Source organism: Gemmatimonadaceae bacterium (assembly GCA_036003045.1).
Lineage (GTDB): Bacteria > Gemmatimonadota > Gemmatimonadetes > Gemmatimonadales > Gemmatimonadaceae > JAQBQB01.
The window spans coordinates 57,672-114,336 of sequence record DASYSS010000017.1; the positions used below are offsets into that span (position 1 = coordinate 57,672).

56 protein-coding genes (2 of these 56 only partly in view) are annotated in these 56,665 nt (G+C 66.0%); 30 read left to right on the forward strand and 26 right to left on the reverse strand.

Annotated elements, in window-relative coordinates; translation table 11 throughout:
* Positions 1-104 carry the 3' portion of a hypothetical protein gene (locus tag VGQ44_02345; GenBank protein HEV8445624.1) on the forward strand. The gene continues 3,208 nt to the left of window position 1, outside the view, so the window shows 104 of its 3,312 coding nt (coding positions 3,209-3,312); the start codon falls outside the window, past its left edge; the stop codon is at positions 102-104.
* 29 nt (positions 105-133) lie between these two features.
* On the opposite strand, the gene VGQ44_02350 is transcribed toward VGQ44_02345, so the two are convergent.
* Both VGQ44_02350 and VGQ44_02355 read right to left on the reverse strand, forming a co-directional pair.
* Entirely contained in the window at positions 134-340 is a 207-nt protein-coding gene (locus VGQ44_02350) for a hypothetical protein (protein HEV8445625.1), read from the reverse strand.
* 66 nt (positions 341-406) lie between these two features.
* Complete coding sequence (locus VGQ44_02355; protein ID HEV8445626.1) at positions 407-688, reverse strand: hypothetical protein; 282 nt, start codon at positions 686-688, stop codon at positions 407-409.
* A gap of 189 nt (positions 689-877) precedes the next feature.
* On the opposite strand from VGQ44_02355, the gene VGQ44_02360 reads away from it, so the two are divergent.
* Positions 878-1,780 carry an MBL fold metallo-hydrolase gene (locus VGQ44_02360; protein HEV8445627.1) on the forward strand — a complete coding sequence of 301 codons (903 nt, stop codon included), beginning with the start codon at positions 878-880 and terminating at the stop codon, positions 1,778-1,780.
* 7 nt (positions 1,781-1,787) lie between these two features.
* On the opposite strand, the gene VGQ44_02365 is transcribed toward VGQ44_02360, so the two are convergent.
* From VGQ44_02365 to VGQ44_02380, 4 genes are all read right to left on the reverse strand, one after another.
* Positions 1,788-2,195 carry a LuxR C-terminal-related transcriptional regulator gene (locus tag VGQ44_02365; protein ID HEV8445628.1) on the reverse strand — a complete coding sequence of 136 codons (408 nt, stop codon included), beginning with the start codon at positions 2,193-2,195 and terminating at the stop codon, positions 1,788-1,790.
* Between the two features lie 12 nt (positions 2,196-2,207).
* Positions 2,208-2,825 (reverse strand): serine protease, encoded by a 618-nt coding sequence (locus tag VGQ44_02370; protein HEV8445629.1) that lies wholly within the window; start codon positions 2,823-2,825, stop codon positions 2,208-2,210.
* Positions 2,822-3,766: a S1C family serine protease gene (locus tag VGQ44_02375; protein HEV8445630.1), complete on the reverse strand. Its 945-nt coding sequence runs from the start codon at positions 3,764-3,766 to the stop codon at positions 2,822-2,824. Before VGQ44_02375 ends, VGQ44_02370 begins: the two co-directional genes overlap by 4 nt.
* Positions 3,767-3,851: 85 nt before the next feature.
* Positions 3,852-4,877 (reverse strand): hypothetical protein, encoded by a 1,026-nt coding sequence (locus tag VGQ44_02380; GenBank protein HEV8445631.1) that lies wholly within the window; start codon positions 4,875-4,877, stop codon positions 3,852-3,854.
* A gap of 238 nt (positions 4,878-5,115) precedes the next feature.
* Here VGQ44_02380 and VGQ44_02385 point away from each other — a divergent pair, with 238 nt between their 5' ends.
* From VGQ44_02385 to VGQ44_02395, 3 genes are all read left to right on the forward strand, one after another.
* A complete protein-coding gene (locus VGQ44_02385) occupies positions 5,116-5,838 on the forward strand; it encodes a hypothetical protein (GenBank protein HEV8445632.1) in 723 nt (240 codons plus the stop codon).
* Positions 5,839-5,999: 161 nt separating this feature from the next.
* Positions 6,000-6,680, forward strand: a complete 681-nt coding sequence (locus VGQ44_02390; GenBank protein ID HEV8445633.1) for a twin-arginine translocation signal domain-containing protein — start codon at positions 6,000-6,002, stop codon at positions 6,678-6,680.
* Positions 6,681-6,794: 114 nt separating this feature from the next.
* Positions 6,795-8,630, forward strand: coding sequence for a protein kinase (locus VGQ44_02395; protein ID HEV8445634.1), 1,836 nt, complete (start codon positions 6,795-6,797; stop codon positions 8,628-8,630).
* Between the two features lie 21 nt (positions 8,631-8,651).
* On the opposite strand, the gene VGQ44_02400 is transcribed toward VGQ44_02395, so the two are convergent.
* Positions 8,652-10,013: a transporter gene (locus tag VGQ44_02400; protein HEV8445635.1), complete on the reverse strand. Its 1,362-nt coding sequence runs from the start codon at positions 10,011-10,013 to the stop codon at positions 8,652-8,654.
* 503 nt (positions 10,014-10,516) lie between these two features.
* Between VGQ44_02400 and VGQ44_02405 the strand changes: the two genes are divergently transcribed.
* Positions 10,517-10,891, forward strand: coding sequence for an Ig-like domain-containing protein (locus tag VGQ44_02405; GenBank protein HEV8445636.1), 375 nt, complete (start codon positions 10,517-10,519; stop codon positions 10,889-10,891).
* Positions 10,892-10,915: 24 nt separating this feature from the next.
* Here VGQ44_02405 and VGQ44_02410 read toward each other — a convergent pair whose 3' ends face one another.
* The 6 genes from VGQ44_02410 to VGQ44_02435 are packed head-to-tail and all read right to left on the reverse strand — an operon-like array spanning position 10,916 to position 16,750.
* Positions 10,916-12,601 (reverse strand): ATP-binding protein, encoded by a 1,686-nt coding sequence (locus tag VGQ44_02410; protein HEV8445637.1) that lies wholly within the window; start codon positions 12,599-12,601, stop codon positions 10,916-10,918.
* On the reverse strand, positions 12,594-14,009 hold the full coding sequence (locus tag VGQ44_02415) for a sensor histidine kinase (protein HEV8445638.1): 1,416 nt from the start codon (positions 14,007-14,009) through the stop codon (positions 12,594-12,596). The genes VGQ44_02410 and VGQ44_02415 overlap by 8 nt, the downstream gene beginning before the upstream one ends.
* Complete coding sequence (locus tag VGQ44_02420) at positions 14,006-15,076, reverse strand: ATP-binding protein (protein ID HEV8445639.1); 1,071 nt, start codon at positions 15,074-15,076, stop codon at positions 14,006-14,008. The genes VGQ44_02415 and VGQ44_02420 overlap by 4 nt, the downstream gene beginning before the upstream one ends.
* The gene (locus VGQ44_02425) at positions 15,061-15,492 is read right to left on the reverse strand and encodes an anti-sigma regulatory factor (GenBank protein ID HEV8445640.1); all 432 of its coding nucleotides are present in this window, start codon (positions 15,490-15,492) and stop codon (positions 15,061-15,063) included. Before VGQ44_02425 ends, VGQ44_02420 begins: the two co-directional genes overlap by 16 nt.
* Positions 15,452-15,829 (reverse strand): STAS domain-containing protein, encoded by a 378-nt coding sequence (locus tag VGQ44_02430; protein HEV8445641.1) that lies wholly within the window; start codon positions 15,827-15,829, stop codon positions 15,452-15,454. The genes VGQ44_02425 and VGQ44_02430 overlap by 41 nt, the downstream gene beginning before the upstream one ends.
* A gap of 27 nt (positions 15,830-15,856) precedes the next feature.
* Positions 15,857-16,750 (reverse strand): STAS domain-containing protein, encoded by an 894-nt coding sequence (locus tag VGQ44_02435; protein ID HEV8445642.1) that lies wholly within the window; start codon positions 16,748-16,750, stop codon positions 15,857-15,859.
* A gap of 223 nt (positions 16,751-16,973) precedes the next feature.
* Between VGQ44_02435 and VGQ44_02440 the strand changes: the two genes are divergently transcribed.
* Positions 16,974-17,447 (forward strand): CBS domain-containing protein, encoded by a 474-nt coding sequence (locus tag VGQ44_02440; protein HEV8445643.1) that lies wholly within the window; start codon positions 16,974-16,976, stop codon positions 17,445-17,447.
* 43 nt (positions 17,448-17,490) lie between these two features.
* Here VGQ44_02440 and VGQ44_02445 read toward each other — a convergent pair whose 3' ends face one another.
* The 5 genes from VGQ44_02445 to VGQ44_02465 form a co-directional block, all read right to left on the reverse strand.
* Positions 17,491-18,234, reverse strand: a complete 744-nt coding sequence (locus VGQ44_02445; protein ID HEV8445644.1) for a hypothetical protein — start codon at positions 18,232-18,234, stop codon at positions 17,491-17,493.
* 87 nt (positions 18,235-18,321) lie between these two features.
* The gene (locus VGQ44_02450; GenBank protein HEV8445645.1) at positions 18,322-20,772 is read right to left on the reverse strand and encodes an ABC transporter permease; all 2,451 of its coding nucleotides are present in this window, start codon (positions 20,770-20,772) and stop codon (positions 18,322-18,324) included.
* A gap of 65 nt (positions 20,773-20,837) precedes the next feature.
* Positions 20,838-22,208: an MmgE/PrpD family protein gene (locus VGQ44_02455; GenBank protein ID HEV8445646.1), complete on the reverse strand. Its 1,371-nt coding sequence runs from the start codon at positions 22,206-22,208 to the stop codon at positions 20,838-20,840.
* Positions 22,205-23,383, reverse strand: coding sequence for a CaiB/BaiF CoA-transferase family protein (locus VGQ44_02460; GenBank protein ID HEV8445647.1), 1,179 nt, complete (start codon positions 23,381-23,383; stop codon positions 22,205-22,207). The genes VGQ44_02455 and VGQ44_02460 overlap by 4 nt, the downstream gene beginning before the upstream one ends.
* Positions 23,383-24,546, reverse strand: a complete 1,164-nt coding sequence (locus VGQ44_02465) for an acyl-CoA dehydrogenase family protein (GenBank protein HEV8445648.1) — start codon at positions 24,544-24,546, stop codon at positions 23,383-23,385. The genes VGQ44_02460 and VGQ44_02465 overlap by 1 nt, the downstream gene beginning before the upstream one ends.
* 217 nt (positions 24,547-24,763) lie before the next feature.
* Between VGQ44_02465 and VGQ44_02470 the strand changes: the two genes are divergently transcribed.
* The 3 genes from VGQ44_02470 to VGQ44_02480 are packed head-to-tail and all read left to right on the forward strand — an operon-like array spanning position 24,764 to position 26,865.
* Positions 24,764-25,639: a MaoC family dehydratase N-terminal domain-containing protein gene (locus VGQ44_02470; protein HEV8445649.1), complete on the forward strand. Its 876-nt coding sequence runs from the start codon at positions 24,764-24,766 to the stop codon at positions 25,637-25,639.
* A 36-nt stretch (positions 25,640-25,675) separates the two neighbouring features.
* Entirely contained in the window at positions 25,676-26,029 is a 354-nt protein-coding gene (locus tag VGQ44_02475) for a hypothetical protein (protein HEV8445650.1), read from the forward strand.
* Positions 26,026-26,865, forward strand: a complete 840-nt coding sequence (locus tag VGQ44_02480; GenBank protein HEV8445651.1) for a CoA ester lyase — start codon at positions 26,026-26,028, stop codon at positions 26,863-26,865. Before VGQ44_02475 ends, VGQ44_02480 begins: the two co-directional genes overlap by 4 nt.
* Before the next feature lie 76 nt (positions 26,866-26,941).
* Here VGQ44_02480 and VGQ44_02485 read toward each other — a convergent pair whose 3' ends face one another.
* Positions 26,942-29,107 carry a response regulator gene (locus VGQ44_02485; protein ID HEV8445652.1) on the reverse strand — a complete coding sequence of 722 codons (2,166 nt, stop codon included), beginning with the start codon at positions 29,105-29,107 and terminating at the stop codon, positions 26,942-26,944.
* Between the two features lie 86 nt (positions 29,108-29,193).
* Here VGQ44_02485 and VGQ44_02490 point away from each other — a divergent pair, with 86 nt between their 5' ends.
* From VGQ44_02490 to VGQ44_02500, 3 genes are all read left to right on the forward strand, one after another.
* Positions 29,194-30,030, forward strand: a complete 837-nt coding sequence (locus VGQ44_02490; GenBank protein ID HEV8445653.1) for a methyltransferase domain-containing protein — start codon at positions 29,194-29,196, stop codon at positions 30,028-30,030.
* A 90-nt stretch (positions 30,031-30,120) separates the two neighbouring features.
* Positions 30,121-30,678 carry a DUF2911 domain-containing protein gene (locus VGQ44_02495; protein ID HEV8445654.1) on the forward strand — a complete coding sequence of 186 codons (558 nt, stop codon included), beginning with the start codon at positions 30,121-30,123 and terminating at the stop codon, positions 30,676-30,678.
* Between the two features lie 80 nt (positions 30,679-30,758).
* Positions 30,759-31,379: a hypothetical protein gene (locus VGQ44_02500; protein ID HEV8445655.1), complete on the forward strand. Its 621-nt coding sequence runs from the start codon at positions 30,759-30,761 to the stop codon at positions 31,377-31,379.
* A 116-nt stretch (positions 31,380-31,495) separates the two neighbouring features.
* Here the strand turns inward: VGQ44_02500 and VGQ44_02505 are convergent, their stop codons facing one another.
* Positions 31,496-31,945: a hypothetical protein gene (locus VGQ44_02505; protein ID HEV8445656.1), complete on the reverse strand. Its 450-nt coding sequence runs from the start codon at positions 31,943-31,945 to the stop codon at positions 31,496-31,498.
* A gap of 207 nt (positions 31,946-32,152) precedes the next feature.
* On the opposite strand from VGQ44_02505, the gene VGQ44_02510 reads away from it, so the two are divergent.
* Positions 32,153-32,635 (forward strand): hypothetical protein, encoded by a 483-nt coding sequence (locus VGQ44_02510; protein HEV8445657.1) that lies wholly within the window; start codon positions 32,153-32,155, stop codon positions 32,633-32,635.
* Between the two features lie 226 nt (positions 32,636-32,861).
* Here the strand turns inward: VGQ44_02510 and VGQ44_02515 are convergent, their stop codons facing one another.
* Positions 32,862-34,613 (reverse strand): hypothetical protein, encoded by a 1,752-nt coding sequence (locus VGQ44_02515; GenBank protein ID HEV8445658.1) that lies wholly within the window; start codon positions 34,611-34,613, stop codon positions 32,862-32,864.
* 208 nt (positions 34,614-34,821) lie between these two features.
* Here VGQ44_02515 and VGQ44_02520 point away from each other — a divergent pair, with 208 nt between their 5' ends.
* The 3 genes from VGQ44_02520 to VGQ44_02530 all read left to right on the forward strand — a co-directional run bounded on the left by VGQ44_02520 (position 34,822) and on the right by VGQ44_02530 (position 38,171).
* Positions 34,822-36,801 (forward strand): DUF3857 and transglutaminase domain-containing protein, encoded by a 1,980-nt coding sequence (locus VGQ44_02520; GenBank protein ID HEV8445659.1) that lies wholly within the window; start codon positions 34,822-34,824, stop codon positions 36,799-36,801.
* 13 nt (positions 36,802-36,814) lie between these two features.
* Positions 36,815-37,627 carry a carbon-nitrogen hydrolase family protein gene (locus VGQ44_02525; protein HEV8445660.1) on the forward strand — a complete coding sequence of 271 codons (813 nt, stop codon included), beginning with the start codon at positions 36,815-36,817 and terminating at the stop codon, positions 37,625-37,627.
* A gap of 70 nt (positions 37,628-37,697) precedes the next feature.
* Positions 37,698-38,171, forward strand: a complete 474-nt coding sequence (locus VGQ44_02530; GenBank protein ID HEV8445661.1) for a hypothetical protein — start codon at positions 37,698-37,700, stop codon at positions 38,169-38,171.
* A gap of 8 nt (positions 38,172-38,179) precedes the next feature.
* Here VGQ44_02530 and VGQ44_02535 read toward each other — a convergent pair whose 3' ends face one another.
* A complete protein-coding gene (locus tag VGQ44_02535) occupies positions 38,180-38,482 on the reverse strand; it encodes a hypothetical protein (protein ID HEV8445662.1) in 303 nt (100 codons plus the stop codon).
* Between the two features lie 386 nt (positions 38,483-38,868).
* Between VGQ44_02535 and VGQ44_02540 the strand changes: the two genes are divergently transcribed.
* From VGQ44_02540 to VGQ44_02565, 6 genes are all read left to right on the forward strand, one after another.
* Positions 38,869-39,441, forward strand: coding sequence for a hypothetical protein (locus VGQ44_02540; protein ID HEV8445663.1), 573 nt, complete (start codon positions 38,869-38,871; stop codon positions 39,439-39,441).
* Between the two features lie 83 nt (positions 39,442-39,524).
* The gene (locus tag VGQ44_02545; protein HEV8445664.1) at positions 39,525-40,043 is read left to right on the forward strand and encodes a hypothetical protein; all 519 of its coding nucleotides are present in this window, start codon (positions 39,525-39,527) and stop codon (positions 40,041-40,043) included.
* A gap of 89 nt (positions 40,044-40,132) precedes the next feature.
* Positions 40,133-40,633, forward strand: a complete 501-nt coding sequence (locus VGQ44_02550) for a DinB family protein (protein HEV8445665.1) — start codon at positions 40,133-40,135, stop codon at positions 40,631-40,633.
* Positions 40,620-41,204 (forward strand): pyridoxamine 5'-phosphate oxidase family protein, encoded by a 585-nt coding sequence (locus VGQ44_02555; protein HEV8445666.1) that lies wholly within the window; start codon positions 40,620-40,622, stop codon positions 41,202-41,204. The genes VGQ44_02550 and VGQ44_02555 overlap by 14 nt, the downstream gene beginning before the upstream one ends.
* Positions 41,205-41,336: 132 nt before the next feature.
* Positions 41,337-43,553: a penicillin acylase family protein gene (locus VGQ44_02560; GenBank protein HEV8445667.1), complete on the forward strand. Its 2,217-nt coding sequence runs from the start codon at positions 41,337-41,339 to the stop codon at positions 43,551-43,553.
* Between the two features lies 1 nt (position 43,554).
* Positions 43,555-43,947, forward strand: a complete 393-nt coding sequence (locus VGQ44_02565; GenBank protein HEV8445668.1) for a DUF3224 domain-containing protein — start codon at positions 43,555-43,557, stop codon at positions 43,945-43,947.
* Here the strand turns inward: VGQ44_02565 and VGQ44_02570 are convergent.
* Entirely contained in the window at positions 43,926-45,542 is a 1,617-nt protein-coding gene (locus VGQ44_02570) for an ATP-binding protein (protein HEV8445669.1), read from the reverse strand. The genes VGQ44_02565 and VGQ44_02570 overlap by 22 nt on opposite strands.
* Before the next feature lie 171 nt (positions 45,543-45,713).
* On the opposite strand from VGQ44_02570, the gene VGQ44_02575 reads away from it, so the two are divergent.
* Positions 45,714-46,253 carry a DUF1697 domain-containing protein gene (locus tag VGQ44_02575; GenBank protein ID HEV8445670.1) on the forward strand — a complete coding sequence of 180 codons (540 nt, stop codon included), beginning with the start codon at positions 45,714-45,716 and terminating at the stop codon, positions 46,251-46,253.
* A gap of 25 nt (positions 46,254-46,278) precedes the next feature.
* Here the strand turns inward: VGQ44_02575 and VGQ44_02580 are convergent, their stop codons facing one another.
* Complete coding sequence (locus VGQ44_02580) at positions 46,279-46,980, reverse strand: energy transducer TonB (protein HEV8445671.1); 702 nt, start codon at positions 46,978-46,980, stop codon at positions 46,279-46,281.
* A 387-nt stretch (positions 46,981-47,367) separates the two neighbouring features.
* Between VGQ44_02580 and VGQ44_02585 the strand changes: the two genes are divergently transcribed.
* From VGQ44_02585 to VGQ44_02605, 5 genes are read left to right on the forward strand one after another with little or no spacing between them, the layout of a single operon-like run.
* Positions 47,368-48,030, forward strand: a complete 663-nt coding sequence (locus VGQ44_02585) for a hypothetical protein (GenBank protein ID HEV8445672.1) — start codon at positions 47,368-47,370, stop codon at positions 48,028-48,030.
* Positions 48,030-49,187 carry an alanine--glyoxylate aminotransferase family protein gene (locus VGQ44_02590; GenBank protein ID HEV8445673.1) on the forward strand — a complete coding sequence of 386 codons (1,158 nt, stop codon included), beginning with the start codon at positions 48,030-48,032 and terminating at the stop codon, positions 49,185-49,187. Before VGQ44_02585 ends, VGQ44_02590 begins: the two co-directional genes overlap by 1 nt.
* Positions 49,184-50,494 (forward strand): dicarboxylate/amino acid:cation symporter, encoded by a 1,311-nt coding sequence (locus tag VGQ44_02595; GenBank protein ID HEV8445674.1) that lies wholly within the window; start codon positions 49,184-49,186, stop codon positions 50,492-50,494. The genes VGQ44_02590 and VGQ44_02595 overlap by 4 nt, the downstream gene beginning before the upstream one ends.
* Entirely contained in the window at positions 50,491-51,837 is a 1,347-nt protein-coding gene (locus VGQ44_02600) for an aconitase/3-isopropylmalate dehydratase large subunit family protein (protein ID HEV8445675.1), read from the forward strand. The genes VGQ44_02595 and VGQ44_02600 overlap by 4 nt, the downstream gene beginning before the upstream one ends.
* Positions 51,834-52,370 carry a 3-isopropylmalate dehydratase gene (locus VGQ44_02605; protein ID HEV8445676.1) on the forward strand — a complete coding sequence of 179 codons (537 nt, stop codon included), beginning with the start codon at positions 51,834-51,836 and terminating at the stop codon, positions 52,368-52,370. The genes VGQ44_02600 and VGQ44_02605 overlap by 4 nt, the downstream gene beginning before the upstream one ends.
* Here VGQ44_02605 and VGQ44_02610 read toward each other — a convergent pair.
* Positions 52,305-53,252 carry a S8 family serine peptidase gene (locus VGQ44_02610; protein HEV8445677.1) on the reverse strand — a complete coding sequence of 316 codons (948 nt, stop codon included), beginning with the start codon at positions 53,250-53,252 and terminating at the stop codon, positions 52,305-52,307. The genes VGQ44_02605 and VGQ44_02610 overlap by 66 nt on opposite strands.
* Before the next feature lie 305 nt (positions 53,253-53,557).
* Here VGQ44_02610 and VGQ44_02615 point away from each other — a divergent pair, with 305 nt between their 5' ends.
* Positions 53,558-53,836, forward strand: a complete 279-nt coding sequence (locus VGQ44_02615; protein HEV8445678.1) for a hypothetical protein — start codon at positions 53,558-53,560, stop codon at positions 53,834-53,836.
* 104 nt (positions 53,837-53,940) lie between these two features.
* Here the strand turns inward: VGQ44_02615 and VGQ44_02620 are convergent, their stop codons facing one another.
* Positions 53,941-56,665: the 3' portion of an efflux RND transporter permease subunit gene (locus VGQ44_02620; protein HEV8445679.1), read on the reverse strand. 566 nt of this gene lie beyond the right edge of the window; only the last 2,725 of its 3,291 coding nucleotides appear in the window; the start codon falls outside the window, past its right edge — the gene reads right to left on this strand; its stop codon occupies positions 53,941-53,943.

Sequence of the window (56,665 nt, forward strand, 5' to 3'; positions counted from 1 at the left end):
TTCAGCAGTTGGTCGAGGTCGAGCTCAAGGCGCTGGAGGACGCCGCGGAACGTGCAGGTGTCCCATGGACGAGCGGGCGAATGCCGAGACCGCCGCTCGACTGAACGCGGGAGGCCGTCAGTTTCTCAGGCGGCTAGAGCTCGAAGCCCGCAATCTCCGGCACTGCACCCAAACGGATCGGCACGACCGACGTGCCGATCCCTCGCGAGACGTACATCGACACGCGATTCGGGTCGCGATACCACCCGCTGACGTAGCGGCCGCTCCCCCGAGGTCTCCACACGGCGTGCCCGAACGGTGCGAGCTGTCCGCTGTGCGTGTGCCCGGCCAGCATCATCACGAACGGAATGCGCGCGTTCGCGTCGAGGAACTCGGCGAGCGGCGGCAGCGCGTTGCTTCGGTCGACCTAGTCGCCGGTCAGCGCGATCAGGTCGGGGCGCAGCGCGTTCGTTCGAGCGGCGACCGCTCGCTCATGATGACCGACGTCGTGGAGGTGGAGGTCGGTCAACTGAACGATCCGAATCGAATCGTTGTCCGGTCGCGGCGCGAGCGAATGCGACGAAACGACGAGTCGGTTGGGTTCGATCAGCCAGCCGTCCGAGCCGATCGCCGCGACGACTCCGCACTCGGTGACCGAGAGCCATTGGCGACGGGAAAGGCGAGTCGAACTTCCGCGGGAGTCGGTCATCACTTCAATAGTAAGATGCGGGCTCCCGAGACCGGGCGGCCGGGCTGAACCGCGGCCTCGAGGCGCGAAACCGAAGGCCAAGGTGGAACACGCTCCGGATTACGTTTGGGTGGGGGTGAGGCCGGTGTTCGATGCGGTAAGGGCGCGGATCTGACCTCCGAGGTGTCAGAGTACATTGAGGAGTAAGAAATGAGGCTCGAGACGATCGTACTCGCGACGGCGCTGCTCGCGTCGCCGGTGGCGGCGCAAGCTCCGCAGCCCGACGGTGCGGGGCTCGAGCGTGGGACGCTGCCGGAGAGTTGGGCCGAGTCGCCCGAGGGATGCGCGACTCGGCAAGCCGATTTCCGAGTGCATGAATACGACGCCGACTTCTACATCCTGCGGCAGTCGGGGTGCACGAACTACGAGAAGCCGTTTCTCTATTTGATCTTCAGCGACGGACAGGCGTTGTTGGTCGATACGGGCGCGAAGGGGGCGCGCGTCGCCGACGAGATCGCGGCGGCGTTGAAGCGCTGGGCCGACGCGCACGGCAAACCGCTTCCGAAGCTCATCGCCGCGCATTCGCACGCCCACGGCGATCACGTTGCCGGCGACTCGGCGCTCGCCGCGATGGCAAACGTCACGGTTGTCGGGACGAGCCCGGAAGCCGTGCAGCGGTTCTTTGGCCTGAAGTCATGGCCCGATTCGTCGGCGACGTTCGATCTCGGTGGACGTCAACTCGACGTCATACCGATTCCAGGACACGAGCGCTCGTCGATCGCCATCTACGACCGTCGAACAGGAATTCTGCTCACGGGCGACACGATGTACCCCGGACGCCTCTATGTCGCAGATGCTGCCGCGTTCGCGAAGAGCGCGCGAAGGCTGGTGGACTTCACACGAGACCTGCGTGTGGCGCACGTCTTGGGCGCGCACATCGAAGAGTCGAAGACGCCGTTTCGCGACTATCCCATCGGAACGAAGTTCCAGCCGGAGGAGCATCGCCTGGAGCTCTCCCGCGGCCACCTGCTCGAGCTGTACGACGCGCTCGTGCTGATGGGACCGACCGTCGTCAGGCGAGCGATGGCCGATTTCACGATCTGGCCCAAGTGAACCGCGCCTAGAGCAATAACAGACCGCGTCGTACGCCGGCAGCCACGGCTTCCGCGCGCGACGACACGCCGATCTTCTCGAACAGCAGCTCCAGATGCGTCTTTACCGTGTTGGTCGAGATGCCGAGTCGCGCCGCGATTTGTTTGTTCCCGAGACCGTCAGCGAGCAACGCGAGAATCTCGCGCTCGCGGTTCGTGAGCAGGGCCCGCGGCTGGCTCACCGCGCCTGCGTCGTCCTCTCCGCTCGGGTGAGAATCCTCGACGTCGCGCGCGACTAGCACGACGTCAGCCGACGGCGCGACTTCGCCCAGCGACGTACCGACTCCGACAACGTCGAACGCCGGGTCAGCCGACAGCGCCGCCGCCAACCGAGTGCGCAATTCCTCCGACGCCGCGACGATCGCGATGCGCGTCACGAGGACACGCGGTCACGCCGCGCGCTTCGCAGCGACACGGTCGACGAATCGGCGAACCATCTCCGCCGGCACGGCGACGCCGAGTCCGCCGACGACCATGCTGTTGATGCCGACGAGTCTTCCCTCGGCGTCGACCAGCGGGCCTCCGGAATTTCCCGGCGCAAGCCGAATGTCCGCGACGATCCACCTCGGTACTTCCGTTCGTCGGTCGCGCGCGACGCCGTGCAGAACACCCATCGCCAGGGAATCGCGCATGCCGAGCGGATGTCCGAGGGCAAAGAGCAGCTCGCCGGGGCGCAGCGACTCAGCGTCGCGAATGCGGCTCCACACGTCCGATGAGCCGCCGGTCCGCCCGGCGTCGAGCAGCGCGAGGTCATGCGGCGGATGGTATGCGACCACCAGCGCCTCGCGCCAGCCTCGCGCATGGCCGACTTCCATGGTCGCGCCGCGCGACACGCAGTGAGCGTTCGTCACGACGAGACCCGAGTCTCCCCAGATCAGACCGGCGCCGCCACTTCCTGAATTCTGGTTGCGCACTTGAACGACGGCATGCGTCAGCGACTCGGCGAGAGTCTCCGTCGCCGATCGAACGAGCGCCGCCGCGTTCGAAATCGATGGTATTGCCGTCATCGGTCGCGCTCCTCGTTCGATGTGCGAGCTCCACGATCGACCGGCGTTACCCTCGATTTGGTGATCGTGTCGCCCCGAAGGTGCTCCAGCTCGAGCGATCCGCCATCGGGAACCGACGAGAGCGCATCGAGCAGATCAGTTGGACCGCTCAAGGAACGGCCGCCCGCCGAGAGCAGCACGTCGCCGATCAGCAGCCCCGCCGATTCGGCGGGTGACCCGTCGGCGATCGAAACCACGACGAGTCCGAAATCGTGGGAAAGCTTGTGTCGCGAAGTCGTGGCCGCGTTGAGTGACACCTGCTGCACCGCGACGCCGATGAACGGCCGGCGAATGTGTCCACGCTCGAGCAGCTCGTCGACGACTCGGTCCACCGTGGCGGCCGGGAGCGCGGTCGGCGTTCCACGCGCGAGCGCCGAATTGTCGATGCCAACCACCGCTCCGTTCGAATCGACGAGAGCGCCGCCCGAGAAGCCGTCGTAAATCGAAAGGTCGAGTCGCAAGACGCGCTCGATGCGACCGCCGGCGGCGCCACGCCATCCTTCCGCCACCGCGCTGACGATGCCGAAACTCGCCGTCGTTTTGCGTCCAGGTCGACCGACAGCAAGGACGAGTGAGCCGACGCGCGCCGCGTCATCGCCCGCTCGCTGAGCGACGGGAACACTGGCGCCGTTCAGTCGGAGCACAACGAGGTCGGAAGAGGGGTCTCGTCCCACGACCGTTGCCCGAGCGGACTCGCCGCTCGGCAGCGTTACGGCGACTTCGCCGTCGGCACGGACAGTATGGCTGGCGCTGACGACGATGCCGTCGCGCCAGACGATGCCACTCGACGGAATGCGTCGCCGGGCGTGAATGGCGACGATGGATTTACCGGCTGTCTCGACGGCGTCGGCAAGACTCGCTGATAGCTCGGTCAGTGGATTCTTCGATTTTGCTGGTGACATGCGATCTCCAGAGGCGACAATCGCATGTTACCGATGGCGCAGCACCTCGGGCCATCGGATAAATGGGGGAGACGCGCGCCGGCGCTTACTGATACTGGATGTACAGCGGCCGCGGTCGCAGGCCGAGCACTTCGGCTGGCGTGAGCAACGCGTCGTGATGCTTGACGTCGTTGTGGAAGAAGATCTTGAATCCCGTGTACTCCACCGGCTCGAGGTCGATGTAGTCGCGGTAGGACTCGAACTTCATCCACGGTGGACCCCAGCCGTCCATGTCCATCACGATCTGCACGCGCGGATCGACGGCGATCTTGTCGGCGTGGAGAATCATCGGTTTGAGCCACCGATGGACGATGAGGATCTTGGGCGGAAGGTTCTTCTCGGTCACCAACTGTTGCAATTGCTCCGACACCCAGTTGATGTCGGCGGCCTCGAACTGACCGACCTTCTTTCCCGGCGCCATCCCCTCTTTGGCGTGGTGCATCGAGAATTCGGCATCCATCGCAAGGTGGACGTCCGGGCGTGAGAGAAATGGCATGAGGCGCGGCAGCTCCTTTTGCATCGTGCTCTTCGCCACCTGAATGTCGAGGAAGAGCAGCGCGTTTCTCTGCTTCGCCCAGCCATACACCTTCTCGATGAGCGCCGAATCCATACGCAGGCGGTACATGCCGTCCTTGCCGGGTGAGCCTTGCGCGACCACGGCGATCAGCTGCAGTGCCGGCTTGACCGGCGTCTCGGGATCCGCACGCTGCCAATCGCGCACGGCGTCGTCGAGCTTCGTGAGCATTTGCGCCGACGGATACTCGCCGAGCACTCCCATCCGCTTCGAGAGCGGATTGCCGTAGAAGGCCACGATGCGATTCGACGGAAGGATCGACCCGGGCAGCGGAGCCGGCGCCGTCGGCCACGTTTTCATTTGGTGCCGGCCGAACGCGACGGTCGACGCGAAGGCGACAGAGTCGTGTTTTTTGCGCCCGGCAATGAGGTGGGTGCGCACGCTATCGCTCTCGCCGGCCGTCGTCGCCGCCTGAGCCGGAGTCTGCGCAAACGACGGCGCCGCGACGCAGATCGCGGCGACCAATGCGAACGCCGTCAAATGATCGCGATGCACCATGAGACTTGAAAACGACGGACCACCCGACTTCGCAACCACTTCTCGTCCCTCCTCTGAACCCTGGCGTCTCCCCTATCGACTGACGCTAACGCCGGTCGACCAAAGATCTCCGTTCTACCGCGATCCCGTTCAAGCCAATACTCACAGGTTCTACCCCGCCGACCCTGCCTGGTTGGAACCCCCCCGCCACCCCCGCCGTAGGGCTACAAGCAGCCCTCCATCCGGACTTCGCTTCCCTATGCACCAACAGCCTCAGGCACCGGCTACGCCGCAGGCTCCGGCGCCCACGCCAATCGTCGCCCAGGACGCCGATCTTGGCGCCTTCCGGACTCAGCTTGCCGATCTCAGCGTCGAGCGCGCCGGGCTCAAAGCACAGTGGGACGGCCTGAAGAGTCAGCTCGACAACATGCTGCGCAACAATCCCGCTCGCCCCGGCGTGCAGCAGCAGTGGGCCAATGTCGGTGTTCAACTCGCGACTGTGGACGGAAAGATCGCGACGCTCGAAGCCCGCATCGCGTTCAAGCAGGGGCGGCCGTTCAACGTGGCGCCCAGAGCGAACCCTGGGGTTCCGAACTTCCCCTTCGTGTTTCCGAACCTGGCCGCGCCGGCGGTCTCGGCGCTCGCCATGGTTCTCCTGCTTCCCATTTCGATCGCGTGGGCGAGGGGAATCGTGCGCCGCGCACCGAGGCCGACTCCCGTGCCGAGCGACGTGACGATGCGGCTGGATCGAATCGAGCAGGCGGTCGACACGATCGCTATCGAGGTCGAGCGCATCTCTGAAGGACAGCGATTCGTGACTCGGCTGATGGCAGAAAGGCCGGCGACCCCCGCGGCCGCGGAGGGATCGGCGGTTGACAAGGCGATGGCGCAGCAACCGCTGATGCTCGGCGCCGGGGCAATGGAGCCGATCGTCGTGCCCGAGCGCGACAGAGTGCGGCAGAGGATAATCACTCCTCACTGAGGGGTAGAGTCGCTCGACAGAGGGCGCGAGGCCCGCGTCGAGCGCGGACCCCACGCCCGTGTTCTTGCCCTTCTAGAATCGGCCCGCACAGTTTCATGTGAACGGGATCGCTGCTGATCGCGTCTCATGGTTGGTACCGTCGCCCAACGCCGAGGGGCTCGATGAACAGCGATCGCCGCGATTTTCTGAGACAGTTGACCTTCGCCACCGCGGCCGTCGGCGGAGGCGCGATGCTCACGCCGCTGAGCGCGGAAGAAACGGACCGGGCGGTGGAGCACCTTGGTACGAACCCGCCGTGGGATTTGGCTTGGGTGGACCTCGTCCAACGCGCGCAGTACAAGGCCGTCTTCGACTCCACGAACTTGTCCGACGGCGCCGCACTCGACCTCGCCGCGGGAATTCAGGACAACTTCAAAGAAGTCTATGGTTCCGACGACGGCGTTCGCATGGTCGTCGTCATGCGCCAGCTCGGCCAGGTGATGGCGTTCAACGACGACCTCTGGAACCGCTACAACATCGGCGAAGACCGCAAGGTCACCGATCCCCTCACTAAACAGCCGGCGCGCCGCAACCCGTATCTGAAGGCGATCCCCGGCGAACCGGATTGGGCCGTCGGATCCAAGCTCGAGAGCCTTCGCGCGCGCGGCGCGATCTTCCTGGTCTGCAACCGCGCGTCGATGAACTGGGCGGCCGGCGCGGCCGAGCGAACGAAGACGGACGTCGAGAAAGTTCGAAACGACGTGAGGAACGGGCTGGTGCCGGGCGCGACGCTGATGCCGACCGGGGTCTTCGCGTTGGTGAGGGCGCAGAACGCGGGGTGTGCTTACATGAAAGGGTCCTGAGTCGCCCTCGGTGCTCCCGCCGCTCGCGCTCGGACTTCTTGCACGGCGGTGAGGGGAGATTGCGGTTCGCCAGGTTTGCGGGATATTCCGTTCGTCCCTTGAGCGAGCCTGGTCGTGCAGTCGCTTGGTCCCAGCAAGATCGGCAAATACGACGTCGAGGAGCGCGTTGGCGAGGGCGCGATGGGAGTCGTCTATCGCGCCGTCGACCCCGTGCTCAAGCGGCGCGTCGCGATCAAGGTGATGAGCGACGCGTTCGCGCAGGACGACGATCTGCGCGAGCGCTTCCTGCGCGAAGCCCAGGCCGCGGGCTCGCTGCAACACCCGAACGTCATCACCATTTATGACTTCGGCGATGTCGACGGGCATCCGTACATCGCGATGGAGTTCGTCGAAGGCCAAGACGTGGCGGAGCTGATCGCCCATCAGGTGCCGCTGTCGGTCGTCGACAAGCTGGACCTCGCGATCGGCGTGCTCCAGGGACTCGCGTACGCGCACAGGCGCGGCATCGTTCACCGCGACATCAAGCCGGCCAACATCCGCGTCGACGAAGAAGGCAAGGCCCGCATCATGGATTTTGGCGTCGCCCATCTCTCGTCGTCGAACATGACGAAGAGCGGCGTCATGCTCGGCACGCCGAGCTACATGGCGCCCGAGCAAATCACCGGCGGAAAGGTCGGCCCGGCGACCGACGTTTTCTCGGCCGGTGCCGTGCTGTACGAGCTGCTCACCGGAACGCGCCCGTTCGACGGCGGCACGCTGCAAGCGGTCATGTACCGCGTGCTGAGCGCAGATCCGGCACCGCTTGCGACCGCCGCGCCGGGGCTTCCGGCGAAACTGAACGAAGTCGTCATGCGCGCCCTCGCCAAGGACGCCGAGAAGCGTTACGCCTCTGCCCTCGACATGGCCAACGATCTCATCGCGATTCGCGCGGCGATCGACGCGAGCGCTGCCTTGCCGGGAACGCTGTCGTTGCGCGCGACGATCGAATCGGCGATCGAGGGACGCAAATCGCGCGAGATACAACGAACGCGCAACCGGCGGGTCGTTTTCTCGAGCGGCGGCGTCGCGCTCGCCGCGGTGCTCGTGCTGGCCGGGTGGGCTCTCGCGCGGCGAGGAACGGGTGCCTCGTCGTCGGCGCCGAACGGCGCGGCTCCGTCGGCGGTTCCGGCCGGCGGAACGCAGGGTACCTCACCGACGACGACTTCGATCACGCCGCCGCCGGCGACGAGCGAGCAACAGCCGCAGTCGCCGCGGTCACCCGCGTCAGCGAACCAGCCCGCGTCGAATCGGCCGGCGGAGTCTTCGACAGATCGTGCGAAGAGTTCTCCGAAAAACATGCCGAAACCGGAGTCGAATGCCGCGAGCGTGCCGCCGTCGACGCGCCCGCAGGAGCGGGTATCGCCGAACCAGACGCCGCCCTCGAGCGCCGGCCTGCCGAATGCGACGGCTCCGACCGCGTCGGCTCCTGCCGGGCCAACGACGACCGCCGGCTCGCCGCCGCCCGTCGCGAGTCCGCCGCCCGCTGCCGCACCGATCCCCGCACCAACCTCGGTGTCAGTTGTTGAGGTTCGGCCGAGCAGCGGCGGGGCTGCGCCGAATCCGGCCGCCAGCCAAACCGTTGCCGCGAACGCCGCCGCGGAAGTCGGCGCCGTGATCGACGCGTATGCCCGTGCGATCGAATCGCGAAACATGGACGAGCTGCGGCGCGCGTATCCGGCCATCACCGCCGACCAAGCACGCGCGTTCTCGGATTTCTTCGGGTCGACGCGGACGCTGCGCGCCACGCTCGCCGTGAAAAATCTTCGACTGGACGGTGCCAGCGCGACGGCGTCGGTCGCCGGTGTCTACGAGTACACGACGACGAACGGCCGCACGCGGGAGCAGACCGTCAACTTTCAGACGGAGCTGCGGCGCGACGGATCCGTGTGGAAGCTGACCGCGGTGCGTTGACGCACGCGGCGACGCGCAATTTCAGAAATTGAATTCGAGCGCGGTGCTGTACATGATGTCCGACCGCATGCCGCCGCGATTGAGCGGAATGAGCGCGTTCGTCACGACGGTAAAACCGTCCGGCACCTGGAACTTGAAACCGAACGAACCGTTCACGAGATCGTCGCGCATGCTGGGAATCGTGGTGGGCTGAATCACGCGGTGAAACGGCGCGTCGTAGGTCACCGGTCCGGGAAGGTTGAGATTCGACCGTCCGACCTGAAGCTCGGTCACGAGGTCGGCCGCCAGCGAGATCCGCGGCGCGAGCAACTGGTCGAATCCCGCCGTCGCCACCACCGCGTCATTCACCTTCGGCTGGCCGCCGGCGCCGGCATGATGGGCGTAGCCGATGTTGCCGTGCGCCGAGAAGCTCTCGATCGATCCTGAGATCACGGCGAACGCGCGCCCCGAAAACGCGCCGGCGCCGAGCATGTCGTCGGCGCTTCCGGTGGCGAACCGCGCCTCGCCGACGAGCGCGACACGGGCACGGTCGGACTCGTGGACCATGAACTTCGAGCGGACCGCGACGTCGCCGAGTCCAAACGCCGAGCCGTCCACGTCTCGGCTCGCCGACAGCACGGGGTTCTCCGTCGTGCCGGCGAAGAAGTGCGCGGCCGTCGGGCCGCCGAATGGAATGATCTGCGCGTAGCTCGTGCCGTGGAGGTGCGCCGAAACGAGCGGCAGCACGAACCCGACGTCGAGCCTGTCCGTCACGCCGTACGTGGCGTAGATGTTGGTGACCGCGATGTTGAGGTTGAGGTTGAGGCGGAACTGCATGATGTCGTTCTCGAGATTCGGAATTCCCATCTTCGAGCAGTCGCCGCCCTGGATCGAGTCGCAGCCGGCGAAGTTCACGTTTTCGTGCGTGAAGATCAGCTCGATGTCGTCGAGCGGAACACCGCGCAGCGATGTGAAGTGGAACGTGTTTCGTCCGATGCCGACGACGGACCTGCCGCGGCCGAGCGTCTGCGCTCGCTCGGCGAAGATCGGTCCCGCCGACGTGGAAGTCTTGACCGGAACACCGCCCTCGAACTTGAAGCTGACGCCTCCCGAGGTCGCGCCGATCGGCAAGTTGCCGACGCTCGTCGAGATCGCGCCGCTGATGAAGCCGATGAGGCTTCCGTTCTCCGAGACGGCCGCCGGCACGAAGTGGTCGCCGTGGGCTTGGATCGACGCGGGGTTGCTCGGATCGGCGGAGCCGGCGAGGAAGAGCGGATCCTGACCAGAGCCGAAGATGAACAACTGAGCGATCTTGTTGCGGAGAGAGTTGTCGGTCTGCGCGCTGGCGACTCGTGAAACAACAACCGTCGTGAGAATGACGAGCGCGATACGGGAGGGGCGCATAAATCTCGGGGGGCGAGGGCTCGAACAAACTACGGCCAGCCGGCCCGACCGAACAGTCAAGGGCGCGCACGGCCCTCAGTTCTGAGACCAGCATCGAGCATACAGCATCGAAACGGCGAGGTGTCGGAGCCGCGTTCAAGCTGGTGCGCCAGGAATGGCCAATGCGCCGTGACCCAGGCGTGAGGAAGCCGCCTCACAACTCACGGCTGAGCACAGGTCGCAGGTACCACAGGTGTCAGGCGGTCCTGAGGGCTGAGTGCGCCCGTATGAGCCATTCAAGGAACGTGGCGTTCAACCAGCTCTCGCGCCTCACATCCTCGATGCTTTATGCTCGATGCCGGTCTCGGTTCTGTCAGTCCTGAGAACCCTCGCCCACGCGCGATTCAGCCCGTCGCGTCTTTCATGCAACATTTCTTTGCGCCCTTTCTGTGACCCGCCGCATTCAGCCTTCGTACGCTTTCTGACATCGTTCCAACCAAGCCTCACGTCAGCGAGCCCCGCGCATGAAAGTCCTCGTCCTCGTTCTCGCCTGCGCCATTGTCGCCGCGTGCGACACGTCTCTCACCACCAACATCGCCGGCCTCGGTCCCGGTAACGGCACCGGCTCCGACAGCTGCGCGGTGCAGGCTGTGACCGTCACACCCGATACCGTCACCCTTCGCGTGGGTCAAACGCTGCAGCCGGGCGCGGTGGTGCAGTCGTGCGCACAGTCGGCGAACGAGGGCGTGCGCTGGACGACGTCGGATTCGACCATCGCGACCGTCGATCCGAACCTTGGCTTCATTCAGGCGCGCCGAGTCGGCAACGCGATCGTCACCGCCTCCGCGGTCGCCGATGCGAGCGTGAAGGGCACGGTTCGAATCTCCGTGACACCATAGCCGGGCGAGGGCCGGCGGATCCCGTCACCCGATGTTCTGGGAAACCGTCGTCCCGCCCGGTCGGCGCTCGACAGCCGCACCGGTTGTATCGCGAGCGTTGTCGCGCGCCGTGCGTGCGCGCCGTAAGACCATGGTGAACGTCGATCCGGCCCCCATCTCGCTCTCGACCATGAGATCGCCGTCCATGCCGCGCATCAGATCGCGGCTGATCGACAGTCCGAGCCCGATGCCCTGATTCGCTGACGAATTGAGGTGGCGGTCGACCTGCACGAAGGGCTCGAAAATCGTCGCCAACTTCTCCGTCGGAATTCCGCGCCCGGTGTCTTTGCACAACAGACGCACGCTTTGCGAATCGGCGGCGCTCGTGAGCACCACCGATCCGCCGGTCGGCGTGAACTTCACGGCATTGCCGACGACGTTGAGGAGCACCTGGCGCAGGCGATCCGGATCCGCCGAGGCGATCGCGCCGCCGTCGCCCGGCGCGTATTCGAAGCGAACGCCCTTGGCGTCGAACACGGGACGGGCGAGTGTGTGCACCTCGGCGAGCGCGTCGCCGACGAGCACCTTCTGCATGTCGTACTCGAGCCGTCCCGCCTCGAGCCTCGCATAGTTGAGAATATCCTCGATCAGCGTCGCGAGATGCCGCTGGTTCTGGCTGATGCGCGCGAGGTCGCCGCGCTGGTCGGGCGTGATCGGACCGTGGATGCCGAGCGCCATCAGATCCACGAAGCCGGCGATCGCGTTGAGCGGCGTGCGGAGCTCGTGGCTCATCGCGGCGAGGAAATCGACCTTCGCCGCGTTCGCGACCTGCGCCTCGTGACGAGCGGCGTCGGCTTCGTGAAACAGGCGCGCGTTGTCGATCGCCAACGAAGCGCGATGCGAAACGTTCGTCAGCACGCGAATCGCGGCGTCGTCGAACGGCTCGCCCGTCGAATAGAACGTCGCGCTGCCGAGCGGTCGCGCGCGCGCGATGAGCGGCAGCGTCACCGCGTGGTTGATGCCGATCGCCGTCAACGCCGCTCCGCGCTTTCCTTTCGGCACGTAGGATTCGACAGTCGTTTGACGCAAGGACGCGGTGATGGGATCGTGCGCGTGTCCGTCGGGAGGAAAATCCTTGAACACGCGTTCGAGTCCCGCCTGAAGTCCCGGGAGCGCGCGGATGATCGGTTCCGGACGCACACCGGGTTCGGCCGGTTGCAGGACGACGCAGCCGTCGGCGACGTGCGGTACCGACGCCGTCGCGAGCGCGCGAGCGGCTTCGTTTGGGTCGAGCGAGCCGGCGAACACTTCGCTCGCGTCGGCCAGGAATCGTTCTACATCCTCGGCCCGTCGCGTTCGGAGGAGCGATCGGACGGTCGCGACCAGCAGCGTCGCGTCGATCGGGTGATTCAGATATGCATCGGCCCCGCTCTCGAGACCTTGCGCGTGCGCCCCGGGCTCGGTGAAGCTCGCCGAGATGAACAGAATCGGCGTGGACTTGTGGTCCGGCAAGCCGCGAAGTCGGCGAGCGAGCTCGAAGCCGGTGGCATCGGGAAGCCGGACGTCGAGCACGACGAGATCGGGATCCTGATCGAATCCGCTGAGGGCTTCGCGCCCGCTTGCCGCTTCGATCACTCGAAAACCGGATTTTTTGAGAACGTTTCCGACGACGAAGCGATTTGCGGCCGTGTCGTCGACGACGAGGATGAGCGGTACGGAGGTGCTAAGCATGGGTCGTCACCTGCAAAGGGGCTTGGTCAAGCGATTCGCCTTCCAGCCGCGGGAGGCGCCGAGGAATGCGCAACGCGAACGTCGATCCCTGCCCGACCTCGCTTCGCGCCGTCACGTCGCCGCCCAGCAGGTGCGCGAGCTTGCGCGAAAGGGGAAGCCCCAGGCCCGTCCCCTTCACTCGTGTCTGCAACGAGTGCTCCACCTGCGAGAATTCCTCGAAGATCCGGTCGATGTCGTCCGGAGCGATCCCGATTCCGGTGTCCGATACGACGAACTCGACCGTGTCGTCGAGCGCGCTGGCCGCGATCCGCACCTCGCCGCGCTCGGTGTACTTGAGGGCGTTCGAGATGAAGTTGCGCAGAATCTGCGACACCTTGGCTTCGTCCGACTCCATTGGCGGCAGATCCGTCGTGGTCTCGAACACGAGCAGCACGTCCGGCGACGTCGCGATTGGGCGGAACATGCCGCGGAGCGCGGCGAACATCGTTTCGACGCTGAACGTCGTCGCGCGAAGCGTGATGCGACCGGCCTCGATCTTGGCCAAGTCGAGCCAGTCGTCGACCAGCTCCGTGAGTGACTCGGCGGACCGATCGAGCATGGCGAGCCCGGTTCGCTGCCCGTCGTTCAGGGCGCCTTCGAACCCCCCGAGCAAGTAACGGCTCACGTTGCGAATCGCGGTGAGCGGCGTGCGCAGCTCGTGACTCAGCTCGGAGAGAAAACGGGTTTTCGTCGAATTGAGCCGCTCGAGGTTCGCGGTCTTCTCGTCCAATTCGGCGTAGAGCGCGAGCACGCCGCGATTCGTTTCCTCGAGCTCGAGGTTGAGCCGCTCGACTTCGACATTGCGTTCGTGCAGCTGCGCCATCGCGCGCAGGAGCTGTTGATTCTGATGCTGCAATTCATCGAACGGCGATTCCGGAGTCTGGGCGGCGAGCTGCCCGACGATTCGGTCGCGCGCCTCCGCGTCGATCGCGCGCGCGTGTCTGGGAAGAACTTTGCCGAGCAGCACCGAAGTCCCGCCGTCCGACGACGAGATCTCGAACCTGTCGCTCAACCGCTTCGCGCCGATGACTCCCAACCCAAGCCCGGTCTGCGACGTGAACCGTCCGTCGAGAATGGCCCCGACGTTGGCGATCCCCGGCCCCGCGTCGCACACTCGAACGACGAGCATCTGCTCCGCGGCGTCGGGGTACGTGACGCTGAACTCCACGCGTCCGCCGCCACCGTACTCGAACGCGTTGCGAGCGATCTCAGAGACGGCCGTCGCGAAGCGCACCTGGTCCTGGCGATCGATGCCGACGAGCGCCGCGATCTGGCGCGTCCGCTGTCGCGCCGAGACGACCGCGTGTTCGTACCGCAGCTCGATCGACAGCAACGGCGCGAGCGCGGGCAGGTGTCGACGCGACGTCACGACAGCTCCGCCCGCCGGCGACAGACGACGACGGTGACGTCGTCACGTCCGCGTGCCCAGTCGCGGTACAACACCCCCGCGATCACCGATGGATGCCGTCGCGACAAGCCCGGGAAGCGATCGAGCTTCCAATGACTCGCCAATCCGTCGGAGTGCATCACGGCGACGCTGTTCTCCGGCCACTCGTACGAGAACGTCGCGATCCGCCGCGCCGACGCGCCGGCTGTGCCGTTATGCGAGACCATGCTGCGAATCCCGCGATCGGCGACGATGCATCCGGCGACGTTGCCGATGCCGCCGAACTCGATCTGACCTCTCGCCGGGTCGAACCGCGCGCCGGAGACCGCGGCGCCGCGCGTCGTGCGAAGGGCGGCGTGAATTCGGCCAAGCGCGTCGGTCAGCGATGCCGCGCCTGGCTCGACGAACGATCGCACCGCCGAGCTCGACGCCTCTTCGGCGAATTGCCCGTGACCGAGTCCGTCGGCGATGAGGATCTGCGTCGTCCCCTCGGGAGTCATCGCCATCACCCACGCGTCTCCGTTGCTCCTCTCGCCACGAACCGGCAGACAGATCGCGCCGATTTCAAGGAGAGGATCGGCCGCCCGGCGCGGAAACGGCGAGGCAGGGGACGTCCAGATCTGCGACAGAACGATCGTGCCGGCGCCAGGCGCGGAGACCATGTCGAAGCGCGACGAAAGGCGCGCGATCGCCCCCAGTCCCCCACCGCGCGTGCCGCCGGTCGAGTAACCGTCTTGCATCGCCGCTCCAACGTCCGCGATTCCACGGCCGCGGTCGAAAGCGAGCATCTCGACGCCTGTACGTCCGTCCTCTGAAAGCAAACGGAGGACCACACCGCCGGCTTCGGCGCCGTCCACGGGCTGTCCGTGCCGCACGATGTTCGTCGCGGCTTCGACCACGATGAGGGCGAGACGCCCGGAAAGCTCGTCCCCGAGCGATGCTTCCCCGGCGAGTGCCGCCGCGGTCCGTCGAGCTTCACCGACCTGACTCGAATCCTCGACGACAACACGGACGCTCTTCATCGCGCCAGCAATCATCGGTCGCGCCATCGCGTCACGACGACGGTGGTTCCGCGACCGACCTCGGAACGGATCGCGAACTCGTTCATGAGACGGCGGCTTCCACTGAGCCCAAGGCCAAGACCGGTGCCAGTGGTATACCCGTCCTGCATCGCGCGCTCGATATCCGGAATTCCGGGTCCTTGATCGGAGAAGGTGAGTCGGATGCCGCTGCGATTCGCATCGTCGAGGAGCTCTATCAGCAGCTTGCCGCCTCCCCCATACTGCACGGTATTGCGGGCGAGCTCGCTTGCAGCGGTCACGATTTTCGTTTGATCGACCAGGCGAAAACCGGCTTCGGTCGCCCAAGTGCGGCACTTGTGGCGGCTGGCCACGATATCCGATTCCGCGACGAGCTGAATGGACTCACAGCGCAGCACTTTCACCGTCACCCTCGGACGTGACATCGCCATCGACCGCCCGACCGGTGAGCATCTGCATTCCGCGCTCGACGTTGAGCGCCGTGCGCACGCCGGGCATCGTCATGCCCAACTCGACGAGCGTGATCGCGACCGCGGGCTGCATGCCCACGACGATCGTCTGCGCGTCGAGCACGCGCGCCATGTTCGCGATGTTGGCCAGCATTCGGCCGATGAACGAATCGACGATCGACAGCGCCGAGATGTCGATCAGCACGCCTTTCGCCGCGGTCTCGGCGATCTTTGCCGTGAGGTCATCCTGCAGCGCCATGGCGAGGCGGTCATGCATGTCCACCTGAATGGTCACCAATAGCAGCGACCCCATTCGTAGAATCGGGATGCGCTCCATTTGTTAGGAGGCGCGCGGGACGCCAGGGTGCGGGGCTTTGGTGATCATGAGGCCGCGGCGCGTGAGCGCGGTCTTGAGCGCGTCGGCGAGATTGGCCTTCGTTATGATGTCCTGGAGGTCGACGCCGAGGTGCACGATGGTCTGCGCGATCTGAGGGCGGATGCCGCTGATGATGCAGTCGGCGCCCATGAGCCGCGCCGCCGTGACCGTCTTCAAGAGGTGCTGCGCCGTCAGCGTGTCGACGGTCGGCACGCCGGTGATGTCGAGGATGGCAATCTCGGCCCCGGTGTCGACGATGCGTTGGAGAAGCGACTCCATCACGACCTGCGTGCGCGAGCTGTCGAGGGTGCCGATCATCGGCAGCGCGAGAATGCCGTCCCAGAGCTTCACGACCGGCGTCGAAAGCTCGAGCATGTCCTGTTGTTGACGCGCGATCAGCTCTTCGCGTCCGCGCTGGAACGTCTCTGTCGTGAAGAGCGCGAGCTTGTCGAGCAGCGTCGTCGCCGTCCACGTCTCCGACGCCAGGCGGTCGGTGTCAGCCCCGGCGTCGCGGCACAGCTGCGAGAAGAGCGGCTGCTTGAGCGACATAACGAACGTGGCGGTCTCCGACGGTGAGTAGCCCTGCACCGCGCGTGTACGGCTGAGGTTGGAAAGCATTTCGCGCACGCGGCCGTACGCCGGGCCCGCCGTATCGGTGACGTTTCCGCCCTCGACGGCTTGCCGCAGCAGCGAAAGGAAGTGTCGCGACTCGGATTCGAGATCCGCGTCGGTCAGCGTCCCGATGCGGCCGCCGAATGCGCGTTGCTCGCGCATCCAGTCGGTGAGGATGAGGTTCTCATGCGTCTTGAGGATGCGAGGTAGATCGCTCCCGGTTCCGGTGAGGGTCGCGGTGTCCATGCGAATGCTCGCGGGTTACTGGTTACGAAAGCGCCGACGGCCCGGTGACTTCGTGGCGCATCAGGTGGAGACCGACAAACGCAACGGACGTGCCCGCCGGTTGTTAGGCTCTGCTCAGTTCGGCTCGCCGCGGCGAGCGATGAGGGCACGCGTCTCGCTGCGAAACCGGAATCGGGGTTTGACGTGGCGCTCGGGCCATCACGCGCATTCCGGAGAGACTCAGATGAAAGCCGCCGACATCATGACGAAAAATCCGTGCTTCTGCTCGTCGAATGATTCCATCACGAGCGTCGCGAAGACGATGCGCGACAACGATTGCGGTGCGGTCCCGATCGTCGACAACGATCGCGTGGTCGGTATCGTGACCGACCGCGATCTCGTGATCCGCGGTCTGGCGACCGGGACGAACCCCGCGGCGATGGTCGGCGAGATCGCGACGCGCAATTTGTGCAGCGTGCGCACCGACTCCGACGTCAAGGACGTCGAACGTTTGATGTCCGACAATCAGGTGCGCCGGGTGCTCGTGATGGACGGCGACAAATGCGTCGGCATCGTCTCGCAGGCCGACCTCGCGCGGGCGATCGAGCGCGGCGACGGCATCAGCGATCGCGAAGTGGGAATCGTCGTCGAACGGATTTCGGAAAAGCGCGGTCGAGCGGCGAGCCGCGGAGATACGAGTCCGCAGGCGAGGCTCTGAGACCTCGGCGACCGGGAAACCGGGAAACCGGTTTCCCGGCCTCCTACTTCATCGGATTCTGATCCAGATGCATCGTCCGGATTGGATTCAGCTTGATACCGATCGAGTAGCGGAAGGCATTCATCCAGTACGCGGTGCCCGTCGGTAGACCACCGCTCAATCGATACGCGGTCATTCGACTGCGCATGCCGGACACTTCGTTGGTCAGCTGGAGTGATTCCGTGAGGGGAAATTCGAAACCCGCGCCCACGGCGCTGCCGAAGCCGCGCATGTAGCGGCCAACGGCGAAATAATCGCCGCCGAAGCCGCCATTGATCGTCGGGCCGATGTCGGACTGATACGAGTCGTACATGTGCATGAACGCGACGCGCGCGTCGAAGAACGGCCGGACCTGATGATCCAGCGTCAGCGGAGCGTAACGGGCACCCAGCTCTCCGGTCTCGGTGATGGCGGGCGAGAAGAGATACGACGTCGTCATGTCGACGGTCATCGACCAGTGGTCCGTGTACCGATAGTCGCCACGCAAGCCGTTGCCGAAGCTCGTATAACGCGAGAGCACCGGGCCGGTCGGAACCTGCGTCGTCGTGATCACCGAATACGTCTCGGCCGACCAGCGTGCGCGGCGATACTGAAGCGCACGCGCGACCGCGGCCGGCTGGGGCGAGGGTTCGGTCGGACGAACCGGAGGCGCAGCGGAGCGCGGAGGCGCGCGCGTCGGAAGCGTCTGCGCGGACAGGCCTACGGGAGCGGCGAGCAGGGCAAGGACGATGACAGCTCGACTACGCATGGCAGCCTCCGGGAGTGGGCTCCGGGTACACCCCTTCACTCTGTGAGGGTCCACCAGAATTGGCAAGCGTGCGCGTTACCGCGCGCTCTATTCAGATCTCAGAACCCCCGCCGGATCGACTCTGCCAGCCCTTCTCGCCGGCAGAAACGCAGCCGCCGCACCGACGACCATCAACAGGACCGGCGCCGCGATGAACGTGATCGGGTCCACCGCACCGACTCCGTACAACAGCGTGCGCAGCACCTGGGCGGCGCCGAGGCCGAGCAGCAGGCCGAGGACCGAGCCGATCGTGACGAGCGTCAGCCCCTCACGCATGAGCAGACGCACGATAGCGTTCGGCTGCGCGCCCACGGCGAGCCGAATCCCCGCCTCCCTCGAGCGACGCGCCACCGCGTAGCTCACGACGCCGTAGACGCCCAGTACGGCAAGAGCGAGCGCGAGGCCGGCGAACAGTATGAACGCAATCGCGCCGAGCCGCGCCGGGAGTAGCATCGCGGCGAGGTGGCGCGACATCGTCTTCACCTGGATCGCCATCAGGCTCGGGTCGATCTCGCGGAGCGTCGCAAGCATTTGCGTCGCGGTGCGGTCGGCGTCGCCGTTCGTGCGCGCGACCAGCATCGCGGTCGCGGCGAACTCTTGCGCGAACGAGGTGAAGAAGAACGGTCGCGGATCTTCGCCGAGTGTTCGAACCTTTGTCGTGTGGGTGACGCCGACGATCTGATAGGTGAGCGAGTCGGTGCTGAAGGTCAGGCCGATCGGATCCTTTCCGGGCCAGAATCGGCTCGCCATCGCCTCGTTGATCACGGCGACACGGGGCGCACTCGGCACGTCGGTGGCGGTGATGGCGCGTCCGCGCACGAGCGTGAGCCCGCTCGCATCGAAGAATCCCGCATCCGCCGCGGAGAAGTCGATGTCGAACGCGGTCTGTCCCTTCGGCGGCGTGACACCGGGGACGCGAATGCGCTTGCCCTGCTGGCTCAGCGGATTCAACAGCATGTTGTCGATCGCTCCGACGGTGACGACGCCGGGGATTCGCGCCATACGGTGCTCGATGTCGTCGAGAAGTTGCAAACGTCTCGTCGAGTCGTAGCGGTCGGTGGGGATGGCCAACCACACCATTCCGGCCGGCGCCGCGCCAAAACCGGGGTTCACCGTCGCCCGCGCTTGCAGGCTTCGCAAGAAGAGCATCGCGGTGATGAGCAGCGTCAGCGAGACCGACACCTGCCCGACGACGAGCGCGTTGCGCATGGTGAACCGGCGCTTCGGGCCACCGTCCGCGTTCTCGTTCTTGATCGTTTCGACGACGCTCGCTCGCGTCGCTTGCAGCGCGGGAAGAAGTCCGAACAACACGCCCGCGATCGCCGACGCGGCGACGGCGAACGACAACACTCGCCAGTCGAGCGAGACGTCGAGCGTGATCGGGAGCGGAAGAGGAAGGTCGGTGTGCAGCACGGCGCGCAGCGCGGCGCCGGATACGAGGACGCCGGCGACGCCTCCGACGGCCGACAGGACGAGCGCTTCGACGAGGAACTGCCGCACGAGCATGCTGCGCTTCGCTCCGATGGCCAGACGGATCGCCACTTCCTTGCGCCGATCGCGCGCCTGCGCGAGGAGGAAGCTGGCGAGGTTCGCGCACGCGACCAGCAGCACGAGCCCGACGACGATCATGAGCGCGGCCGCCGCGGGAACGACGACCGAGTCGAGGAGCGGGTTGACGGCGATGTCGTTCTCCGCGACGACGACGAGCGATGTCCCGCTCGGCCATTGCGCCGGGTACTTCGCGGCCATGTCCGCGGTGAACCGCGCGGCGACCGCCTTCGCCTGCACCATCGTCGCACCCGGCGCGAGCCGCGCCTTGATGAACGCGGAGTGATTGCCTCGCTGCTTCAACTGGTCGCGTACGTCGGGCTGCAGTTGGTTGATCATCTGCAGCGGCACGAACACCGCGGGCACGATGCCATTTACGATCCCGGTGTACGACGCGGGGGCGACGCCGACGACCGTGTATTCCCGTCCCGAGAGACGCATCTTGCGCCCGACGACGGCGGGATCGCCGGCGAAGGTGCGTTGCCAGTAGTCATGCGACAGGACGACGACGGGGTGCGCGCCAGGGCTCACGTCGTCCTGCGGGCCGAGCAAGCGCCCGGCCGCGGGACGCAAACCGAGCAGCGGGAAGTAGTCGCCGTTTACCAGCTCGCCCATGAGCGACTCGACATGATCGCCCACGTCGTGAGCCGCGACCGTGAACATCGACGCCGAGATCTGTGAGAACGTCCCCGCCGTGGCGCGGCGGAAGTCTACGTAGTCCGGATACGAGAACGGCGCGTACGGGAAATCGCCTTGCTGCTGAAAGACCTCGGCGATTTGCTCCCGGTGCGGAATCGGCGCGTGCCGCAGGAGGATCGCGTTCACCAAGCTGAACACCGCCGTGTTCGCTCCGATACCGAGCGTGAGGGACAGCAACGCGACGACCGTGAAGCCTGGGCGTTTGCGCGCGCGACGAACCGCGACGCGAAGATCGGAGGCGAAACTGGGCACGAGGCGGCTCCAGGACGAGGGCTAGGGGACGCTACGGTCGCCGGATGGAGGCGGTTTCAACGCGCCTACCGAACGAGCCGCTCCACCAGATCGGTGGAGTCCAGACGCCGAATCCGCTCGATCGCGCCTCTGACCTCGTCCTCCGTCGCCGATCTACCGAAGCGCGCCAGACGGACGGCCTTTTGTTCGAGGTCGACCCTCGACAACGAGTTTCCCGGATCCCCTTTGGGAACGTCGACGCGGCCGCGAAGCGTTCTGCCATCGACCGTCTCGACGTCCACGCGTCCCAGCCAGCGCCGGGGGTACGCGGAGTCCACCTCGTCGTCGAGAATCATCTTCACACGCTGGCGAAAAGCCGACACGTCGTCGTCGTCGAGCGCGTCCTCGAAATCGTCGAGCCCGGCCCGTCCACGCACGGCAATCAGGCCGAGGACGGTTCCCATCGAGAACTTTGCTTGGTGGACGTTGGTCGGTTCGGTCACCTGGCCGAGCACGTCGATCGCGCCCTGGTGCACGCGCGCCGTGACATGGGCGATCTGTTCGTGCGACAAGCCCTCCCGCTGCATCACCGACAGCAACGCGTCGGCCGCGGGATGCGTGTGCCGGCAGGAGGCGTGCAGTTTATAAGAAGTCTCAATCGTCGCCCACCGCGTGCCGAGCCCCTCGGTGAGCCGCGACGGATCGGCGTCGCTGGACATTCCCGCCGCGAGACCTTGCCTGCCTTCGAGAATGCGCCGTGCGCCGGTCACGCCGTCGCGCGCCAGATATGCGGAGAGCAGCCCGTCAGCCGCCGCCTTCGCCGTGTGCAACTGCTTGGAGTCGGCGGCGTCGCGAAGGAATTCCCAAAGTCCCGCGGCTTGCGTTCCAGCCGATCCCAACGCGTTCTGCGTCGCGTCGGCGTCGAGTCGCAGAAGGCGAGCGACCGCGGCTGCCGCGGCAAGAGTTCCGGCGGTGCCCGTGGTATGAAAGATCTTGTAATGCGAGCGCCCCAGAAATTCGCCGACGCGAATGCCGACCTCGTAGCCGGCGATCGCGGCCACGAGTAGCTCGCGCCCCGACGAGCGTTCCGACTGCGCCACGGCCAACGCGGCGGGAAAGACCACCGCCGCGGGATGGAACACCGCGCCGTTGTGAACGTCGTCCTGCTCGGCGACGTGCGACGCAGCACCGTTGATCAGCGCCGCAAACAAGGGACTCGTGCTCTTCCTGGCCGGAATGATCTCCGATGCGCCGTCAGCGGGCCCCATCTCATTCGCGAACCGCTCGAGCGCGACGACGGGGCGCGCTCCCTTCCCGGCCAATGCGGATCCGAGCCAATCCGTCATGAGATCCTTCACGCCGTCGATCACGCCCGATGGAATGTCCTCGTACCGCAGCTCGGCGGAGAACTCGGCGAGCGCTCGCGTGCCCGTGGCGTTCGTGATTGCAGTCGTCATATCGCTTCCGTGTCGCGCATCCATTCTATAGTAGGCTGATCGTACCCGAGCTCCGCCAGTATCGCGTTCGTCTGCTCACCGGCCGCCGGAATCGCTCCCATCACGGGACTGGCTCCGTCGATCGAAACCGGTGGCAGCAGCGCGGCGATCGGGCCGGTCTCGGTCTCCACGGCGCGCCACCGATGGCGCGCGCGGAGTTGTTCGTGCGCCGCGAATTCGTGCACGTCGTTGAGACGTCCGTTGGCTATTCCCGCGCCGTCCAAGCGGCGCACGACCTCGTCGGCCGAGAGCTCCTCGAAGGCTTCCTCGATGATTCGGGTCAACTCGGCGCGATTCGCGACGCGCCTGGTGTTGTCCGAGAAATGACCGTGATGCTCGAGGTCCGGCAGCTCGAGCACTGACGCGCAGAACCGCCCCCATTCGCGATCGTTCTGAATCCCGAGCAACACATCCCTTCCGTCGCCGGCGCGATGCGGGCCGTAGGGGGCGATGGTCGGGTGCGACGCGCCCGTGCGCTTCGGCGCGTCGCCGGAGTATCGCGCGAAATACGCCGGTTGGCTCATCCATTCGCCGAGCGCGTCGAGCATCGACACGCCGACGCGCGTGCCTCGGCCGGTTTTCTCACGCTGGAGGAGGGCCATGAGCGTTCCGGAATACGCGTACATCCCGGCCGCGATGTCGGCGATGGAAACGCCGGCGCGCGACGGCACGTCGTCTGAGCCGGTCACCGACAGCAACCCCGCCTCCGCTTGCACGAGAAGATCGTACGCCTTGCGGCCGGACATCGGTCCGCCGTCGCCGTAGCCCGAGATGTCCACGACGATGAGGCGGGGGAACCGCTCGGCCAGCGTTTGCCAGTCGAGCCCGAGCCGGCTCGCGGCGCCGGGCCCGAGATTCTGCACGAAGACGTCGGCTCGTGCGAGCAAGCGGTCGAGCGCCTCGCGCCCCAGCGGCCGCGTGAGATCGAGCGTCACGCTCTCCTTCGAGCGGTTCAACCACACGAAATACGACGACAGCCCATTGACCGCCCGGTCGTACTTGCGCGCGAAGTCGCCGTCGCCCGGTCGCTCGACTTTGATGACGCGCGCGCCGTAGTCCGCCAACTGGCGCGTGCAGAACGGCCCCGACACGGCCTGCTCGAGCGAGACGACGGTGATGCCGTCGAGTGGAAGCATCAAAACGACCGCGGAAGGCCCAGCACGTGCTCCGCCACGTAGGACAAGATCAGATTCGTCGAGATCGGCGCCACCTGGTAGAGACGGGTCTCGCGGAACTTGCGTTCGACGTCGTACTCGGCGGCGAAACCGAAGCCGCCGTGGGTCTGCAAGCACACGTTCGCCGCTTCCCACGATGCTTTCGCGGCGAGGTATTTCGCCATGTTCGACTCTGCGCCGCACGGCTCGTGGTTGTCGAAAAGCGTGCACGCTTTCCAGCGCATCAGGTCCGCCGCCTCGATCTCCACGTGGCATTCGGCGATCGGAAACTGGACGCCTTGATTGCGACCGATCGGCCGATCGAAGACGACGCGTTCATTCGCGTACGCCGTCGCCTTGGCGACGAACCATCGCGCGTCGCCGATGCATTCGGCGGCAATGAGTGTGCGCTCGGCGTTGAGGCCGTCGAGGATGTAGCGAAAGCCATTCCCTTCCTCGCCGATGAGATTTTCGGCCGGGACCTCGAGATCCGTGAAGAACGCTTCACTCGTCTCGTGGTTCACCATGTTGCGAATCGGTCGCAGGGCGAGCCCGTTGCCGAGCGATGCCTTGATGTCGACGAGGAAGAGCGACATGCCGTCGGTCTTGCGGGCCGATTCCGCGAATGGCGTCGTGCGAGCGAGCAGTACGAGAAGATCCGAATGGTGCGCGCGCGACAGCCACACCTTTTGGCCGTTGACGACGTAGCGGTCGCCGCGTTTGACGGCGACGGTCGCGGTCTTTGTGGTGTCCGTGCCGGTCGTCGGCTCCGTGACGGCCATCGACTGGAGGCGCAGCTCTCCGCGTGCGATGCGTGGCAGATACGCGCGCTTTTGTCCTTCCGATCCATGGCGCAACAGCGTGCCCATGTTGTACAACTGCCCGTGGCACGCGCCCGAGTTGCCGCCGCAGCGGTTGATCTCCTCGAGAATGACCGAGGCTTCGGCGAGTCCGAGCCCCGCGCCGTCGTACTCCTGCGGAATGAGCGCCGCCATCCACCCGGCCGACGTCAGCGCCGAGACGAATTCCTCCGGATAGCGCTGCTCGGAATCGAGCCCTTGCCAATACTTGCCCGGAAAGTTCTCGCAGAGCGCTCGAATGGCCTCTCGAATTTCTGGGTGAGACTCTTTGGACTCGTGCGCCAAGGGAGGTCCTTTGTGGCTGGCCAGCGGCACCAACGACCAGAACTACAATTCAAGAGAGCCCTTTTCGGGAAGGCTTCTCCGCAGAATCCGTGGTAATCCGCGTGCGGTTCTGCTGTTCATCGAATATGGCATGACCGGCGGAGCACCGGGATGCCACGCGGGCTTGCTGCGGAAGGGGTGCGGGACGAGAATCCGGACGTGTGGACGAGGAGCCTTGGTGGGGGACGTTGAATTCGTGATGGTCGACCACGATTGGAAGCTGTGGATCGGGCGGACGCAGACGGGGGCCGACTGGATCACGCCGAGTCGCGTGGCGGCTTGGCACGCGACGCTCGATCATTCGGCGGAGACGCCCACCGAGGGCACGGCGGCGCCATTGGGATTTCATTGGACGCTCGCGCCGGGCGTGGCGCGCGAGTCGGAACTAGGGCCCGACGGTCACGCGCGGCGCGGCGGATTCCTGCCGCCGGTGATGTTGCCGCGCCGGTTGTGGGCCGGGAGTCGCGTGACGTTCCATCGGCCGCTGCGCGTCGGCGAGCGCGTCGAACGCGCCTCTTTGATCCAGTCGGTCGAGGAAAAGAAGGGGCGCGAGTCGCCGCTGGTGTTCGTGACCGTGCGTCATCGGTTCAGTACCGACGGAGGCATCGCGATCGAGGAGGAACAGGATCTGGTCTATCGAGATCCGCCGCCGGCCACGCTCCGCGCGGTCGAACGACGGGAGGATTTCGTCGCGATGGATTCCACGTGGCGACACACGGTGCGACCCACGGAGACACTGCTGTTTCGATTTTCAGCGCTCACCTTCAATACGCATCGCATTCACTATGACCGCCGCTACGCGACGCATGTCGAGGGATACGCCGGGCTCGTCGTGCACGGACCGCTGATCGCGACGCTGCTGCTCGATCTCTTACAAGCGCACGTCAAGCCCGACCGGATCCGGCGGTTTCACTTCAGGGCGGCGCGGCCCACGTTCGACACGTCGGACTTCCTCGTTTTCGGCGCTCCCGGCGACGACGGCCACTTCAAGTTGTGGTCGACCGACAACGACGGCGCGCGTGCGGTCGAGGCGGAAGCGTGGATTTCCGAATGATCGGAGGCCTCGTAGCTTCATGAGCGGGGACGGAGCATGAAGAGACGTCGACTGTCGCTCGCGTTGGCGTGTGGCCTCGCGTGCGGAGGACCGACGAGTCCGCGCGGGCTAGCGCGGATCAGCGTGGTCGGCGATTCGATCGCGGCGACGATCACCCACGCCGGCTCTGTCGATTTGCCGCGCTTCCCGCTCAGCGTCACGCTCGAGAATCGAAGCTCGTCGACGGTGGAATTCAACGTCTGTGGCTCGGTGATCGAAGGAAACGACAGAACCAGCTGGTCCGCGGTTTGGGTGCCGGCATGCTTGCTCTCGACAACGACCGATTCTCGGGTCGACGGAGTGAATCCGATGGCGCTTCCCTCCACGTTCGTCGTTCACGGCACGGAATGATTCCACCGCTCGGCCGCGACGACGCTCCGGCCCGGTCCTGGCTTTTCGTCCCCGCGACACGACCCGACCGCTTCGCGAAAGCGGCGGCGAGCGGCGCGGATCGAGTGATTCTCGATCTCGAGGACGCGGTCGCACCTGAAGAGAAAGCGGATGCGCGGCGCGGCCTCATGACCGTGACGATTCCGCGAGACGTTCCAGTCTACGTTCGCGTGAACAGCGCGCTGACGCCGTGGTTCGAGGAAGACCTCGGTGTCGCGCGCACGCTCGCGATCCGCGGCGTCCTTCTCCCAAAGGCCGACAGCGCCGCGCACGTCGAGCGGGCACTCGCCGCCATCGCGCCGGAACACGTCGTCGTGCCGATCATCGAGACCGCGGCGGGCTTGTGGAACGTGCTCGACGTCGCGCGACGCCCGCGCGTCGAGCGGCTCGTCTTCGGCGCGCTCGATTTCACGCTCGACACCGGCATCCACGACGCCGACGGTGCCTTCGACGCCGTGCGCTCGCGCATCGTCGTCGCGTCGAAAGTCGCCGGCATCGCGCCACCGGTCGATCTCGTTACGCTCGCGATCGACGATCCAGAGCAGTTGCGCCGACACGCCGCTCGGAGCCGGAGCTTTGGGTTCGGCGGCAAGCTATGCATTCATCCCAAACAGATCTCGATCACGAACGACGCGTTCAGACCGAGCGACGAGGAAGTGGCTTGGGCGCGCGGTGTGCTGGACGAGCTCTCCTCACGACCCGAGGACGCGGTGTTCGCGCATCGCGGTGAGTTGGTCGACCGTCCGGTGATTCAGCGCGCCAAACAGATTATCGAGCACGACTCGGCCGCCCGCTGAAACGAGGCGAACGCTTCGAAGCTCCGTCTTACGGGTGTTCCTTGCTTCGGCGCTTCGCGCCTCCGCTCGGACTGCTTCAGCCGGCTTTCCTCAGCGGGCCGCCGAGCGACGCGACCGCATCGGCGAGTTGACTCGCGGTGAACGGCTTCTCGAGCAACCGCGCTTCGGTCGCTTTGAGCTCGTCGATCATGCCCACGTCGTCGGTGTAGCCGGTGATGTAAAGGACGGGAAGTTGCGGCCGGCGCTTGCGCAGTTGTTCCACCAGCGGGCGCCCGCCCATCTCGGGCATCACGACATCGGTGACGAGCATGTCGATCGACGAATCGTACTTTCGCATCAGCTCGAGCGCCTCGACGCCGTGGCGCGCCGAGCGAACGTCGTATCCGGCCTTCGAGAGTACCTCGGCCGCGAACGCACGCACGCCGGCGTTGTCCTCGACGAGGAGCACACCTCGATGCGGTGACCTCGGCTGGGCGGCGACACTCGTCCACGGCGCGGCGCCTTCGTCGCTCAGCTTGTCGCTGCGCGGCATCCGCCGCCGCTCGGTGGCTGGAAGATGAATCGTGAATGTCGTGCCCATGCCGGGTGTGCTTTCGGCATGAATGTCGCCGAACGATTGCTTCACGATGCCGTACACCGTCGCGAGACCCAGGCCCGTACCACGTCCGTGCGGCTTCGTCGTGAAGAAGGGCTCGAACGCGCGCGCGAGCGTGTCCGCGTCCATCCCGCTGCCGGTGTCGTTCACCGTGAGACGCACGTAGTCGCCGGCGGCGAGGCCCGTGTCTTCCGATCCTGAGAGTGTGTCGCCCGCGCGCGAGCTCGCGCGATCGGGCAACGTGACATTCGCGGTTTCGATGACGAGCCGCCCGCCGTTATTCGCTTGCATCGCGTCGCGCGCGTTGAGCGCGAGATTCACGAGCACCTGCCCGAGCTGACCCGCGTCGGCATACACGGGGCGCAGATTCGGCTCGAGGCGAGTGACGACCTCGATCCGCTCGCCGACCGCCGGCCGCATCATGTGCAGCGTCTCTTCGACGACGCCGTTCACGTCGAGCATGGTGGGCGACAACAGTTGCTTGCGGCCGAACGCGAGAAGCTGGCGCGTGAGCGACGCCGCGCGGTCGGTGGCGCGGGTGATTCCCGCGAGATGCTTCACTGTCCTCGGATCCGGTTCCCCCCGTCCCGCGCCCGCATCCGACGACGTCTGCTCCAGCATGAACACGTGCCCGCCGATCACAGTGAGCAGGTTGTTGAAGTCGTGCGCGACACCGCCCGCCAGCTGACCGACGGCTTCCATCTTCTGCGCCTGGCGGAGTCGATCCTCGAGCATGTGCTCGCCCGTGACGTCGCGGATGGAACCGATCACGCGCTCGGCCGAGCCGTCGGCCGCGCGTTTGACGATGAGACTCCCGGAAACGTGCGCGTAGCGGTCGTCGGCGCGCCGGACGCGATACTGCACCGTCGACACCGACGTCGCGGGATCGGCCACCGCGGCGGCCACCGAGCGTTGGAGCACGTCGCGGTCGGCGGGATGGACGCGATCGAGCCACCACGCGCCGTCGCCGATCTGATCCGGCGTGTACCCGAACACCGATTGCATCGACTCCGTCCATTCGATCGTGCCACTCGGCACATGCCAGTCGTATACGACGTCTCGCGTGGCGCGCGCGACGAGGCGGTAGCGTTCTTCGCTACGCGCCAGGTCGCGCGCCGTCTCACTCTGGCGCTGCGTCGCTTCGACAAAGAGATGGAGGCTGACCGCGATGATCGTGAGGCCGAGGACGGTGATCAGCGAATTCGGCGACAGCGGACCGTACTCGACGTGTCCGTTCGAGTACCAGAGCGCCGTCGATCCGACGCGCGCGATCGCGAACGACACGATGAGTAGAATGAGCTGACGACGCGGGACGAAGAGCGAGCGGAACTGAAGCCCCGCGAAAAAGAGCGCGATCGCGTCCGATGGCATCGGCGAGACCGCCGCGACCACGAGCACGAGCGTCGCGTCGACCGCCCATCCGAAGAGCGGAAAATGCCCGCGGCGATAGCCGTAGACCCACCAGGCGCCGAGCGTCGCCGCCGCCGCGGCTTCGATCCAACGCAGCGTGGGCGGAAGCTTGACGTCGACCAGGAACAGGACGACGTGAAGAAACGCCAATGAGGCGGCGAACCAGACCGACATGAGCCGGAAGCGAGGCAGCGGCTCGATGGGAAATCGCGGAACATGGAGAGTCGGTCTGCGCATACCGTATAAGAGGACGAGCGGCGTGGCCGGGGGTGACGCGCCGGGTCGCCGGGACTGATATTCCCGGCAACCAGACGGAGATTTCGATGAGCACCACGGCCACCGAGCGAATTCGCAGCGACTGGGACAGTCAGGCGCGGGCCTGGTTCGATCAGCGAGAATCGTTCTTCGCCGCGTCGCGCCCGGTGCACGAATGGCTCGTCAAGAACCTCGACCCGCAAAGTGGCCAGCGCGTCCTCGAGATCGCCGCAGGTCCTGGGGACACGGGCTTTCTGGCGGCGAAACGTCTTGGAGACGGACGCCTCGTCTCGACAGACTTGTCTCCGGAAATGGTGGGGGCGGCGCGGAAGCGAGGCGCGGAGCTCGGAATTCAGAACGCCGAGTATCGCGTGCTGGACGCGCAGGCGATGGACCTCCCCGACGCGTGGTTCGACGGCATCCTCTGCCGTTGGGGCTTCATGCTGATGCCCGACCCCGCGGCCGCACTGCGCGAGTGCAAGCGAGTGCTCGTCCCCGGCGGACGGCTAGTGTTCGCCGTGTTCACCGGCCCTGACGAGAACGCGTTTGCGTCGCTCCCGGCGCGGACATTGATGGAGCAAGGCCATCTTCCGCGCCCGACCGGCGAATGGCAGCCCGGCATCCTCGCGCTCGGTGATCGGGCCAAGTTGCAAGCATTGCTCGACGGCGTCGGGTTCTCGTCGACGCGCATCGAGCCCGTCGAGATGGCGTGGCAATTCGCGGATGCGAATGCGTACTGGGATTTTCTGATCGAGCTGACGGCGCTCGGTCCGTTGATTCGAACCTTGTCGGACGACTCACGCGAGACCTTTCGCCGCGCGATCAACGACCGACTCTTGGCGTTCACGCGGGCGGACGGGATCACTTTGCCGTCGCGATGTTGGGGCGGAGTCGCCGTGCGCTGATCGCACGCAGTCAGGAACCGGCAAGGGGCTGGTAAGAATTTCTCCGTGAGAGGCCGGAGCTCGTCGCAAACGTCGTCTATCGGATTGTCTATGCGAATCCACCCGCTTATATCGCGCGCGATGCAGCTGTCGTTTCCGGCGATCGTGCTCGCGGCTCCCGGCGCCGTGTGCGCGCAGGGATATCCGTTCAGCCAACGCCAGACGATCTCGCAAAACGTCGCGCTGACGACGGTCACCGTCTCGTACGGACGCCCGGTCGCGCGCGGCCGGCCGCTCTGGGGCCAGCTCGTGCCGTGGGACAGCGTGTGGCACCCCGGCGCCGACTCGGCCACGCGCATCGTGTTCGATCACGACGTTCAAGTCGAGGGCCGCGCGCTCAAGGCGGGCGAATACTCGCTCTGGCTCCTGCCGCACGAGCACAAGCCGTGGACGGTCATTTTCAGCCGCGCGGCGCACGTGTTTCACAAGCCGTATCCCGGCGAGTCCGACGACGTCTTGCGCGTCGACGTCACGCCGGAATCGGCGTCGCACATGGAGACGATGCAGATCGAATTCTCCAACGTCCTGCGCGACGACGCCGTGATGCGGATTCATTGGGGACCGACGGCGGTTCCGATTCACATCAAGGCGCCCTACAAGCCCGACTAGCGATCGTTTTTTCAGGTCGTGTCTTGACTTGGGCGCGCGATTCCGAGATGCTCCGGCATCGCCCACCAAGGATCCTTTCGATGCGGAACGGAGTCTCCCGGTCGCTGTCGACCGCCACAGTCCTCGCCCTTCTCGTCGCCGCGGCGCCGACGACCCTGAGCGCGCAGGCCAAGCAGCAGGGCAGCGTCACGAACGTCGCGGCGGTCAACGCCGTGCGCAAAGCGCTTGACAAGTACAAAGATCCGATCGCGGCGGTCCGCGACGGCTATTACTCGACGGTCGGCTGCGTCGACTTTCCGGGCGGAGGCACCGAGCACGGCTCGATGGAGTACAAGCCCGGTGCGATGGGCGTCCACTTCATCAACATGGGGTTGGTCGGACCGAAGCTCGATTCCACCAAGCCGCAGGTTCTGCTCTACGAACCGGTCGGCGACAAGCTGGTGCTCACCGGCGCCGAGTGGTTCGTTCCGACCGAGCTTGCCAAGACGCCGCCCACGGTGCTTGGACACCAGCTCATGGGCCCGATGGAAGGACACGCCCCGATCATGCCGGCCGAGCTGCACCACTGGGACCTGCACGTGTGGCTCTGGAAGGACAATCCGAACGGCATGTTCAGCCCGACGAATTCGGCGGTGAAGTGTCCGAAGGCCGGCTACGGATACTCGTTCCAGGACGAAGCACCCAAGATGGTAAAACCGTAACGGCGTCGTTTGGATTTTTCTCAGTCGCCGCGCATCACGGGAGTTGAAGCGAGCCTAGCCGCGAGCGCGAGCTTTGAGCATGAGCGGTGAGCGAAACGGCGCGGCTAGGCTCGGTACTACGGTCGTACGTCGATGAGGAACCTTCCGCCGCTGCTCCGTCCTTGCAGCGCCGGATTGTACATCTCCTCGGCGTACGCGGGCGGCGCGACGAAACTGCCTGCGGTGGTGGCGCGCGCGACGTAGCTCGCCGTGTAACTGCCCGTCCAGAGCATTCGCGCGAAGTATGACACGCGATCGTCGTGCAGCTCCTTGTGCTCCCACGGCGACCAGTGGCCGTCGTCCCAACCGCCGTACAACTCCGCCTGCCAGAACGGACCGTCGCGATCGCGGTCGCCGGCCTCGCGTGCTCGTTCAGTTTCAGGCGTGATGAACGGCGATAGGGTGCTCGTGCGCAGTCCGGTGTCGCCGGGGACGTGCCACAGAGCACGGAGCGTGTCCCGCGCGGCAAGGACGCCCGGGCTCGCGGTCGCAAGGAGCCCGGCCATGAACCCAGCGAAGCGTCGCATGGTCGAGATGTGTAACCGACGCGCCGACACGCGCCGACAGCGCCGAGGTTGTATCACAGGCTCCTTATATCAATACGACCATCAGAAGGACGCTTCGCGTCACGTGGATCGCGGTTCGCCACGCCGACGGACGCGTCTGCGTTGAATCGATGCGCCGGCGACGGCGGCCGTCTTGCGTTCGGCGGGCTGGCCACGGATTATCAGCGAATGCGACTCCTACCCCGACCCCGCCCATACCTTCTCGGGCTTTCGTTCGTCCTTGCGTGCAACAACAACTCGTCGACGACGGGAACGAACTCGTCGTTCGTCACCAACGGCACGTTCACCGCGACCGTCAACGGCACGAGCTGGAGCGCGGTCGGCCCCGTCGGCGTCCGCCGTCCCGTGGCGAACGCCTTCGGCATTACCGCCATCTCGACGACTTACACGATGAGTTTCGCGATCAACGGCGTGACCGCGGCCGGAACGTTCAACGTCGGCGCGTCGGGATTGCAGGGGTCGCAGGTGCTCGTCTCCACCCTGACCAACGCGTCCTGGGTGAGCAACAACGCCGGCGGGACCGGGACGGTGACCTTCACGACCGTCGCCCCAAATCACATCGTGGGCACGTTCGTGTTCGATGCCCCGCCGCTGCCAGGCACGACGGGGACACTCCACGTGACCAACGGCGTATTCAATCTCACATACTAAGGTCGCGAACGGCACACCGGCGTCGCGTCGTGCCAATTCGGCCGGCATCTCGAACACTGAGTCGAGCCTAGCCTCGAGCGACAGCCGATAGCAGAAGCTGTGAGCTAACTACGTCTCCAGCAAACCGGCTCGCCGCTGCTGCTCATCGCTGACGCTCGAGGCTAGGCTCACGCCAACCGCCGCGATTCCCCCGGCCAATCGAACCAAGAAGTCAGCAGTTTCGCCGTTACGGCCAGCCGAATATCGACGTCGTCGGCGCTCCCGCCCGGACCGGCGCCAGGTCGCTCGGATCGCGCCAGAAGAGGCGTGTCATGTCCGACGCGTAGACGCGAAATACCACTTTCTTGGGCGCGTCGCCGGTCACCGGCACGGCGACATCGGCGCGCAACATCCGGCGCGATGTCGGCGGCACCGCGGCGAGAAGGCTCACCCCCACGCTCGCCCGCGCGACCGTCGTCTGTCCGAACGGCACGTCGCCGGCCCACGTCTTTCCGATGTCGGTGAAGATCGCGGTGCCCCACTGCGAGTATTTGCCGGTCGCGAACCGGTTCTGTCGTTCCTCGAGGCGCACGACCATGCGACGGCCGCCGGCGATCGCCGCGCCGTTGTAGCCGCGCAGACCCGCCATCGGATCGCCCAGCGAGAGTTGCAGCGGCAGCCGCTCGCGCCAACCGCCCGAGAACTCCGCGCTCGCCGTGAACGTCGCGCCGGGCGTCGGTTTGAAGTACCACGCCGAACGCCCGCTCAAGACGCCGGCGCTCCACGAATCGCCGCCCCCGGCGGGCAACTCTTCCCCTCGCAGCGCGACGCCCAGAAATGACCTCGGCGTTCCGATGCCGGAATAGAGATTCAAAGAGACGAGCGACGATTGGTCCGTCGCCTGGGCAAGCCCGAATCCCCGCTCGACCGTGCCCGCCACCTGAATCCCCCGCGCCACGTCCTGTTCGCCGAGCAGAGCGTCGAATCCGCTCACGCGCATGTAGTCCAGCCAGCGGACGCCCGCCGCGATGCCGCCGCGAAACGTGCGATAGGTCGTATAACGATTCTTGAACGCCGTCGAGTCGCCGAGCAGCAGTCCGCTGTCCGATGCCACGAATCCTTCGCTACCCGGACGTGCGTGCTCATAGGTCACGACCGGGCCCACCAGAAACCCGGCCGATTTCCACGAAAAACGCGCGACGACTCCCGTCGACCACACGTCGCGCGCCACGGGGACGATCAAACCGTCTTCCGACGGCCGGACGAACGGGCGATACGCATTTTCGTGTGTGCCGCCCATGTACCAGGCGATGTGTTCGAGATCGCTGTAGAACGGCCGGGAGACGTCGGCGGAAAAGCTGCCGCCGAGCGGCTCGCGATGCGCGTCCAGCTCGGCGACGACCGGCTGGCCGGCGAGACCGTATTGGCGCATCGAGAGCGACAAGCCGTCGCGATACGCGCGGCCGTCGCGCCACTGGCCGGCCGCGAGCAAGCCCGTGCCGCCGATGTTCGAGTTTCCGTACTTCACGTTCGACAACCCGCCCTTCGAGATGCCGCCGCCGATGATGACCGGAACTTCGTCCACCGTCTCGACCTTGAGCCGCACGCCGTCGGCTCCATCGCTCACGGCGGTCACCTTCGCCGACGCGATGTACGGCTCGGCGCGAACGACGCGGGCGAGCTCGGGAAGCAATTCGTCCGAGCAGCGCTGGTCGATGTGCGCGAGAAGGAACGCGCGGATTCGGCTTTCGTGCGTCGTCCCCGACTGGAACAGCACGTGTTGCATGAATCGGCGGACGGCAGACGGATCGCGGCCGACGATCGCCGGCGGCTGAGACTCCACGTCGATGCCGGTGATCGTTTTGCCGTCGCAGTGGAACGTCGTGTCGGTGGCGGGAGCCTGTGCGTACAGCGATCCGGCGGCGAGCATTGCCACGACGGTCACGGTGCGGGCGCGTGCCGCGCGGAAGGCCCGGTCACCCCAGAAGAAGGACAGCATGTTTCGGGCGAGTTGCCCGGGGTTCGAGTCCTCCAACTATCCGACCGAGACACTGGCGGCGTCAAGGAAACACATCGTGCCTTGCGTCGCCGGAACGGATCCTCACATTCAAATGAGGCTCGTTTTGAGCGCCCCCCCCGTCCGCTCCGCCGACGCCGGCGATTTGCGCGGGCCACAAAGTTTCTCCCTCCTCTTCGTGCCAACCACCGTGACGCTTTCCCGATGGCGCGCCTTTGGGTACGCGCGGATTCTCGCTGCCGTCGTGCCGGGCTGGATGGTCGCGAGTCCGGTCGCGGCGCAGGGCTCAAACGTCAGGCCCGCCAAGAGTGATTCCATCTATCGACTCGCCGTCGATTCGGCGGCGTACAAGGACTATCCGTTCGTCTACTTACTCGACGACGGCATCGTTCATTTCGAGACCGACGGTCGCGCCGTCGAGCGATATCACCAGATCGTTCAGATCCTGAAGACCGACGGCGTCGACGCGTGGGCCGAGCGGCAATTCAGTTATCAACCGGGGCACACGAAGGTCACGGTCAACACGATGCGCGTCGTGCGAGCGTCCGGCGAAGTCATTTCGGACAAGCCGAGCATCTCCCAGGCGTCGGACGTGCCGGCGTCGATGTCGAATCCGATCTACTCGGACACCAAGGTGCTGCGCTACTCGCTGGCCGGCGTCGCCGTCGGGACACTCGTCGACATCGACTGGACGCAGGAGACCACGCAGCCGTTCCTCGCCGGCGATTTCACGAGCGCATGGTCGACGACGATGGCGTATCCGGCGATGCGTTCACGCTACGTTCTCGACGTCCCCGCCTCGGTCACGCCGCGCCTCGAGGAGCGACATGTCGACGTCAAGCGCGTCGAAGAACAGGCGGGCGGACGCCACTACTACGTCTGGGCGAAACAGCAGGTCACGCCGGTCAAAGGCGAGATCTTCGCGCCGGATTCCGTCATCCCGCGGATGAGCATCGGCGTCGCGGCGCCGATCAAGTGGGGAGACATCGGACGCTGGTACGGCGGACTCGCCGCCGATCGCTACACGCTCTCGCCGCGCACGACCGCCATCGTCGATTCGATCGCGCGTTTGCAACACTCGGCCGACGACACGTTGCAGGCGCTGCACACTTGGATCGCGCGGGACATTCGCTACGTGTCGGTGGCGCTCGGGTTGGGCGGCTATCAGCCTCGCTTCCCCGATTCGACCGTCGCGTCGGGCTTCGGTGACTGCAAGGACAAGGCGACGCTCTTCATCGCGGCGGCCAAGCACGTCGGACTCACCGCGTATCCCGTGTTACTGAACAGCAGCGGCGCGGCCGACAGCACGATGCCATCGGTCGGGGAGTTCGACCACGCGATCGCGGCGCTTCCGAACAAGGGCGGCGGATACAAGTACCTCGACCTCACCACGAACGAGTACCCCGCGGGTACGGTTCCCCCGAGCTATCAGGGCGGGTTCGGGCTCGTCGTGTTTCCGGACGGAAAGAGCGAACCGATCACGTTCCCGAAGGACCGCCCCGGAGAAACGATCACGCGATTCGAGGGCACCGTCGGCGCGGACGGATCGTTGAGCGGTCGCCTGGAACTGACGTTCCGCGGCTCCGCGGGCTCATTCCTGCGCGCCGGACTTCGCGAGGCGCCAGACTCGGGGCAGCGCGCGCAATTGAGCAAGCTGTTTGGGTCGTTTTTGCCCGGCAGCACCGTCGACACGCTGATCCTGTTCGACGCTCGCGATCCGCGCGCCGAACCGAAGATCAGCTTGAACCTGCACGGCGCGGACGGATTCAAGAACGCCGGTTCGCTGTCCGTGCTCACGGTGCCGGCCGCGTTCTACGCGCCCGCGGCCGGCGCATCGGGCGTGCTGCGTGCGCTCGCCGACGCCGGACCGCGCCGCTATCCGATCGACGCGGGAAGCGTGTTCAGGGCGACGGCGGTCACGGAGTTGGTCCTGACCCTGCCCGAGGGATGGAAAGTCGAGCTGCCGAAAGGCGTCGCGGCCAAGAGCGAGTTCGGTGATTTTCAATCACAGTACTCGCAAGACAGCCGAGTCCTGCGGATGCAGATGCGAATCGTCGGCGCGGAAGGCGTCTTTCCCAAGGAGCGGCTGGCCGACTTGGAGACGTGGCTCAAGGCGCTGACGAACGGCACGGTAAAGTCCCTGGTCGCGCGTCCACCTGCCGCGCCGTAGGCGTCGAGGCGGAATGACGGCGTTGATCGTAGGACTGGCGTCGCCGCGACCCGCGTCGTCTCTCGCCGACGGACTGGAGCGTGTGCGGCGTTTGACGGCCGATGCGGCGGCACGAGGCGCGCGGATCGTCTGTTTTCCCGAGGCGTACCTGCCCGGGTTGCGCGGACAGGATTTCGACATCCCGCCCTATGACGAGGCGGCTCAGGGTCGCGCGCTCGCCGCGGTATCGCAGCTGGCGCGTAGCCAAGGCATCGCGGTCATCCTCGGCATGGAGCGCATCGTCGATGAGGGCCGCCAAATCGCGGCGTTCGTGATCGACGCCGACGGCGGGCTTCAGGGAATTCAAACGAAGAACCAGCTCGATCCGACCGAAGATCAATTCTACGTTCCCGGCTCGACACGACGAGTGTTCGAGGCGGGCGGCGTGAAGTTCGGGGTCGCGATCTGTCACGAGGGATGGCGCTATCCGGAGACCGTACGCTGGGCGGCGACGCGCGGCGCGAAGATCGTCTTCCATCCGCAACTCACCGGCACGCACGCCGGCGGGCCGCGTCTGACCGAGTGGGGCTCGCCCGACGCGCCGTACTATGAGAGAGCGATGATGTGCCGCAGCATCGAAAACGGCATCTACTTCGCGAGCGTCAACTACGCGGTGCCCTGTCAGGAATCGGCGACGACGCTCATCGATCCGACGGGAAGCGTGCAAGCATACCTGCCGTACGGCGAAGAAGGCGTGCTGGTACAATCGATCGACACCGAATTCGCGAGCGGACTGCTCGCGTCTCGTTACGCGCCCGAGCGTTACCGAGACGAGACGACACCCTAGGCTGTCGTCGAGGTCGCTTGACCGGACAATACGGAGTCCGATATTCCCGCGGCCCATATTCGGAGAACCCATGCATCGGACGAACGGGATTGTTTCTTTGGCCCTCGCGGCACTCTCCCTTTCCGCGGTGGCCCCGGTATCTCACGCACAAGGCGGCAATGCGTGCGCGTTGCTGACGAAGGCGCAGGTGATCGCGGCGCTGGGCACAGCCGTCGAAGCAGGCGTGCCGATGGTAGCCTCGAATCCCACGACCTGCGGCTGGGCGCCTCCCGGCGGACCACACATCGACGCGAAGAAGGTCACCGTCACGTTGAGCACGCCGAAATCGTTCGAAGCGGCCAAGAAACCGATGAATGGAATAGAAAAGACAGCGCTGAGCGGCGTGGGCGATGATGCCATTTACATCACGACGCCGGGATTCGGGACGGGCCTCAGCGTTCGCAGGGGCAACTCCGCCTTTCAGGTCCGCGTCGCTGGTTTCAAGCCCGAGCAGGAGAAACAGATAGAGAAGGCGCTCGCCATCGAGATCTTGAAAAAAATGTGATCGTCGTCTTACGGCGTCGCATCGAGCCGGTGGGGAGTTTGCGTCGAGCGGGCCGTGGCGATCGCGCGGTTCAGCGCCCCCTCCAGATAGGCCTGCGTAAGTCCGGTCGCCCAGTATAGAAGGTCCGCGCGGTTGGGTTGTTCCGTCTCGCGGGGCGTGCGCACGGTAGCCGACGGTCCGTCGGCCGAAACGAACTCGATCCACCCTTCCCACAAACCGTCGACCGCGCGAGCGCCGCATGCCCGCGGCGTCCACCGCGAGCCATCGGGGGCGGTAATCGTCGTATCGAAAGCGACAAGAACTTCCGTCATCTGAAACCTCCCGGCTGCTGAGCCTGGGACGCGAGCACTCACGTGCCGTGAAGAAGGACGCAGCTATCGTGCTACAAGCGGCGATGGGCCGTTACACGGGTGTTGGCGACGATCAAGAAGGCGGCGACGACCACCGATCCCATTCGATTCGTCATCCAGAGCGGTGACGCGATTCAGAACGGAAGCGAAGCGGCGCAACTCAACGTGAGTTATGCGCCGCTCATCAACCGCCGACCGCGTGACGCCCGTCACAGTTCGACTCCCGCCCGGCCCCCAATTCGCATGTTGCCAATGCGTCCGAGAACCCATCCAACGGGTATCGGGTACGCAACTCAGTTCCGAATCACACCGGACTGAGTTGTCTCACGCATCACGCAGGAGGCAGCATGCACGTACGCACTCTTCTTTCCGGTGCCGCGCTCGTCGTCGCGGTCGCGCCGATTGCCGCATCGCAGGTGACCATCACGCCGATGGCCGGCGGTTACATCGCGGCAAGCGACGTGAATCAGGTTTCGAGTGGCGCCCAGAGCCTCGTTCGCTCGCGCGACGGCACGCTGTCGCTCGGCGCGGCCATCGATTTCGGGATGCTCCGCGGGACGCTCGCCTACGCGTCGGGAACGACGATCAAGAACGCGAGCAGCCAGGAGCTCGGCAAAGGATCCATGCTCGCGACGACGGCCGATCTCGTGATTCGTCCGTTGCCGAGAATCCTCATCCAACCGTATCTGATCGCGGGCGCGGGCGAGAAGTTCTATCGCTACGACGAGAGCGCCAGCGTATTCACCGGCGGCAACACGAAAGCCTTTGGGCTGCACGGCGGCTTTGGCGCCGATGTCATGGTGGGATCAGTCGGCGTCGCCGGAGAGCTCACGGACTTCGTCAGCAAGGGCGCCGACGACAAGTGGAACGTGCACGACGCGTTCCTGATGGTCGGTCTCAAGCTCCGTCTCGGGAAGTAGCGGCCAGCGCCCAGCCTCACGGCGGGACGGCGCGTTCGTATCCGAGGGCGTCGTTCGGCCGATTTTCTTTTGCGTCACCACCCGTGCCTCAGATTCTCGTCGTGACCGGCGCGTCCGGCGCCGGTAAGACCGCGGCGGTGCGAGCCGTTGAAGCGCGCGCTCTGCCTGGCGTTTGCTGTTTCTACTTCGACTCGATCGGCGTGCCGAGCATGGAAGTCATGACGAGAGACTTCGGCGGCGGCGAGAAATGGCAGGCGCACGCTACAGCGCGGTGGATGGCGCGACTCGATGCGCTGCCCGGCGACGTCCATGTCGCGGTGCTCGATGGTCAGACGCGGCCAAGCGTGGTGTTCGAGGCGGCCAGGTCATGCGCCGGCGACGTACGCGTTGCGTTGCTCGACTGTTCCGCGGAAGCGCGTGCCGAGCGATTGTGTGGACCGCGCGGCCAACCGGAGTTGGTGAGCGGTCGGATGAACAATTGGGCCGCCTATCTGCGAGGCCAGGCCGACGCGCTTCGCTTGCCGATCATCGACACGACGACCCTCACAGTCGAAGAAGTCGCCGACGAGCTATCGATGCTGATACGGACGATGGCGCCGTAGCCCCGGTCCGACGTCGCTCCCATAGGAAGGGCTCGCTGAGGTGCCGCGGGACTGATCCGCAGTTGCGGTGAGTAGATTGCGACAGCGTCATGGAAATCCGCGATCCGAAGGTTTTCGTCGACTACCACGCGCGAATGCACGAACGCACCGAGCGTGTCATCGCGTGCGTCCCGCGCGACGATCTCGAGTGGGCGCCCGGTCAAGGACGCTTCTCGTTCGGCGACATGATTCGCCATCTCGCCGGAATCGAGCGCTTCATGTACGCGGAGGCGGCGGCTGGGCGTCCGAACCGCTACCCCGGCCACGGGCGCGATGTCGCCGACGGATACGACGCCGTGCTCGGGTACTACGCGCGCTTGCATCGCGAATCGCGCACGATCTTCGAGTCACTGAGCGCCGGCGCGTATCAGGAACGAGTTGCGACGCCGGCGGGAACGACGATCACCCTCTGGAAATGGCTGCGCGCGATGCTGGAGCACGAGGCGCATCATCGCGGCCAGATATACATGATGCTCGGCCTCCGCGGTGTGCCGACGCCGCCGATCTACGGATTGACCTCCGAGGAAGTCCGAGAACGTGCCGCGAAGTGAACCGGCGCCCATCGACGCGGACGTGCGCGCGGTCGTCGAATCGGCCCATCTCGTTTTCGCGGCGACGGTCACGCCGGACGGTCAACCGAACCTGTCGCCCAAGGGCACGATCCGCGTCTGGGACGACGGGCATCTGTTCTTCCTCGACATCGCGTCGCCCAAGACTCGCGCGAATCTGGAGCACAACCCAAAGATCGAGCTGAACGTCGTCGAGCACCTCTCACGGCGGGGTTACCGATTCTTCGGCACGGCGACTCTCCATCGCGACGACGACGTGTTCCGCGAGGCGTTGCGGCGCGTGTTCGCCGAAGAGAAGGCCGCGTATCCCGTCTCATGCGTCGTCCTCGTCGCGGTCGAGCGCAGGGAGGCGTTGGTCTCTCCCGGCTACATGCACGTCGACTCGGAACGGGCGATGCGCGAAGCGTGGCGCGTCCGCCGTGCGACGCTCGACGCATCGTTCGACGATCACGCCAGCGCACAGCCTTTTACTCCCGAACCTCACGAGCCGGCCGCCCCCGCTCACGCCCCGGCCCCTGCCCCCGCCCCCGCCCCGTCGGACGGCGCCGACTGAGCCTCCGCGTTCGCGTAGGCGTTCTGGCGATTCTCCCGCCCGGTGCGTAGCCTTTTCTCACGACTGGAAGCACCCGACGCTGGCGCGCCGACATGGATCGCGTACGCACCCATAATAGAGTCAGGATCCGCCATGAAGTCCGCAAAGAAGAGCGCATTCATCGTGATCGCCGCCGCCGCCATTCCGGCGATCGTTGCTCCCCGCTCCGCGGTTGCCCAGCAGCCGACTGCCGCCGAACTGGCCGCATGGAAGCGCCAAGCGCAGAACGTGACGATCACCCGTGACGATTGGGGGATCGCGCACATCCGCGGCAAGACGGACGCGGACGCGATCTTCGGACTCGAGTACGCGCAGGCCGAAGACGACTTCAATCGCGTCGAGACGAACTACATCAACGCCATGGGCCGGCTCGCCGAGGCGGAAGGCGAATCGCAGATCTACCGCGACCTTCGCATGAAGCTCTTCATCAATCCCGATACGCTCAAGGCGCTCTACGCCAAGAGTCCGGATTGGCTCAAGAAGCTCATGAACGCGTACGCCGACGGCTTGAACTATTACCTCGCGACGCATCCCAACGTCACGCCGCGGGTCATCAAGCACTTCGAGCCGTGGATGGCGCTCTCGTTCACCGAAGGCAGCATCGGCGGCGACATCGAGAAGGTGAATCTCAACCAGCTCGAGGCGTTCTACGGCGGCCACGCGCCCGCGAGCACGTCGGGTGCCGACGAGGAAGAAGATCTGTACAAGGAGCCCAGCGGCTCGAACGGGGTCGCGATCGCGGCGGCGAACACCGTGAACCACCACGCGCTGCTGCTCATCAATCCTCACACGTCGTTCTTCTTCCGCTCCGAAGTGCAGGTGACGAGCGACGAAGGGCTCAACGCGTATGGCGCGGTCACGTGGGGCCAGATCTTCGTCTATCAAGGATTCAACCAGCACGTCGGGTGGATGCATACGTCGAGCGGCGTCGACGCCGAGGACGAATTCCTCGAGACGGTCACCAAGCAGGGCAACGGCTACGTCTACAAGCACGGCGACAAGGAGCTACCCGTCGTCTCGGCCAAAATCTCGGTGCCGTACCGAACCGAGTCCGGCATGGCGACGAAGGATTTCACGGTCTACTACACGCAGCACGGCCCAGTCGTCCGCGAGCTGAACGGAAAGTGGGTAGCCGTCGCGCTGATGAACGAGCCCGTGCAAGCGCTCACGCAGTCGTACACGCGCACGAAGGCGACCGATTTCAAATCCTATCGCCAGTCGTTCGAGCTCCACACGAATTCATCGAACAACACGATCTTCGCCGACGCGGCGGGCGACATCGCGTACTTCCACGGCAACTACATCCCCAAGCGCGACCCGAAGTTCGACTGGACGCGTCCGGTCGACGGCAGCGACCCGGCCACCGACTACAAGGGTCTGCTCTCCGTCGACGAGACGCCGCACCTGTTCAACCCGGCCAGCGGCTGGATCTACAACAGCAACAACTGGCCGTGGTCGGCGGCGGGGCCATCGAGCCCGAAACAATCCGACTTTCCCGCGTACGTCGAAACGGGGCGCGCCGAGCAGCCGCGCGGATACCACGCGCTCAAGGTGCTCTCGGGTCGGAAGGACTTCACGATGGACAACCTGCTCACGACGGTGGCGTTCGATAGCTACATGCCGTCGTTCGAAAAGATGATTCCGCCGCTCATCAAAGCGTTCGACGCGACGCCGGCGTCCGATCCGATCAAGGCCAAGGTGGCCGACCAAATCGCCGTGCTGCGTCCGTGGGACTATCGCTGGGGCGCGAACTCGGTCGCGACGTCGCTCGCCGTGTTCTGGGGCGAGGACGTGACGCGTCGAGTGAGCACCGGCCGCCGGGGTGGCGGCGGTGGTAGTGCTGAAGACCTCGTCGTGGCCGCGCCGGCAGCGACGCTGTTGCAATCGCTGGCTGCGGCGAGCGACAAGCTCACGGCCGACTTCGGCAAGTGGAACACGCCCTGGGGCGACATCAACCGCTTCCAACGCATCAACGACGACATCAACTCGAAGTTTGACGACACAGGGCCGAGTATCCCGGTGCCGTTTGCGTCGGCGCGTTGGGGAACGCTCGCGTCGTTCGGCGCGCGCGCCTACCCCAACACCAAGAAGTGGTATGGCACTAGTGGCAATAGCTTCGTCGCGGTCGTCGAATTCGGCGACAGCGTTCGCGCGCGCGCGGTGACCGCCGGCGGTGAGAGCGGCGACCCCAAGTCGAAGCATTTCAACGACGAGGCGACGCGCTACGCGAGCGGCAACCTGCGCGAGGTGTACTTCTATCCGTCGCAGCTAAAAGGCCACACCGAACGCGTGTATCACCCGGGAGAGTAGTGTGCCTCGCGCCGCCGGAACGTTCGATGTGAAGCTGGCGCCACAGCCAAGCGGTATCGCGGGAGACGCCGTCGGTCGCTTTTCGATCGACAAGCGATTCGACGGCGACCTCACCGGTACGAGCAAGGGAGAGATGCTCAGCGCCGGCTCTCCCGCGAAGGGTTCGGCGGGCTACGTCGCGATGGAATGCGTGACCGGCGCGTTAGGCGGACGTGACGGCACGTTCGTCCTTCAGCACACGGCGACGATGCACCGCGGCACCAATCAACTCTCGATCCACGTCGTCCCTCAGTCGGGCACGGGCGGTCTTGCCGGCCTGAGCGGTACGTTTACCATCGTCATCGCCGATGGTAAACACTCATACGAATTCGACTACGAGCTGGCCGCCGGCTGAGCCGCGCCCGCCTGTGGCAGGCTTTGCGAATGGGCGTCGTCCGACCGGTCGATGCGCGCGTCCGGCGCCGCGCGCGGCAACTCGAGGGTGAACGTCGAGCCCTCCCCCGGAATGCTTTCGGCGGTGAGCTCGCCCCCCATGCCGCGAGCGAGATCGCGGCTGATCGCGAGGCTCAGCCCAGTGCCATCCAGGTGTCGCACCGTTCCTTCGGGCTCCTGACTAAACGGCTCGAACACGCGGCGAAGCCGAACCGCCGCAATGCCGAGTCCGGTGTCGCGGACGGTAACCGCGAGCGCGTCGCGGTTCGCCGGCGATTCGGACACACCGATCGTGAGCCGACCGCCGGCTCGCGTGAACTTGACGGCGTTCGTCAACAGGTTCCTTAGAATTTGACGCAGCTTTTCGCCGTCCGCCGCGGCGATCAACGGGGGCGCGTCCGATGGCGGAAGTCTCAGCTCGTGAGTGAGCTCTCCCCGCCGGATCAAGGGCTCGAAGCCCTCGACCACGTCTTTCACGAGCGCCGACAGGTCGATCTCTTCGCCGACGAACTCCATTTGACCGGATTCGAGGCGAGCCAGGTTGAGGACGTCGTTCACCAACATGAGCAGGTGGTGCTGGCTGCGCGCGATGCGCGCCAACGCGTCGCGCTGCGCTTCCGTGACCGGCCCGTGCAGCTCGAGCTCGATGAGCTGTACGTGTCCGCCGATCGCGTTGAGCGGCGTGCGCAACTCGTGGCTCATCAACGACAGGAACTCGGCCTTCGCCCGATTTGCCGCCTCGGCCTCGGCGCGGGCCTCTCGCTCGAGTCGCAAAAGACGCTCGCGATCGACGCTCGCCCTTTGCAGTTGCTCCTCGATCACCTTGCGAGCGACGAGGGCATCGCGCAGGCGGCCCTCGAGCATCTTCCGTTCTTCCAGCTCGCGCTCCAGCTCCGCAGCTCGTTCGGCGGGCGAACGTGGCGGAGGGCCGTCAGAGTCGGCGAGGGGCGGAATCGCGGCGTCGTCAGCCGAGCGGATCTGGTCGAGATATTGGCCGGCGCGCTCGGCGGATCCAGTCACGGTCAGGAATTCGCCGCCGACGTCGCTCGAGAGCACGAGCAGCGGCTGCTCGCCGGTCAGTCCCGCCCATAACTCCTCGAGGCGAACGGCTGCCTGGGTGTTGCCGTCCTGCCAGAGCAGGCTGACCATCTCGCCGAAGGCGCGAACCGCACTCCCATGGTTCGCCGCGCACAACCGTTCGACGGCCGCGCCGACCGAGTGACTGAATTTGTGAGCGTCCGGAAACTCGCCGACCATGAATGTGGAGAGTGTCGCCCGCGCGTCGAGCAGCGTGAGGCGCGACTCTCGCTCGAGGTAATCCACGTCGAGCCCACGCTCGCGGAGTCGGTCGCACATCGCTTCGCGCCGCGTCGGGGTGGCAAACACCAGGGCCGGCTCGCCGGAGGCGATCCCGTCGGCGAGGAATCCGGCGGCGGCGATCGTCAGCACGTCGTCATCCTGGCAATAGCGCAGGACGTGAGTCGACCGCGAATACTGGTCGGCGGCCGATCGCGATGTTGCGCCCGAACTGACCGGTCGCGCAGTGCTCAGGTGCATTTCGGGTCCTCGCAACCTCGAAACTCCACGACCTTCTCGCCGACGCGGCACCGATCCGAGCGGTCGCTCTTCGCGGACTCGACGCGGCGCGAGAAAGGTGATAGTAATCAATCTCTCTGCTGCTCGCGTGTCAGGCGAGTTCGACCGTGAGCGCAGCGACTTCACGAAAACGTGAGGCCTTCCATCGCCAAACACATCGCGCTCCTCCGCGCCATCAACGTCGGCGGGCGCACGGTCAAGATGGATCATCTGCGCGAGCTCTTTGCCGAGCTCGGCTTTCGTAACGTCGGGACGCTCATCGCGAGCGGGAACGTCGCGTTCGATGCCACCACGGCCGAAGCCGCCAAGCTGGAATCCAAGATCGAGCGGCACCTTCACACACGCCTCGGGTTTCTGAGCGAGACATATGTTCGCTCGCGCTCCGACTTGGAAGCTGTGATCGCGCACACGGCCTTTCCGGCCGCGACCGTAAAATCAGCCCACGCACTTTGGATCGCGTTCATGAAGAAGGAGCCGACGCGCGCCGCGGTCGAGACACTCATGACGCTGCGCTGCCCCACGGAGGAATTCCACGTGCGCGGCCGCGAGGTCTATTGGCTCCGCCGCCGCACCAGCACGGAGTCGCAGTTCAAGGGCTCGCTGGACAAGATCCTCGGCCAGCCCGTGACCGCGCGCAACATCACGACGGTTCGCAAGCTCGCCGAGATGTAGCGTGCGGGGGGGGCAGCGTCGATCGCTATTTCGCGATCTGGAATTCGAAAGGCATCTCGGCGAGCGCGCGGACGCGATGTCCGCCCACTTCGGCCGGCTTGAAGCGGAACGCCGGAAGCGCCTCGCGAGCCGCGCGCGTGAACAGATCGTGTGAGCTCGCCAGCACCGTCACACTGTTCATCTCGACCCGTCCGGTCGTGTCAACGGTGAATCGGATGAGCACATGTCCGTCGATTGCCGCTTGGCGCAGCGATTCCGGATACCGCGGCTTTCCAGACGCGAGGATTCTGGTCTGAAGATCGGCGCCGACCCACTCTCGCGATTCGTTCCGTTCCTCGCCGCCGACCGTGCTCGCGAGCCCAGGGGTCGACCTGCCACTCCCGATCACGATGCTGTCGATACCGCGCCCGAACGACGAATCGATCGGCGGCAGGTGGTCGAGGATCAAGGTTGGCGCGTCGATACGATGAATCGGTATGGAGGCGACGGCGACCGGTCCGGGCATCGGATCGCGAACCGTCGTCGTGTGCGTCGTCGGCCGCGGCGGAGGAGGCGTGTTCTTGAAATGAATTATGACGCCCGCCGATTTTTCCTTCGGCACCGCTGTTCCGTGGACCGTCGTGGCCGTGATTGCACCGATGATCGCCAAGTGCACCGCCACGCTCACCGCCGCACCTCCCGGCCGGCGACGTCGCGTTGCGCGAGATTCGAGGAGCGTTCCGAACATGCTGGTAGCCTCCACAATCGGGTGACCGCCGAGCGGCAAAGTGTCGCTCGGCGCCACGTTACCACCGCCCGATTGCACCCTCATTGTGAGGCGATGAGGCCGTCGTGAGTCCTCGATGAGGAACACATCGACGCACGATGAGCATCGTCTGAAGTTCGAATTAGGCGCGGATTAAGACGACGGCTTCTCCGACGGCAAGCCCTGTTGGTTTCACGAGATAGCCGCGCGGTTGACGGCCGCTCCCTTCCATTGATTGGCGCGATTCGCCATCGTCTATCGATCCGTGCCGAACCCCCCCCGCCCCCCCCCTGCTCCCCCGACCACACAACCGCGTCGCGCATGCCGGCCCCCCCACCTCCCCCATCGCCCTCGTCAGTCGGTCCGAAGTTGGGTTTTCGTATCGGCACCGCGCCGGCTCGGCTCCCCGACGCACTCGTCGAACGGTTTCGCGGAATCGCCGCGGCGAACGTCGCCGACGCCATGGGACGATTCAACTTCATGGATCCAGGAATCCTCTCGCGCACCGGACTGTCGGTGTGCGGGCGCGCTGTCACTGTGCGCTGCCGCCCGGCCGACAACCTCATGGTTCACAAGGCGCTGCAGATCGCCGAACCCGGGGACGTGATCGTCGTCGCGACGTGCGGCAACACGACGAGTGCCGTGTTCGGTGAGTTGATGTGCCATACGGCAGCCGCCAAGAAGATCGGCGGCATCGTCGTCGACGGCGCGATTCGCGACGTCGACGGAATTCGCCGGCTCGGTCTTCCCGCATTCAGCCGATCGGTGAGCCCCGGCGCGTGCGACAAGGACGGCCCCGGCGAGATCAACCTTCCGATCGCGTGCGGCGACACCGTCGTCATGCCCGGCGACCTCGTGGTCGGCGACAAGGACGGCGTCGCCGTGGTCCCGCGCGACGACGCGGAAGCGGTGCTCACCGCGGTCGGCGAGCTGATGGCGCGCGAAACGGCGCGCATCGCCGAAATCGGACGCGGCATGCTGTACCGCGCCGAGATCGACGAATCACTCAGGAAGAAAGGCGTGATCGAGTGATGCAGCATTTTGATGTCGAGGAGCCGTTGCTGCTCATGACTCCAGGCCCAACGCGCGTGCCCGAGCGCGTGCTTCACGCGGGCGCGCGTCCGATGATCCACCATCGCACGCCGGAGTTCTCCCGCGAGCTGGCGGTCGCCCTCGAGTTGCTACGGCCCGTCTTCGGGACAATGGAGACGCCGCTCCCGATCCACACGACGGGTCGCGGCGCGCTCGAGGCGGCGATCTGCAATTTGTTTTCGCCCGGCGACGAAATCGTCGCGTGCTGCAACGGCAAGTTCGGCGAGATGTGGGCGCGTCTTGCCGAGACGTATGGCGTGGTCGCCCATCGCGTCGCCACGCGATGGGAGCTGGGCGTTGATCCGCGCGAGCTCGAGGGAGCGCTCGACCAGTATCCACGAGCCCGCGCGATCACGCTCGCGTTTGGCGATTCGTCGACCGGAGTCGCCAACGACGTCGAGTCTGTCGCGCGCATTGCACGGTCGCGGGGCAAGCTCGTGCTGGTCGATGGCGTCTCGGCCATCGGCGGGATGCCGTTCGCGTTCGATGACTGGGGAGTGGACGTCGCCGTCACCGCGACGCAGAAATGCTTGATGTCGGCGCCCGGGCTTTCTTGGGCCGTGCTCAGCGAGCGCGCATGGTCCGCGCATGAATCGTCGAAGTTGCCGCGGAGCTACTGGGACTTTGGCGCCGTGAAGCGATCGGTCGGCAAAGCGAAGCCGGAGACGCCCGGTACGCCGCCTGTCGCGATCGTGCTGCAAGTCGCCGAGGCGCTGCGCATGATCCACGAAGAAGGCCTCGATGCCGTCTACGCGCGCCACGGGGCGCTCGCCCGGCGCGTTCGCGAAGGTGTCGACGCGCTCGGACTTTCGCTCCAGTGTCCCGAGCTGCCTCGTCTCTCGGCGACGATGACGGCGATCGCGCTTCCCGCTGGCATCGAGCCGCGCGCGTTGCGCGAACGAATCAAGGCGCGCGGAATTCTCACCGCCGGCGGCCTCGGACCGTTCGAGTCGATCGGCTTTCGCGTTGGCCATATGGGCGACATCCGAATGACGGATGTCGAGCGCACCTTGGACGCGTTGCGACACTCGCTCGATGAGGCGCGTGTGAGCGCGCCGGCCAACGCATCCAGACCTGAGCGAGCCGTCGCCTCGTGAGACTCGAGCGGAAGATCCTGTTGGGATTCGGCGCCGGCGTCGTCGTCGGCCTCGTCGCGCGCGCGCCAGGGATGAGCGCCTTCGCGACCGCGGTGTCGGCTCTCGAGCCCGTCGGCACGGTGTTCATCCGCCTCATCACGATGGTCGTCGTGCCGCTCGTCGTCGCCAGCGTGTTCGTCGGCGTGGCGTCGCTCGGCGATATCCGATCGCTCGGGCGTGTGGGCGCGAAGACGCTGTTCTTCTTTTTCGGGACGACGCTCGTCGCCGCGCTGATCGGGCTTCTCGTCGCGAGCACGGCGAACGTCGGCGGGGGGGCCGGATTTACGATTCCGACGGCAGACGCTGCGCACGCGACCGGTGCGGCAGCGACGCCCGCCGTGCCGGGAGTCGTGCAGACGCTGATCAACCTCGTGCCGCAGAATCCGTTCGCCGCGGCCGCGCAAGGCGGGGCCGATCTCCTGCCGTTGATCGTCGCGGTGTGTTTTTTCGGCGCCGCGGCGACGGTCGTCGAAGCCCACCGGCGCGAACCGGTCGTGCGATTCTTTCAGGGCGTAAACGAGATGGCGATGGTCGTCGTCGGCTGGCTCATGCAGCTCGCGCCGTACGGCGTTTTCGCGCTCATCGCCGCCGCCGTCGCGCGATCGGGCGTCGGGTTGCTCGACCAACTGCTCACGTTCGGCGTCGTCGTGGTGGTCGCGCTGTTCGTGCACGTGGTCGTTACGCTCATTCCGATCTTGCGGCTCGGCGCGCGCCGGCCTCTCCGCGAGTTCTTCCGAGCGACGTCCGACGCGCTCTTTCTCGCGTTCTCAACGGCGTCGTCCAACGCGACGCTCCCCGTCAGCATGGCCGCGGCGACGGATCGGCTGAATGTGCCGAGCGACATCACGAGCTTCGTGTTACCGGCGGGTGCGTCGCTCAACAAGAACGGGTCAGCCGCATACAAGGCCGTCACCGCCGTGTTCATCGCCCATCTCTACGGTCTGCCGCTCACCGCGGGCGCGATGGTCACGATCGTCCTGATGGCGACGATCGCCGCGTTCGCAGGCGCCGGCGTTCCGGGCAGCTCGCTGGTCACGACACTCATCGTGCTGAACGCGATCGGGCTCGGCCCGCGGGCGGCGGCCGGCATGGCGCTCGTTGCCGCGATCGACCGTCCGCTCGACATGTGCCGCTCGGCGGTGAACACCATGAGCAATCTCGTCGGCGCCGCGTGGGTCGCGAAGACCGAGCGGGTCGCGGCCACGAGTGGCGCGTTCGCGCCGAGTCCGGCGATCGAGCCGTCACCCGCGTCGATGACCATCGAATGATGTCTTCGCGCGGCAAGACGATCAGCGAGAGGATTCTGTCGGCCAAGTCCGGCAGCGACGCGCGGGCCGGTGACGTTGTCGTCTGCGACGTGGATCTCGTCATCGGCACCGATGCATCCACGCCGATGACCATCGGGTACTTCGAGAAGATGGGCGGCGAACGCGTGTTCGACGCGAGCCGAGTCGTGTTTTCACTCGACCACTATTCTCCGCCCTCGACGCCGAAGACCGCCGCGTTTCACGATCAGGTGCGCGCGTTCGCGCGCCGGCACGGCGTTACCGTGTTCGAGGTCGGCGAAGGCATCAGCCACCAGGTCGCGCCTGAGCGCGGGCGCGTGTTGCCGGGCGATTTGGTCATCGGCGCCGACAGCCACACCGTCACGTGTGGCGCGCTCAACGCGTTTGCCACGGGACTCGGCTCCTCGGACATCGCGGCGGCGTTGATCACCGGGCGAACGTGGCTTCGCGTGCCCGAGACGATCCGCGTCGAGCTCGCGGGCTCGCGTCCGCCCGGGCTCGCGGCCAAGGACGTCGGTCTGGCGCTGATCGCAACGCTGACCTCCGAGGGCGCGAACTATCGGTCGGTGGAGTTCCACGGAGAGAGCACCCGAGCGTTCTCGCTCGACGAGCGCATGGTGTTGTCGAACCTGTCCGTGGAGGGCGGCGCGAAAGCGGCGATCTGGAGCGTCGACGACGTGACGACCGCGTACCTGATTGAGAGGGTGGACGGGTGGACGGGTGAACTGGTTGACGGAGGCACCGCCGCAGAGCGGGCCGCTCTCCGATCTCGTGCTGTCCACCCGTCCACCCATCCACCCGTCCACCCGGATCCCGACGCGACCTACGCGCGCCGGCTGCGGCTCGACCTCGCGACCCTGTCGCCTCGCGTCTCCGTTCCGCACGACCCGACCGACGTCGTGAGCGTCGCCGACGCGGCCGGCACGCCGGTGCACATGGTCTTTCTCGGTACGTGCACGGGCGGCCGCGTCTCCGATTTTCACGAGGCGGTTCACGTGCTCGAGCGCGCCGGCGGCCGCGTCGCCCCGGGCGTGCAGCTGGTCGTGACGCCGGCGTCGCGTGAGGTGCTGCTCACGCTGGTCGACGACGGCACGCTCGCCAAGCTCACGGCGATGGGCGCCATCGTCACCACGCCGGGCTGCGGCGCGTGTTGCGGAACGAGCGGCGCGATCCCCGGCGACGGAATGAACGTCCTCTCGACGGCGAATCGAAACTTCAAGGCGCGCATGGGCAACGCGACGGCGTCGATCTATCTCGCGTCGCCGGCCACGTGCGCAGCGTCGGCCGCGACCGGACGCATCACGGACCCGCGGGAGGTCGCGTGACGCGAATTGCTTTCGACGGACGCGCCCGGGTCTTCGGCGACGACGTCAACACCGACTACATCATCGCGTCGACACGCAAGCGCGACACGCTCGACGAGAGCGTCTTGAAGCGCTACTTGCTCGAGGCGGTCGATCCGAGCTTCGCGGCGTCCGTCCAACCGGGCGACCTCATCGTCGGCGGCGCGAACTTTGGATGCGGGTCGGCGATGGAGATCGCGGCCACCGTCATCCTCGCCGCCGGCATCAAGGCCGTGTTGGCCAAGAGCTTCGCGCGGACCTTCTATCGCAACGCGGTGAACAACGCGCTTCTTCCGATCGAGTGCGACACGAGCACCATTCGCGAAGGCGACTTGCTGCGTGTCTCGTTCGACGACGGGCGTGCCACCGTGACGATCGCCGGCCGGAACGAAACGCTAGCCGCCACGCCATTGGCGCCGCTCATGGCCGCCGTACTTTCGGCGGGGGGCTTAGTACCGTACGTGCGGAGCGGCGGCTACGGTGCGAACCGCGGAGCCGACGTACACAAGCGGTGAACGCGCGGTAGCGAGCCCGCCCGCGGAGCTAGCCAGGCGCTCGTCGACGACCGACGGCGTCGCCTCTTGCAGCAATTGCATGATGACTTCGTCGGGCGACGCGTCCGGATAGCGCTCGAAGATCAAGCTCGCCGCGCCGCTCACATACCCCGCAGCCATCGACGTTCCGTTCCAAGGCGTGGTCGTGGGGCCCTCACGATCGAAGCCGGGAAGGAGAACAGAATCGCCCGGTGCGTAGAGATCGACGCACGGACCCCACGCGGTGCCCCTCGCGCGAACGTCCTGCCAGTGGTGATCCGCGTCCTTCGACGGGACGAGCGCGCTCGCGCCCACGACCAACGCGCGCGGTGCGTTCGCCGGCGACACGTGGCACGCATCGATGTCGAAGTTTCCAGCGGCGACGACGACGAGGATGCCCGCATCGCGCAACATCACGAGCGCGCTGTCCACCTCGGGCACGTTGCGCGTCGTGTCGACCGCGAACGACCAGTTCGCGATGGCCGGTTGCCCGGGATGGCGGCGATGGTCCTGTACGGTCCAACGCGCGGCGTCGACGATGGCGCCGACCGAACCGCGCATGTGATCGCAGTTGATGATCTTGACGTCGACGATCTGCGCCTCGGACGCGACGCCGAGCGTCGCACCCGCCGCTGCGCCGGCGACCGCCGTTCCGTGCGCGTTGCAAATGCGCGGGTTGCTGGGAAATGCATCGAAGCCAACTCGGACGCGTCCCGCCAGCTCGGCATGCTGGTCACTGACGCCGCCGTCGAAGACGTAGATGGCTACGCCGCGACCAGTGCCGGAACGCCGCATGGTGCTGTCGAGTCGCGGCTCGCGCTTGGTGATGCGATCGAGCGCCCTCGAGCGCGTGCGCAGCGACATTCCGTCGGCGAGGTCGGGCAGCGAAACCCCGGACAGGACGAACGTCTCCGCGGGGTGGAAATTCCCCCCCGCGGAGCCGCGCGAGAGCGCGCAGGCCGTCGAGGCGATGACAACAGTCGCCGTAAAGCTCCGTCCGATATGCGGCAGGACGCCCTCCCGTGTCGCGGCGTCGAGCTACCCCGGCGCCGCGCCGGTCGCGGCCCCTTTCATTGCATATCGGCACGTCCCGCCTTTTCTAAAGTCGCGGCGGGCGGCACGTCTGCCTGGCTCCTTTGCCGTGGGCCGGTCAGGGACCCATCAACGTGATGGAGGCACAGCTTCTCCTCGAGCAGAACAAGACGCGAGAAGCCGCCCTGCTGTTCGATTCGCTCTCGTGTCAGCACGACTTCGGCGACAACACGTCTGAACTGGCGCGAGGCACTGTGTGGATGCTGGCGCGAGCCGCCGGCGCTCGTTTCGCGCGCGGCGACGATGCGGGCGCCATCGTCGAGCTCAAAGCCGCGATCTACTCGACGAACATCGGTTTCACGCGGACGAACTACGAGCTGGGAGCGCGCCTACATGCGACAGCGGCGAGCCCGTGAAGCGATCGCGATTCTAGCCCCCGCGCTCCGCGGCCCGATCGAAGCGCCGGACGGGCGGACCGGTAAAGCCGCGGCGCACTTAGCCGTACCCGTCCACCCGTAGTTCAGTCCCCCGCCGCCGGAACCGCGTGCTCCGCGGTCATCTGCTTCGGCTTCGAGCCGATCGCGCGCATGAAGGCGGAGCGCCATTCGTCGAGAATCTCGTAGCCCGTGGGAATCACGAGCAGGGTCAGGAACGTCGACGTGATCACACCGCCGATGACCGCGACGCCCATCGGAGCGCGGAACTGCGCGCCTTCGCCACTGCCCATCGCGACGGGAATCATGCCGGCGATCAGCGCGAACGTCGTCATGAGAATCGGACGAAGGCGGATCGCGCCGGCTTGAATCAGCGCCTCGCGCAGCGGGACGCCGCGTTCTTCACGCGCCCACTTTGCGAAGTCGATCAGCAAGATGGCGTTCTTCGCCACGATGCCCATGAGCAGGATGACGCCGATGAGACTCATGATGTTGATCGTCATTCCGCTAATGGCGAGCGACAGCATGACGCCGATCAGCGACAACGGCAGCGACATGAGGATCGCGACCGGGTCGATGAACGAACCGAATTGCACGACGAGAATGAGGTACATCAGCAGCACGGCCAAGCCGAGCGCGGAGAAAATCTGGCCGAACACCTCGGCCTGTGATTCCGCGTCGCCGCCGATCGTGTAGTGCACGCCCGCCGGCAGCCGCGTCCTGTTGAGCAGCGCTTGAATGTCCGCCGTGACGTCGCCGGCGGCGCGCCCGGACGTGTTCAATTCGACCGTCACGACCGGTTCGCGATTGAGATGGTCGATGATCGCCGGCCCAAGCCCTTGTTTGATCGACGCCACTTGACCGAGCGGCATCGTCGCCGGCAATCCATTCGGACCGGCGACGATCATCGGAAGACGCTCGAGGTCCGACGCGCGCTGACGCGATTCGGGCGTCAAACGAACGGTGACCTTGCGCGACTTGCCGGTCGGGTCGATCCAGTAGCCGGCGTCGATCCCGGCGAAGGCCGGACGCAGCGACTGCGCGACCTGTCCGACGGTCAGGCCAACCGAGCCGGCCACCCCGCGATTGAGGTCGATCTCGAGCTCGGGTTTCTGACCTTTCGTCGAGAGTCCGATGTCCACGGCACCCGGGATCTTTTCGACGCCTGCCTTCACCATGTCGGCCGCCTGCGCCAGCGCGGCGACGTTCTGGCCGCGCAGTTGCAGTTGGATCGTCTTGAAACCGCCGTTGAAATCGTTCGTGAACACCGAGATGGTCGCGCCCGACATCTGCTTCGTCTCATGGCGCATGACCTCGGCGAACTGCTCCGCGGAGAGGGGCCGCTTGTCCTTCGGCACGAGGCGAACGTAGATGTTCCCCTCGTCGACGCCGCCGGTCGCCTGATTGCCGAGCGTCGTGTATGTGTACAGGACGAGGTCGGAGTGCGCGCGCGCGATGCGCGCCGCCTCTTCCGCCTTGAGCCGCGTGTACTCGAGGTTGGAACCGGGCGGGGTCTCGATCGCCATGATGAATTCGGAGCGGTCGTCGTCCGGGAAGAAGCCCGTCCCCACCGTGCGAATCGGTGTGACCTTCTGCGGCAGCCAGCCAAACGCCGCGAGACCGACGATGACGATTACCGTGCGCGGGAGCCAGTGCATGCGTTTGCGCGTGAACGCGTACACGACGATCGCGATGCCCACGACCGCCGCCGCGAGCCCGCTCAAGCCCCGGGTGGGCAGCAGGAAGGAGGCGAAGAACGTGAGCGCCGCCATCATCATCATCGCGACGCGGTGATCCAGCGCCCATGCGATCACGCGCTTGTAGTCTTCGGCGCGCGCGTTGAACCAGTGGTTGAACTTGTCGAGCTGCCGCGTGATCCAGCCGCGCTCCTCCGGCGGCCGATGCGGGTCCGGCCAATACGCCGACAGCATTGGATCGAGCGAGAACGACACGAAGAGCGACACGGCCACCGACATGGCGATCGTCAGCGCGAACGGCTTGAACCACTGGCCGCCGATGCCCGGCATGAAGCCGATCGGCACGAACACCGCGAGGATCGAGAACGTCGTCGCGGCGACGGCGAGACCGATCTCGTCGGTGCCGTCGTGCGCCGCGCGGAAATGGTCTTTCCCCATCTCGACGTGACGCACGATGTTCTCACGGACGACGATCGCGTCGTCGATGAGAATGCCTATCGCAAGCGACAGGCCTAGCAACGACATCGTCTCCAGCTTGAAGCCGAGTGCCCAGACGGCGATGAAGCTCGCCAGTACGGAAATCGGCAGCGCGACGCCGGTGATGACTGTCGACCGCCACGAGTTCAGGAAGAGGAAGACGACGAGCACCGTGAGCGCGGCGCCCAAAATCAGCGCCTCGATGACGTTTCGCACCGCGTGGTCGACGCGGACGCCCGAATCCTTCACGAGATCGAACTTCGTCCCGTTGGGCAGCGTCGGCTGAATGTCTTCCAACCGGGCGCGGACGCGATTCGCGACGTCGGTCGTGCTGTATCCCTTCGCCTTCTTGACGTCGATGCCGATCGCTTCCTTGCTGTTGTAGATCGCGAGCGTGCGCGGCTCCTCGGTCGCGTCCTTGATCGTCGCGACCTGCCCGAGGCGCACCAGCTGCCCGTTGCGATCGGCGACGATCAGGTTCTCGAACTCGGCCGGATTGTCGAGGCGTCCTCGTAAGCGGATCGCGCGCTCGTCGAGGTCGCCGTTCACCCGGCCGACCGGCGCGGCGAGGTTCTGCAGCTGGAGCGCCTGCACGACTTCGGCGACGCTGATGTTCGCGGCCTGGAGCTTGTGCGGG

Excerpts from the sequence above, each read along its gene's own strand:
- VGQ44_02610 (HEV8445677.1), bottom strand. The coding sequence starts at position 53,252 with ATGTCGCTGCGCACGCGCTCGAGGGCGCTCGATCGCATCACCAAGCGC.
- VGQ44_02435 (HEV8445642.1), bottom strand. The coding sequence starts at position 16,750 with ATGGACACCGCGACCCTCACCGGAACCGGGAGCGATCTACCTCGCATC.
- VGQ44_02480 (HEV8445651.1), top strand. The coding sequence starts at position 26,026 with ATGATTCCACCGCTCGGCCGCGACGACGCTCCGGCCCGGTCCTGGCTT.
- VGQ44_02405 (HEV8445636.1), top strand. The coding sequence starts at position 10,517 with ATGAAAGTCCTCGTCCTCGTTCTCGCCTGCGCCATTGTCGCCGCGTGC.
- VGQ44_02530 (HEV8445661.1), top strand. The coding sequence starts at position 37,698 with ATGCATCGGACGAACGGGATTGTTTCTTTGGCCCTCGCGGCACTCTCC.
- VGQ44_02515 (HEV8445658.1), bottom strand. The coding sequence starts at position 34,613 with ATGCTGTCCTTCTTCTGGGGTGACCGGGCCTTCCGCGCGGCACGCGCC.
- VGQ44_02540 (HEV8445663.1), top strand. The coding sequence starts at position 38,869 with ATGCACGTACGCACTCTTCTTTCCGGTGCCGCGCTCGTCGTCGCGGTC.
- VGQ44_02570 (HEV8445669.1), bottom strand. The coding sequence starts at position 45,542 with ATGCACCTGAGCACTGCGCGACCGGTCAGTTCGGGCGCAACATCGCGA.
- VGQ44_02455 (HEV8445646.1), bottom strand. The coding sequence starts at position 22,208 with ATGACGACTGCAATCACGAACGCCACGGGCACGCGAGCGCTCGCCGAG.
- VGQ44_02460 (HEV8445647.1), bottom strand. The coding sequence starts at position 23,383 with ATGCTTCCACTCGACGGCATCACCGTCGTCTCGCTCGAGCAGGCCGTG.
- VGQ44_02410 (HEV8445637.1), bottom strand. The coding sequence starts at position 12,601 with ATGCTTAGCACCTCCGTACCGCTCATCCTCGTCGTCGACGACACGGCC.
- VGQ44_02385 (HEV8445632.1), top strand. The coding sequence starts at position 5,116 with ATGCACCAACAGCCTCAGGCACCGGCTACGCCGCAGGCTCCGGCGCCC.
- VGQ44_02590 (HEV8445673.1), top strand. The coding sequence starts at position 48,030 with ATGCAGCATTTTGATGTCGAGGAGCCGTTGCTGCTCATGACTCCAGGC.
- VGQ44_02580 (HEV8445671.1), bottom strand. The coding sequence starts at position 46,980 with ATGTTCGGAACGCTCCTCGAATCTCGCGCAACGCGACGTCGCCGGCCG.
- VGQ44_02360 (HEV8445627.1), top strand. The coding sequence starts at position 878 with ATGAGGCTCGAGACGATCGTACTCGCGACGGCGCTGCTCGCGTCGCCG.
- VGQ44_02425 (HEV8445640.1), bottom strand. The coding sequence starts at position 15,492 with ATGTCACGTCCGAGGGTGACGGTGAAAGTGCTGCGCTGTGAGTCCATT.
- VGQ44_02420 (HEV8445639.1), bottom strand. The coding sequence starts at position 15,076 with ATGGCGCGACCGATGATTGCTGGCGCGATGAAGAGCGTCCGTGTTGTC.
- VGQ44_02380 (HEV8445631.1), bottom strand. The coding sequence starts at position 4,877 with ATGGTGCATCGCGATCATTTGACGGCGTTCGCATTGGTCGCCGCGATC.
- VGQ44_02525 (HEV8445660.1), top strand. The coding sequence starts at position 36,815 with ATGACGGCGTTGATCGTAGGACTGGCGTCGCCGCGACCCGCGTCGTCT.
- VGQ44_02485 (HEV8445652.1), bottom strand. The coding sequence starts at position 29,107 with ATGCGCAGACCGACTCTCCATGTTCCGCGATTTCCCATCGAGCCGCTG.
- VGQ44_02510 (HEV8445657.1), top strand. The coding sequence starts at position 32,153 with ATGCGACTCCTACCCCGACCCCGCCCATACCTTCTCGGGCTTTCGTTC.
- VGQ44_02440 (HEV8445643.1), top strand. The coding sequence starts at position 16,974 with ATGAAAGCCGCCGACATCATGACGAAAAATCCGTGCTTCTGCTCGTCG.
- VGQ44_02445 (HEV8445644.1), bottom strand. The coding sequence starts at position 18,234 with ATGCGTAGTCGAGCTGTCATCGTCCTTGCCCTGCTCGCCGCTCCCGTA.
- VGQ44_02475 (HEV8445650.1), top strand. The coding sequence starts at position 25,676 with ATGAAGAGACGTCGACTGTCGCTCGCGTTGGCGTGTGGCCTCGCGTGC.
- VGQ44_02400 (HEV8445635.1), bottom strand. The coding sequence starts at position 10,013 with ATGCGCCCCTCCCGTATCGCGCTCGTCATTCTCACGACGGTTGTTGTT.
- VGQ44_02600 (HEV8445675.1), top strand. The coding sequence starts at position 50,491 with ATGATGTCTTCGCGCGGCAAGACGATCAGCGAGAGGATTCTGTCGGCC.
- VGQ44_02505 (HEV8445656.1), bottom strand. The coding sequence starts at position 31,945 with ATGCGACGCTTCGCTGGGTTCATGGCCGGGCTCCTTGCGACCGCGAGC.
- VGQ44_02490 (HEV8445653.1), top strand. The coding sequence starts at position 29,194 with ATGAGCACCACGGCCACCGAGCGAATTCGCAGCGACTGGGACAGTCAG.
- VGQ44_02495 (HEV8445654.1), top strand. The coding sequence starts at position 30,121 with ATGCGAATCCACCCGCTTATATCGCGCGCGATGCAGCTGTCGTTTCCG.
- VGQ44_02535 (HEV8445662.1), bottom strand. The coding sequence starts at position 38,482 with ATGACGGAAGTTCTTGTCGCTTTCGATACGACGATTACCGCCCCCGAT.
- VGQ44_02550 (HEV8445665.1), top strand. The coding sequence starts at position 40,133 with ATGGAAATCCGCGATCCGAAGGTTTTCGTCGACTACCACGCGCGAATG.
- VGQ44_02615 (HEV8445678.1), top strand. The coding sequence starts at position 53,558 with ATGGAGGCACAGCTTCTCCTCGAGCAGAACAAGACGCGAGAAGCCGCC.
- VGQ44_02370 (HEV8445629.1), bottom strand. The coding sequence starts at position 2,825 with ATGACGGCAATACCATCGATTTCGAACGCGGCGGCGCTCGTTCGATCG.
- VGQ44_02430 (HEV8445641.1), bottom strand. The coding sequence starts at position 15,829 with ATGGGGTCGCTGCTATTGGTGACCATTCAGGTGGACATGCATGACCGC.
- VGQ44_02560 (HEV8445667.1), top strand. The coding sequence starts at position 41,337 with ATGAAGTCCGCAAAGAAGAGCGCATTCATCGTGATCGCCGCCGCCGCC.
- VGQ44_02500 (HEV8445655.1), top strand. The coding sequence starts at position 30,759 with ATGCGGAACGGAGTCTCCCGGTCGCTGTCGACCGCCACAGTCCTCGCC.
- VGQ44_02390 (HEV8445633.1), top strand. The coding sequence starts at position 6,000 with ATGAACAGCGATCGCCGCGATTTTCTGAGACAGTTGACCTTCGCCACC.
- VGQ44_02375 (HEV8445630.1), bottom strand. The coding sequence starts at position 3,766 with ATGTCACCAGCAAAATCGAAGAATCCACTGACCGAGCTATCAGCGAGT.
- VGQ44_02355 (HEV8445626.1), bottom strand. The coding sequence starts at position 688 with ATGACCGACTCCCGCGGAAGTTCGACTCGCCTTTCCCGTCGCCAATGG.